We start from the raw sequence: 57671 nt of genomic DNA, 5'->3' as shown, positions 1-57671 counted from the left end.
GACGGTCTTGAAGGTCTTGCCGCTGGTGGCATCGACGCGCTGGCCGTGGATGTAGAGCTGTTGGACGGGCAGGGTGGTCATGGGGCGTACTCCTTGGAAGGGGGCGGGTGCTGAAGCGCTTATAGCGCGACAGCCTGCAACTGGAAGTCGATATAGCCGTAAGCGATGCGCCGGGACTTCTCGGCATTGAACTGGCCGCCGACCAGGCTGCCGCGCAGCCACAGGCCATCGATCATCGCGGCCAGGCCGCGGGCGGCCAGGCGGGCCTGCGGGTGGGGCAGCAGGCGGTTGAACTGGTGGCACAGGTTGGAGAACAGGCGCTGGTCGTTGGCGCGCTGCAGCCGGGCCAGTTCCGGCTGGTGCATGCTCGCGGCCCAGAAGGTGAGCCAGACGCGCATGGCGGTGCCGTTGATCTGGCTGTCGTCGAAGTTGCCATCGACGATGGCGCGCAGCTGCTCGCGCGGGTCGTCGCTGGCGTCGGCGCGGTAGCGGGCGACGGCGTCCTTCAGCTCACGCAGGATCTGCCGCATTGCAGCATTGAGCAGGCCGTCCTTGTCGCCGAAGTAGTGGGCGACGATGCCGCTGGACAGCCCTGCCTTCTTCGCGATGGTGGCGACGGTCGCATCGGCCATGCCGATCTCGTCGATGGTCTGGAAAGTGGCCCGGATCAGCTGCTCGCGCCGTACCGGTTCCACGCCTTTCTTCGGCATTGTCTCTCCACGGATTGCGACCCGAAGGATCGGGCTGCCCGCCATTATGCTTTTTATTGATTGAACGTTCAATCAATAAACCCTAGGATGCGCTCGCGCCCCACGCCATGGGCCCGGTTTACCGGTCCGGCCCCGCCCATGTGCTCCCTCGGACTTGATGAGACGACCCCATGTCTTCCCTGGCTCATCCCAAGCGTTCGCCCCTGCGCTTGAACCGTTTTGTCTTCTTCAGCTCCTCGGTGTCGATCGGCATCCTCGGGCTGCTCACCGTTCTCTATCCCGAAGGCAGCGAGCACTGGCTGCAATGGGCGCAGGCCGAGGTCTCGGCGGCGTTCGGCTGGTGGTACATGCTGCTGATCGTGCTGTGCCTGGGCTTCGTGCTGTGGCTGGCGTTCTCGCCGTATGGCCGCATCCGCCTGGGCCACAACGAGGAATCACCGGCCTTCGGCTACGTCGCCTGGGTCTCGATGCTGTTCTCGGCCGGCATCGGCATCGCGCTGCTGTACTACGGCGCCTACGAGCCGCTGGACCATTTCCTCAATCCGCCCGGGCAGCCCGGCGGCACCGTGGCCGCCGGCCGCGAGGCGATGGTGCTGACCTTCCTGCACTGGGGCCTGCACGGCTGGGCGCTGTATGCGCTGGTCGGCGTGGCACTGGGCTATTTCGCCTACCGCCGTGACCTGCCACTGGCGCTGCGCTCGGCGCTGTACCCGATCTTCGGTGAGCGCATCCATGGCCGCATCGGCGACATGGTGGATGGCTTCGGCATCCTGGCCACGCTGATCTCGATGGTGACCAACCTCGGCATCGGCGCGCTGGTGGTGCAGTCCGGCCTGGTCTACCTGTTCCACATCCCGGATACGCCGCAGGTGCTGGTGGCGATCGTGCTGGTGATGATGGTGGTGGCCACCATCGGCGTGGTTGCAGGCGTGGAAAAGGGCATTGCCTGGCTCTCCAACCTCAACGTGCGCCTGCTGTGCGGCCTGCTGCTGTTCGTGCTGGTCACCGGCCCGACCCTGCACCTGTTCGATGGCTTGATCCAGAACACCGGCGATTACCTCGGTGCGTTCGTGCGCAAGAGTTTCGACATGTACCTCAACGACCCGAAGGGGCGTGAGTGGATGGGCTCGTGGACGCTGTTCTACTGGGCCTGGTGGATCGCCTGGGCGCCGTTCGTCGGCCTTTTCGTGGCGCGCATCTCGCGTGGCCGCACCATCCGCGAGGTGATCATGGGCGTGCTGCTGATCCCGCTCGGTTTCACCCTGGCGTGGCTGTCGATCTTCGGCAACACCGCCATCGACCTGGTGCTCAACCATGGCCAGGCGATCCTGGGTGACGTGGCCCAGCACGATGCGGCGATGACGCTGTTCAAGCTGCTGGAATACCTGCCCGGCGCGCCGTACGTGGCCGGTGCTGCGGTGGTGATCGGCTTCGTGCTGTTCCTGACCCCGGTCGATTCGGGCACGCTGATGATCGCCAACCTGTGTACCCGTCGCGTTGACGATGGCGTGGAAGATGGGCATGACGCGCCGATCTGGCTGCGCGTGTTCTGGGCGGCGGGTATCACCGTGGCCAGCGTTGGCCTGCTGCTGGCCGGCAACTTCAGCGCGATGCAGACGGCGGTGGTGCTGTGCGGCCTGCCGTTCTCGTTCACCCTGGCGTTCTACATGTGGGGCCTGCTGAAGGCGCTGCGCACCGACCCGGACGCACCGCGCCGGTGATCGGGCACCTGGCGCCCATCGCGGTGCCGCCGGAGATGCCGTAGAGCCAGGGCATGCCTGGCTGCGGAGAAACAGGAAGGGCCGGATCCGCGAGGATCCGGCCCTTTTGTTGGATGGCCGACCAGCAGTCGACTCTACCCAGACCGAAGCGTTGTCCGCTGGCCAGGCGGTGGCCCCGGTCACATGAAGTTTCGTAGCATTCTGAAAGACATGCAGGACCGTTCGTGGCAATCATTGTTCAACGATCCTTTTCCGGAGTTGAGTCATGGTCCGAATTCTCGGCTGCGCGCTGATGGTCTCGTTCTCCGTGATGGCCCACGCGGCGCCGGATGCGCTGGAGCAGCTGAATTTTCCGGTGACCGCGCTGGGTGAAACGGCGGAACTTCGCTTGCGGCTGGCACCGCATCCAGGTGGGCTGGTCACGTACTCGATCCACACCAATGTCTATGCCAGTGAGGAGAACAGTGGTTACCGGGTGCTGGATGTGCGCTGCCCGCCGGGCTTTCTCTCCAGCGTCTACCGGGGAAACACCGGTGCGGTGTGCTATCGCGTAGAAGAAACGCCGCACCCTGCCGGTGAGATGTCGGTGGTGGTGTTCAACGAGAATGCGCCGGACGGGCATCTTGAGTGGGCGGAAGGTCTTTGGTCGCTGGACGCCAGTGGCCCTCCAGTGAAGACGTCGTGGCACCTGTTTGGTGTCCGGCCGTGATCGGAAGGGTCGATGTGTGACCTGACGCGAGCAGGCCCATGTGTAGACGAGAAGGGCCGGATCCGCGAGGATCCGGCCCTTCGTCCTGCAGTGCCGAGCGCGGGCCCGGCTCTGCAGTTGATCGTTACTTGCTGGCCAGCTGGCGCAGCACGTACTGCAGCAGGCCACCATGGCGGAAGTACTCGACTTCCTTCGGGGTCAGCAGCATCACCGAGACCTCAAAGGTCTTCCTGGTGCCATCGGCCTTGGTGGCGGTGACCGTGGCGCGTTTGCTGGCACCGTCCTGCAGGCCGGTGATGTCGATCACTTCCGAGCCGTCCAGGCCCAGGCTCTGCGCGTTCTCGCCGTTGCGGAACTGCAGCGGCAGCACGCCCATGCCGACCAGGTTGGAGCGGTGGATGCGCTCGAAGCTTTCGGCGATGACCGCCTTCACCCCCAGCAGCAGGGTGCCCTTGGCCGCCCAGTCGCGCGACGAACCGGTGCCGTATTCCTTGCCGGCCAGCACCACCAGCGGCACCTTGTCGGCCTTGTACTTCATGGCCGCATCGTAGATCGCCAGCTTCTCCGGCTGGCCACCGCCGGCGGGGTAGTACAGGGTGTTGCCGCCTTCCTCGCCACCGAACATCAGGTTCTTGATGCGGATGTTGGCGAAGGTGCCGCGGACCATCACGTCATCGTTGCCGCGGCGGCTGCCGTAGCTGTTGAAGTCGGCCGGCTGCACGCCGCGTTCCTGCAGGAAGCGGCCTGCCGGCGAGTCCTTCTTGATGTTGCCGGCCGGGGAGATGTGGTCGGTGGTGATCGAATCGCCGAACAGGCCCATCACGCGTGCACCATGCACGTCGTCGATGCTGCCGGTCTGCATGGTCATGCCATCGAAGTACGGCGGGTTCTTGATGTAGGTGGAGGCATCGCTCCACTCGTACAGGTTGCCGTCCGGCGAGGCGATGGTGTTCCAGCGGGTGTCACCCTTGAACACGTCGGCGTAGTTCTGCTTGAACATCTCCGGGCCGATGGTCGCGGCGATGACATCGCCGATTTCCTTGTTGCTCGGCCAGATGTCGCGCAGGAACACCGGCTGGCCATCGCTGCCGGTACCGAGCGCCTGGGTGGTCAGGTCGATGTCGGTGGTGCCGGCGATGGCGTAGGCCACCACCAGCGGCGGGCTGGCCAGGTAGTTCATCTTCACTTCGGGGTGCACGCGGCCCTCGAAGTTGCGGTTGCCGGACAACACCGAGGTGACCACAAGATCGCCGGCGGCGATGCCGGCGCTGACTTCGGTCGGCAGCGGGCCGGAGTTGCCGATGCAGGTGGTGCAGCCGTAGCCGACCACGTAGAAGCCGATCTTCTCCAGTTCCTTCAGTACGCCGGCCTTTTCCAGGTAGTCGGTGACCACGCGCGAGCCTGGGCCGAGCGAGGTCTTCACCCACGGCTGGCGGTTCAGGCCCTTGGCGGCCGCGTTGCGGGCCAGCAGGCCGGCACCGATCATCACCGCCGGGTTGGAGGTGTTGGTGCAGGAGGTGATGGCCGCGATGACCACCGCGCCATCCTTCAGCCGCACCTTGCGGCCTTCGATCTCGATGTCGGCGAAGCCCTTGGCCAGCTGCTCGTTGCCGACCGCGGCGCCACCGCCCTCATTGACGAACGAGGAGACATCGTCGCTGCGCTTGTCGCGGTTGGTGGTCAGGCCAACCAGCGCTTCGCGGTAGTTCCTCTGTACGTCCTCCAGCAGCACGCGGTCCTGCGGGCGCTTGGGGCCGGCCAGCGACGGCTTCACCGTGCCCATGTCCAGTTCCAGCGTGGTGCTGTACTGCGCGTGCGGGCTGCCCGGCTCGTGCCACAGGCCCTGCGCCTTGGCGTAGGCTTCGACCAGGTCGATCTGTTCTTCGCTGCGGCCGGACAGGCGCAGGTAGTTCAGCGATTCGGCGTCGATCGGGAAGATGCCGCAGGTGGCGCCGTATTCCGGGGCCATGTTGCCGATGGTGGCACGGTCGGCCAGCGGCAGGTGCTGCAGGCCATCACCGTAGAACTCGACGAACTTGCCGACCACGCCGAGCTTGCGCAGCATCTGGGTAACGGTCAGCACCAGGTCGGTGGCGGTGGCGCCCTCGGGCAGCTTGCCGGTCAACTTGAAGCCCACCACCTGCGGGATCAGCATCGACGACGGCTGGCCGAGCATGGCGGCCTCGGCTTCGATGCCGCCCACGCCCCAGCCCAGCACGCCGATGCCGTTGATCATGGTGGTGTGGCTGTCGGTGCCGAACACGGTATCGGGGTAGGCCACCGCCTTGCCATCCTTGTCCGCGGTCATCACCACGCGGGCCAGGTTTTCCAGATTCACCTGGTGCACGATGCCGGTGTTGGGCGGCACCACCTTGAAGTTGTCGAAGGCCTTCTGGCCCCAGCGCAGGAAGCCGTAGCGTTCCTGGTTGCGCTGGAATTCGATCTTGCCGTTGAGGTCCAGCGCGTCGGGCTTGCCGAACACGTCGACCTGCACCGAGTGGTCGATGACCAGCTCGGAGGGAATCTGCGGGTTGATCTGCTCCGGCGAGCCGCCGAGTTTGACCACCGCATCGCGCATCGCGGCCAGGTCGACCACGCAGGGCACACCAGTGAAGTCCTGCAGGACCACGCGCGCCGGCATGAAGGCGATTTCGGTGTCCGGTTCGGCCGCCGGATTCCAGCGGGCCACGGCTTCGATGTGGTCCTTGCCGACGGTGATGCCGCCATCCTCGTGCCGGAGCAGGTTCTCCAGCAGGATCCTCATCGAGTAGGGCAGGTGGGAGATGTCGAAGCGCTGGCCCAGCGTGGGCAGGCTGAAGTAGTCGTAGGTCTTGCCGCCGACGTTCAGCTGGCTTCGGGTGGAGAACGAATCGCTCATGCGGGGTAACTCCTTCTTGCGGATGGCTTGCAGTGGCCCGCGCATGGGCGGACCTGCTTGCGTTTGCCGCGGGCCTGGTGGCCCCGGAAGTTCCAGTATGAACCCGAAACTGAATGGATTCACCCGGGCCGGGTTCGGCCTGCGGCATCGGTTCCAGACTACAGGGGAGGGTGTATGGCGTATGTCACGTTTGTGGCCGATCCTTTGCGAGGCAAGGGCTGGCGGGGTGCCGGTCCTGTTCAGGGTGGAAGTATGCCCAAGGAAGTATGTATAATTTGTGCATACTCTGGAGGGCCTACCGATGGAAGCCACTGTTGCAGAACGCGGACAGATCACCCTGCCCAAGGCGGTGCGTGATGCCCTCGGCCTGACCAAGGGCACGCTGCTGAAGGTCGAACTGGACGGCAGCCGCATCATCCTGCGCAAGAGTGTTGACGATGCCATTTCACGGGCGCGCGGCAAGTTCGCGCTGGACGGCTTTGAGTCGTCCGACGCGGCGGTGCGTGCGGTGCGTGACGAGGAATAAGCCGTGATGATCGCCGTCGATTCGCCGGTACTGGTCGAGCTGCTCAGCAATGGTCCGCAGGCCGATGCGGTGGAAGCCATCCTCCGGCAGAGCCTGGTCGGCGGCCGCGTGGTGGTCTGTGGCGCGACCCTGGCCGAAGTCTGCGCATCGCTGCGCGGCGGTGCCGAAGTGCTGGAAGCGCTGGAAGAGATGGGCGTGCACTTCAACCCGATGGAAGCCAAGTCGGCGCTGCGCGCCGGCGAGATGCACCGTCGTCATCGCCAGCGCGGCGGCAGCCGTCGCAGTCTGGACGAATTCATGGTCGGCGCCCACGCACTGCTGCAGTGCGACGGCCTGATCACCTGGAACGACACGTTTTACCGCGACTACTTCAAGGGCCTGAAGCTGATCGTGCCGCAAGCCTGAGCCCACATTGTTTTTTCAACCTACGCATTACCCGGGAGTTGTCATGTTGGAAGCCTACCGCCACCACGTCGCCGAGCGCGCTGCGCTTGGCATCCCGCCGCTGCCGCTGAGCGCGCAGCAGACGGCCGATGTCATCGAACTGCTGAAGAACCCGCCGCAGGGCGAGGCCGAGTTCCTGCTCGACCTGCTGACCCATCGCGTGCCGGCCGGCGTCGATGACGCGGCCAAGGTCAAGGCCTCGTACCTGGCCGCGATCGCCCTGGGCAGCGAGCAGAACCCGCTGATCAGCCGCGAGCGCGCCACCGAACTGCTGGGCACCATGCTGGGCGGTTACAACGTCGCGCCGCTGGTGCAGCTGCTGGACGACGCCAGCGTCGGCACCATCGCCGCCAACGGTCTGAAGAAGACCCTGCTGGTGTTCGATGCCTTCCATGACGTGCAGGAAAAGGCCAAGGCCGGCAACGCCAACGCCCAGGCCGTGCTGCAGAGCTGGGCCGATGCCGAGTGGTTCACCAACAACCCGGAAGTGCCGCAGAGCCTGACCGTCACCGTGTTCAAGGTGCCGGGCGAGACCAACACCGACGACCTGTCACCGGCACCGGATGCGACCACCCGCCCGGACATTCCGATGCACGCCCTGGCGATGCTGAAGAACAAGCGCGACGATGCGCCGTTCACCCCGGAAGAAGACGGCAAGCGCGGCCCGATCCAGCAGATCCTGTCGCTGAAGGACAAGGGCCACCTGGTCGCCTATGTCGGCGACGTGGTCGGTACCGGCTCCTCGCGCAAGTCGGCCACCAACAGCGTGCTGTGGTGGACCGGTGATGACATTCCGTTCATCCCGAACAAGCGCGCCGGTGGCGTCTGCCTGGGTTCGAAGATCGCCCCGATCTTCTACAACACCATGGAAGATGCCGGCGCACTGCCGATCGAGCTGGACGTGTCGAAGATGGAGCACGGCGATGTGGTCGAGCTGCGTCCGTACGAAGGCAAGGCGCTGAAGAACGGTGAAGTGATCGCCGAGTTCCAGGTCAAGTCTGAAGTGCTGTTCGACGAAGTGCGTGCCGGTGGCCGCATTCCGCTGATCATCGGCCGTGGCCTGACTGGCAAGGCGCGCGAAGCCCTGGGCCTGGCCCCGACCGATCTGTTCCGCCTGCCGGTTCAGCCGGTCGACACTGGCAAGGGCTTCTCGCTGGCGCAGAAGATGGTCGGCCGCGCCTGTGGCCTGCCGGAAGGCCAGGGCATGCGCCCGGGCACCTACTGCGAACCGAAGATGACCTCGGTCGGCTCGCAGGACACCACCGGCCCGATGACCCGTGACGAGCTGAAGGACCTGGCCTGCCTGGGCTTCTCGGCCGACCTGGTGATGCAGTCGTTCTGCCACACCGCCGCTTACCCGAAGCCGGTGGACGTGAAGACCCACCACACCCTGCCGGAGTTCATCTCCACCCGTGGCGGCGTCTCGCTGCGCCCGGGCGACGGCGTGATCCACAGCTGGCTCAACCGCATGCTGCTGCCGGACACCGTCGGTACCGGTGGTGACTCGCACACCCGTTTCCCGGTGGGTATTTCGTTCCCGGCCGGTTCGGGCCTGGTCGCCTTCGCTGCTGCCACCGGCGTGATGCCGCTGGACATGCCGGAGTCGGTGCTGGTGCGCTTCAAGGGCAAGATGCAGCCGGGCGTGACCCTGCGTGACCTGGTCAACGCGATCCCGCTGTACGCGATCAAGTCCGGGCTGCTGACCGTGGCCAAGGCCGGCAAGAAGAACATCTTCTCCGGCCGCATCCTGGAAATCGAAGGCCTGCCGGAGCTGAAGGTCGAACAGGCGTTCGAACTGTCCGACGCCTCGGCCGAGCGTTCGGCGGCCGGTTGCTCGGTGCGCCTGAACAAGGAACCGATCATCGAGTACCTGACCAGCAACATCACCCTGCTGAAGTGGATGATTGCCGAGGGTTACCAGGATCCGCGCTCGCTGCAGCGTCGCATCGAGAAGATGGAAGCGTGGCTGGCCAACCCGCAGCTGCTGGAGCCGGATGCCGACGCCGAGTACGCCGCCGTCATCGAGATCGACCTGGCCGACATCCACGAGCCGATCGTGGCTTGCCCGAACGACCCGGACGACGTGAAGACCCTGTCCGAAGTGGCCGGCGCCAAGATCGACGAAGTGTTCATCGGTTCGTGCATGACCAACATCGGTCACTTCCGTGCGGCGGCCAAGCTGCTGGAAGGCAAGCGTGACCTGCCGACCCGCCTGTGGGTGGCCCCGCCGACCAAGATGGACGCCTCGGAGCTGACCAAGGAAGGCGTGTACGGCACCTTCGGCGCCACCGGTGCACGCATGGAAATGCCGGGCTGCTCGCTGTGCATGGGCAACCAGGCGCAGATCCGTGAAGGCTCCACCGCGATGTCGACCTCGACCCGCAACTTCCCGAACCGTCTGGGCCGCAACACCAACGTGTACCTGGGTTCGGCCGAACTGGCCGCGATCTGCTCGCGTCTGGGCCGCATCCCGACCAAGGAAGAGTACATGGCCGATGTGGGCGTGATCGCCGCCAGCGGCGCGGAGATCTACCGCTACATGAACTTCGACCAGATCGAGGAATACCAGGACGTGGCCAAGACGGTCGCTGCCTGATGCGGTAGTGCCGGCCGCTGGCCGGCATCCCGTTGAAACGAAGAACCCCCGGTGAGAACCGGGGGTTTTTTTGTAGACGGGGCACTTTCGTAGAAGTTGCATTTCAGTAGAGATGCATCGCGCCTACCGTGGATGCCCACAATTTCGGTCCTGCGCAAGATGCGCCGCTCATTCCTGCTGCCTCCCAGTCCTACCCATCGCCGCACCGTCACCACCCAGGCTTTGGGCATTCTGCTGGCCTCTGCACTTCTGACCATTGCGCCATCGGCAGGGGCAACGTCGGCGCCTGCAATGCTACAGCCCACCGAGCCGCCGCCACGTTTCGACAGGACTACACGCCACGGCCTCTGTCATGAGGGCCGCTGCGTGGTGCTGGATGGCACTGGTCGGCAACTTGCCGAGCATCGGGGAATGCAATACCTCCACCCCTTCAAAAATGGGGTGGCAGTCTTCGAAAGAGGGGAGAACAGGGGCGTCATGAATTCAGAAGGGCGTATCGTCCTTGAAGCGCATTACGACTCGGTTGAGGTACACGGCAACGGGCTGATCGAAGCCGAGGTATTGCTGCGGAAGCCGCCCAAGGCGTACAAGCGAATCGACTTCTTCAATGCACGAGGCCGATTGGTGCGTCGGTTTGAGCAGAAAGGCGAGATCGATCTCCTGCGCTCGGCGTCCTGGGCTGGAAACCCGGCTGTAGAACTCCGCAACAGTGAGAAGCAGCGCTGTACGACCCGCTTCCTTGACGCGAAGGGCAGGTCCGGTCCCGTTTTCAGTAACTTTGGTACCCGTGGTGTCTTGGGTGAAGAGGGGAAAGTGGCCATCGCTTCGCGTGATGGCGTCAACTTTGGCCTGGTTGATCGATCACTGGCAGGCATAGGGCGCCAGGACTACGACCGGATGACCTTCAACAGGTCGGGATTCGTGCTCGCCACCCAGGGCGGCAACGACACGGTGCTGGATCCCCACGGGGTGCAAGTGGCGCCCATGGGTCGATATCGGTTCAAGTTTGGTCGGGGTGGGTACCTGCTTTCTGCGGTAGCCGAAGACGGCCAGTGCCTGCATTTCACGCGCGCGGGTTTGATGTTTCCGACGCCTGCAGGCCACTGTATGAAGACAGATGAGTTCGCTGAACGAGTGGGGTATGTAATCTTCAGTTCGGAAGATGATGAATACGTTGTAGGCCTGGATGGGTCGCTGCGCTCCCTGCAACGCGCTGCAGGCCTGCATCCGTTGAACCGCAGGATCGTCGAGTATCAAAAGCCCGGCGAAGCGGGGGTGCGTTTCATGATGCTGGAAGATGGCAGCATCTCGTCTTCCCTGTACTACCGACTTGCGCCTTTTCAAACCGCGGAAGGACTGGATGACCAACTGCTGTTGGCCCAAGCCGATGGAGGATGGGGTGTAATAGATGCTACGGGTGCTTGGCTGATTCCTCCTCGCTACCGTCGGATACAACCATTGGGTCCGAATCTGGTCGCGGCATTCGAACGGCCGGGGTATGACCCGGGGTATCACATTCTCGATCTGCGCGGTAATGCGGTGGCGGATTTCACGCCGCATGATCCCTCACCGGAGTTTTTGGCGGATGGAACAAGGGTTTACGCCCTCTCACTGCGTGGCCGCTGGGGCCTTCTGGATGAGTCGGGGTGGTGGAGGCTCGCGCCCCGCTACGGCTACGTGAGTGTTTCGGATGGCTTGGTTTTCGTGCGTGAGCGAAACAGTGCCGGTGATGTTACGGTTAATTTTCTTGACCCAGGCACAGGAACGACGCTGTTCGAACAGGGATTTCTATCGATTCATCATCGAGCGGACGGTCTGTTTGAGACGTTGAAGACAGATCAGACCTTGGAGCTGATCAAGCTTGACGGGACCGTTCTGGCGAGCCTGCATCCACGTCCAGCTGATAGCCGGACCATTGACTGATTGGAGTCGCTGGAGCCTGGCGCGATTCAAATGGCAGATTTTGGCGTGTGGGCAACAACGGAACGGTAAGGCGTCCGGCGCTACTGAAGGGTCCAGTCTGGGTTGCCCTGCAACCGACGGCCGCCGATCAGCACGTAGCCGCGCTTACCGGAGACATCCATCTCGAACCAGGGCAATCCATCACGGTCAAGTGGACGCACGTAGGCTTGGCGCTTTGCACGGTTGAATTCGATGTAGTAGCGGCGATGCACGTTGGGGTACGGCGGGATAGACGGGCCTTTCCAGCTGACGCTTACCGCGCCGGGATCTTCGCGACCCACCAGCATCAGCATGAAGAACACATCACCCTGCTTGGCCTCGAAGTAGAACAGATTGCCACTGGCGCTGGCGGGTGCCAGTGGCAATGAAAGCAGTACGGCCGCCAGGGCGGCCTTCCATATGCCTTTGATCATGTGCAGCATTCCTTGTGCAATACCGCTATCAAAGCACACATGCGCTTAGCGCGTTGAAACGAAGAGCCCCGATGAAAGCCGGCGCCTTTTTTTGTTGCCTGATGGCGTGTAGCGCCGAGTCCATGGCTGCTGTTCGCGCGATGCGCGATGAGTCGAGCGCGGCTCGACTCTACAAAGGCATCCACGCATGGCGTGGATCTACTGCCCGCGGAGTCCTTGAGCCGCGGCGCGCAATCAGCCGCGGGCGAGCGCCAGCAATCGCTCGGCAATCCGTTCCAGCGGCACCTGTTCCTCGGCGGCGCCGAGCTTGAACGCTGCACCGGGCATGCCCCAGACCACGCTGCTGGCCTCGTCCTGCACCAGTGTCGGTGCGCCGGCCTGGCGCATTTCCAGCAGGCCGCGTGCGCCGTCATCGCCCATCCCGGTGAGGATGGCGCCAATGGCATTGCCGCCGGCATTCTGCGCGACCGAGCGGAACAGCACGTCCACCGCAGGCTTGTGCCGGTTCACCGCTGGGCCGTCGTCGACGCGGCAGCGCCAGCGCGCACCGTCACGGATGATCCGCAGATGCTTGCCGCCCGGTGGCAGGTAGGCATGGCCGGGCAGTACGGCTTCGCCGTCGCTGGCCTCGCGCACGGCCATGGCCGAGTGGCGGTCCAGGCGTTCGGCGAAGGCACTGCTGAAGCTGGCCGGCAGGTGCTGGGTCATCACCACTGCGGGACCGTCGGCGGGCATGCCTTCGAGCACCACACGCAGTGCCTCGGTGCCACCAGCAGACGAGCCGATGGCGATCAGACGGTCGGTGGTGCGGAACTGGGTCGCTGCCGGACGCACGGCAGGGGCTGTGTCCAGCGTGAGCTTCGGGACTGCAGTGCGCACCAGTGGACGTACGCGCGAGCGCGCCGCCATCTTGACCTTGGCGATGATCTCGTCGGCGTAGGCCTGCAGGCCGCGCGCCACGTCCAGCTTCGGCTTGGAGACGAAATCCACCGCACCCAGCGCCAGTGCCTGCAGGGTGGTGTCGGCGCCGCGCTCGGTCAGCGAAGAGATCATCACCACCGGCAGCGGGTGCAGGCGCATCAGGTTTTCCAGGAACGCCAGCCCGTCCATGCGTGGCATTTCCACGTCCAGGGTGATCACGTCCGGGGCCAGGCGCTTGATCTTCTCGCGCGCCAGCAGCGGGTCGGCGGCGGTGCCGACCACGTCGATGGCCGGATCGCTGGACAGGATTTCCGTGAGCATCTGCCGCACGACGGCAGAGTCGTCGACGATCAGGACCCGGCAGGGGGCGTTGCCGGTCAGGGTCATTCGAACAACTCCACGCCACCGGTGACCGGGGCCTTGGACAGGCGCGCACGCACGGCCGATTCGGTCGCGGCGACTTCGGCTTCGTGGGCATGCGGCAGCCGTTGCACCACCACGCGGCCGGTATCGGCGAAGAACCAGATCTTGCGCGGATGGATGCCGCACAGATCCTCGGCGATGATCGGAATGTGCTCGGCCTGCAGGTACTGGCGCACGAACTCGGCGTTACGGGTGCCGACCGGATTGCTGGTGAATCCCTTGAGCACGTTGGCGCCGCCGAACACCTTGGCCTCGATGCGCTTGCGGTGTGCGCCGCGCTTGAGCATGTCGTTGATCAGCAGTTCCATCGCATAGCTGCCATAGCGCGCGGGTGCGCCGTCGCCGGCGTTGCCTTCGGGCAGCAGGAAATGGTTCATGCCACCGATTTTCAGCACGGGGTCGCGCAGGCAGGCGGCCACGCAGGAACCCAGCGTTGTGGTCAGCGCGGTGGTGTCGTCCACCACCAGGTACTGGGTCGGCAGCAGCTTGGCGGCGATGGTCTTGAAGCGCGCATCCTGGTAGCGCATCACATCATCGGTACGCAGTGAGGCGTTCATGCACCGGCCTTTGCCGCACGGCGGTACAGGGTGCGGCCGCAGGGCTGGATCAGGTCGGCGGCGTGCAGGTAATTCTCCGAGTGCCCGGTATAGAGCAGGCCATCATCGGACAGGTGCTGGACCAGGCGACCGAGGATGGCACGCTGGGTCGGCTTGTCGAAGTAGATCATCACGTTGCGGCAGAACAGCGCGTCGAATGGTCCGCCGACGTCGTAGCGCGGGGCGAGGAGGTTCAGCGGGCGGAACTCGATCAGCTCGCGCAGCGCCGGCAGCACGCGGCACTGACCCTCGTTGGGGCCGCTGCCGCGCTGGAAGTAGCGGCGGCGCAGGTCCGGATCGAGGCTGGTGACGCGATCGATGTTGTAGACGCCACGACCGGCGGTGGCCAGCACCTGGGTATCGACGTCGGTGGCGATGATGCGTACCGGCGGTTTCAGGGTGCCGAAGGCCTCGCAGGCGGTGATCGCCATCGAGTAGGGCTCTTCGCCGGTGGACGCCGCGCAGGACCACAGCAGCAGCGGCGTGCGGCTGGAGCGCTGGTGCAGCTCCTCGCGCAGCTTGTCGAAGTGATGCGGTTCGCGGAAGAACGAGGTCAGGTTGGTGGTCAGGGCGTTGGTGAACGCCTGCCACTCGTCACCATCTTCCTGCTCCAGATGGTCCAGATACTGCTGGAAGCTGCGCATGCCCAGCGTGCGCAGGCGGCGCGACAGGCGGCCATAGACCATGTCGCGCTTGGCCGGCGCGAGGGCGATGCCCACGCGCTGGTAGATCAGGTCGCAGACGCGGCGGAAATCACGGTCGGCGAACTCGAATTCGCGCGGGCCGGTGACGATGGGAGTAGGACTTTGCACGGGGGACGTGTCCATCGGCAGAGGCGGCGGCCGAAGCCACCGCGGGTGGGTCTCAGAATTCCTGCCAGTCGCTGTCGCTGGCGACGAAGGTGCTGGCGTTGCTGCTGCGGCGGACCGGAGCGGGGGCACTGGTCGGCTGTGGGCGTGCCACGGTGGTGACACGGGCCGGTTCCACGCGAGCGGCCACGGCCTTCACGGCGGCCGAGACCTGGTTGTCGAGGCGGAAGATCGCCACGGCGTCGGCCAGCTGGCCAGCCTGTTCTTCCATTGCACGCGCGGCGGCGGTGGCTTCTTCCACCAGTGCGGCGTTCTGCTGGGTGGTTTCGTCCATCTGCACCACGGTCTGGTTGACCTGCTCGATGCCGGCGGACTGTTCCTGCGAGGCGGCGGAGATCTCGGCCATGATGTCGGTCACGCGCTGCACTGAAGCGACGATCTCGCCCATGGTGCTGCCGGCCTGGTGGACCAGGCTGGAGCCTTCGGCGACCTTGCCGACCGAATCATCGATCAGGCCCTTGATCTCCTTGGCCGCGGCGGCCGAGCGCTGGGCGAGGGTACGCACCTCGCTGGCGACCACGGCGAAGCCGCGGCCCTGTTCGCCGGCACGGGCAGCTTCCACCGCGGCGTTCAGCGCCAGGATATTGGTCTGGAAGGCGATGCCGTCGATGACACTGATGATCTCGGCGATCTTCTTCGACGAGGCTTCGATGGCGGACATCGTGGTGACCACCTGGCTGACCACGCTGCCGCCTTGGGAGGCAACACCCTGCGCGCCGATGGCGAGCTGGTTGGCCTGGCGGGCGTGCTCGGCGTTCTGGCGCACGGTGGAGGTCAGTTCCTCCATCGATGCGGCGGTTTCTTCGAGGTTGGCGGCCTGCTGCTCGGTACGGCGCGACAGGTCGCTGTTGCCCGACGCGATCTCACCGGCGGCCAGGGTGATGCTGCCGGCGCTGGCCTGGATCTGACCGACGATCTGGGTCAGCTGGGTAACGGTGGTGTTGGCATCGTCACGCATGCGCGCGAAAACACCCTGGTAGTCGCCGTGCATGCGCGCGGTCAGGTCACCTTCGGCGATGGCCGACAGCAGCTGAGAGAGCTTGCCGAGGTTGTCATCGCTGACCGCCATCATCGCGTTGAGGTTTTCCAGCATCAGACGGAAATCGTGATCGAAGCGCTGCGCGTCGCCACGGCGGCTGAAGTCGCCCGCGGCGGCGGCGCTGGCCAGCTGCTTGATTTCGGCGTTGATGCGGCCGAGGTTGGTCTTGACCGTGTCGACGGTGGTGGTCATCGCGGCCTTCTCGCCGGGATAGCGCGCGATGTCGCGGCTGAGATCACCGACCGCGTATTGCTGCACCACGTCCAGCACATCGTGCAGGGTCTGCACGTGGCCGCCGACCAGGGCATTGGTTTCCTGCACCATCAGCCCGTACTCGCCGGGGAAGGCGCTGGCGTCGATGCGGTAGCTCAGTTCGCCGCCATCGTGACGACGCGCCATTTCACGTTGGCCGCTGATAACCGCGTGCAGCTGCTGCTGCATGCCGGACATGGCATGCAGCAGGCGGCCGGTTTCGTCATGCGGCTGCGCGCCGATGTGGCTGTCCAGCTTGCCGCGGGCGATACCTTCGGCGACGGCGGTTGCCTGCTTCAGCGGCACGGCGATGCGGTTGCCGATGAGCCAGCTCAGGGCCAGCACGATCAACACCAGCACGCCACCGGAGACGGCCATGATGGCGGTGAACACCAGCGCCTGCTTCTGCACGTCGTCCATGTAGACGCCACTGCTGACCACCCAGTTCCAGGGCGCGAACAGGCCGGCGTAGGCGACCTTCTCGACCTCGTCCTTGCTGCCGGGCTTTGCCCAGCGGTAGGTGACGAAGCCGCCACCGGCCTTGGCTGCTTCGACCTGGTCGTAGTAGATGCGCACGCCGTCGTCGGTGCGGAAGTCCTTCATGTCCTTGCCCACCAGGTCCTTGCGGAACGGGTGCATGAGCAGGCGGTATCCGGTGTCGTAGATGTTGAAGTAGTAGGCATCGTTATCGGCGCGCATCACTTCCAGCGCCTGCAATGCGGCGCTCTTGGCAGCGTCCTCGCTGAGCTCGCCGGTGCCGGCCAGCCGGTGGTAATGCTGGAGGATGCCGTAGCTGAGTTCGACCTGGGTCTTCAGCGCGGTCTTGCGGGTCTCGGTGAGGTCGAGGTACTGCATGCGGGCGGCGATCACCGAGAGCGCGATCACGCCGAGCGCGATGAGCAGCGTCAGCAGGTTGAGCTTGCGCCGGACGGAGAGATTGCTGAAGTAGTGTTGCCAGCGATGCAGGAGATTCATCGAGCAGGACCAGGTCGAAACGGGCGGGCGGCGCCGAGCCGGTCACGGCGGGACGAGCGGTGACAACCCCGTTATCGGCCGCTGGGGCGGGGGATTGAGGTGAGGCGTTCGAACGTATTCAGGTTTCCTTGCAGCGGCGGCTGCGGCGCTGCCTGCGGCAGGCTGGTTTTGAAGCAACAGCAACAGCAACGGCGCTTGGTCGGTGGTCAGGGGTTGCGAGAAGGGCCGGGCCAGGATGGGTAGGCGGGGGACGCCGTAAACCCGTCCCTGGGGGCTTGGCCGCGGCATCCATGCCGCGGACACCCCCGCCAACCCACCCTGGCCCGGCCCATTTGATATCCCGGCGTCGGACGGCAAGAGCGTTGGGTTTCCAGGTGGAAAGAGGGGTCAGATCCGTTTTCCTGCGGAAAACGGATCTGACCCCGGAAGCAATGCGGCTGTTGCTCTTGCTCTTGCTCTTCATTCTTCAGTCCGGGGTGGACGCGCACGGAAACTGTCCGTGGCCGGGAGGGTGGGTTGCGCAGGGGCGTAAGCGCCATGGATGGCGCGCCCGAGCCTACAGGGACGTATTCACGGCGTCCCCTGCGCAGCCGACCCTCCCGGCCAACTCTCAGTAACCCAGCGCTTCGGCCGACCACCCCGAGGGGCTTCGCCGTTGGCTGGATATCCAGATACCCCTTAAACGAAAACGCCCCAGCGCAGGGCCGGGGCGTCTTCGTCCGTCAGGTCAGGCAGGCCTCAGAATTCCTGCCAGTCTCCGTCCGCCAGTTCGGTAGCCATCGGGCGACCACCCGCCGTGCGGCGGGCGGGCGGGGCCGCCGGAGCCGGTGCTGCCGGTGCAGCAGCACGCGGGGCCGGGGTCGGGGCAGTGGCTCGCGGCGGGGCAACCACGGTATCGGCTTCGTCCACCACGAAGATCGATACGGCCTCGCTGAGGTGGCCGGCCTGTTCTTCCATCGCGCGGGCGGCGGCGGTGGCTTCTTCCACCAGTGCGGCGTTCTGCTGGGTGGTTTCGTCCATCTGCACCACGGTCTGGTTGACCTGCTCGATGCCGGCCGACTGTTCCTGCGAGGCAGCGGAAATCTCGGCCATGATGTCGGTCACGCGCTGCACCGAGGCGACGATCTCGCCCATGGTCGCGCCGGCCTTGTGCACCAGTGCCGAGCCATCGTTGACCTTGCCGACGGAGTCGTCGATCAGGCCCTTGATCTCCTTGGCGGCGGCAGCCGAGCGCTGGGCGAGGGTGCGCACTTCGCTGGCGACCACGGCGAAGCCGCGGCCCTGTTCACCTGCACGTGCGGCTTCCACCGCAGCGTTCAGCGCCAGGATGTTGGTCTGGAAAGCGATGCCGTCGATGACCGAGATGATCTCGGCGATCTTCTTCGACGAAGCTTCGATGGCCGACATGGTGGTGACCACCTGGCCAACCACTGCACCACCCTGCGAGGCGACGCCATGCGCGCCGATGGCGAGCTGGTTGGCCTGGCGGGCGTGCTCGGCGTTCTGGCGCACGGTGGAGGTCAGTTCCTCCATCGAGGCCGCGGTTTCTTCCAGGTTGGCGGCCTGCTGTTCGGTACGGCGCGACAGGTCGCTGTTGCCCGAGGCGATCTCGCCGGCAGCCGAGCTGATCGCACGGCTGGACTGCTTGATGCGGGTGACGATCTCGCTCAGTTGCGCGGCAGTGGCGTTGGCGTCGTCGCGCATGCGAGCGAACACGCCCTGGTAGTCACCGTGCATGCGCACGGTCAGGTCGCCCTGCGACAGCGCGGCGAGCAGGCCGGAGATCTGTTCGATGCTGCCGGCGTTGGCGTCGAGCAGGCCGTTGATCTGCTGGGCCAGCTGCAGGAAGAAGCCTTCCTTGTCGCTGGCGTCGATGCGGCCGGACAGGTCGCCGGCGGCTGCCTGGGCGATCACGCGTGCCACTTCGGCTTCCACCTGTGCTTCCTGGGTGCGGTCGCGCCATTCCACCACGTAGCCGACGGTGTCGCCGCCTTCATTGCGGATGGTCGAGACTACCTGGGCGAACTGGGCATCGCCGTACTGCATCGGGCGACGCGCCACGCCGTGTGCCTTCAGGTTGCCCAGCAGGGTCTGGTCCATCTCGCCGCGGTGTTCAAGCACGGTGACCGGCTTGCCGATCAGCGAGGCCTGGGCGTCGAAGTCCGGCAGGTCGCGGCGCACTTCATCCTGGTACTGGCTCAGGGTCTGCTGCAGGGCGCGGTTGCTGTAGACGATGGTGTTGCTGGTATCGGTCAGGTACACGCCGGTTGAGCTGTAATCCAGCGCCGTGCGGATGCGCAGGTTCTCGCGGGCGACGGCCTGGTCGGTTTCGATGCGTTCGCGCAGGTCGCGCTGCATGCGCTGCATGGCCTGCATCAGTTCGCCCACTTCATCCTGGCGGCTGACGTCGATGTGGCCATCGAGCTTGCCGCCGGCAACGTCGTTGGCGACCGACACGGCACCGCGCACGCTGCCGACCAGGGCGCGGGCGAACAGCCAGACCAGCACCAGGCCGAGCGCGGCGCCGCCCAGCAGGGCGATCACGGTCAGCACGGCCGAGGCGGAATACGTGGAGGCGGCCTGTTCGCGCGAGGCGCGGGCGAGGCGGTTGTCTTCGGCGATCAGCGCTTCCAGCGCCGAGGCGGCCTTGCGGTGCTTGGTGCGGGTTTCGCCGACGAAGGTATCGATGGCGTCGTCCGGCAGGTCCAGTTCCAGCATCTCGGTGACGCTGTCATAGGAGGCCAGAGCGTCCTTCCACTCCTTGGCGAAGGTGTCGAACAGCTTCTTCTGCTGCGCGTTGTCGACCAGGGTCGGATACTCCTTGATCGACTTGTCCATGCTCGCGCGCAGCTCGACGCCCTGCTTGCGTGCATCCGCCTTGACGTCGTCGCTGGCGCGGATCAGCTGCTGGTAGGCGGCGTTGCGGTATTCACCCAGCATGCCGCGCATCTCGCCTGCCATGCGGATGCTCTCCATGCGAGAACCCGCCAGCTCGGTGGTGACATTGTTCAGCGAATGCAGGCCGCGATAGGCGACGATGCCCTGCAGCAACATCACCAGCAGGAGGACGCCGAAGGTCAGCAGCAGCTTCGGCATCAGTTTGAGGTTGTTGATCCACGGCATGGGCGTTGCGATCTCCTAAGGCAGACGCGTCCGGGCGTCGGGCCCGGTTGCAGCAGAAACCACGCCGGTACCAGGTCCGGCGTGGTTCGACGGACGGCGGATTACTTGATGTTGGCCAGCTTCAGGCCGGCCGGCGAGCTGACTTCGATTTCCGCGCGCGAGGCGTCGCGCTGGATCTTGCCGATCACGCAGACGGTCTTGCCTTCCAGGGTTTCCAGCGGGAAGGAGAACTTGCCGCGGTTCTCGCCGGCGATGCGCGCCGAGAAGGTGTGGCGCGGGAAGGCGCCGCCCATGTACAGGAAGGTCGGCTGGCCTTCGGAACCTTCTGCGTAGCGGGCCTTCTCGACCTTGCCGCAGACCATGCCGTCCTTGCCGACCGAGCGCGGTGCCAGTTCCGGCGGGATCATGTCGGCCGACTGGGCAAACGCGGCGGAAGCGGTGGTGGCCAGGACAGCGGCCGAAACGAACGCAAGCAGGGACTTCATCGAGGTGTATCTCCGGGGATGGTGATGGTCGTTCCGGTTCTGCGCGCTCCTGCGCGACCGGCTTCTGTCCCCCTATCGGCACTGCCGGCGGGAACTGAAGGGTTTTGTGACCAGAACGTGAAGCAGGTCCGTTCGATCAGGCAGCGGCGTCTTCGACGATGTTGGCCTGGCCCATGTCGGCGCTGTCCAGCAGGGTCTCGATGTCGAGCAGGATCAGCATGCGGTCGTCCTGCGTGCCGATACCGGAGATGAAGCGGGTATCGACGGCGGCGCCGAATTCCGGGGTCGGGCGGATCTGTTCGGCCGACAGCGGGATCACGTCGGAAACGCTGTCAACGACGATGCCGACCACGCGGTCTTCCACGTTCAGTACGATCATCACGGTGAAGGCGTCATAGCGGGCGTTGTCCAGGCGCAGCTTCAGGCGCAGGTCGATGACCGGGACGATGGTGCCGCGCAGGTTGATCACGCCCTTGATGTAGTCCGGGGCATCCGGCACGCGGGTGACGGCGTCGTAGCCGCGGATTTCCTGCACCTTGAGGATGTCCACGCCGTAGTGCTCGGCACCGAGGGTGAAGCTGAGGAATTCGCCACCGGCGCTGGCGGCGGAGCTGGTCTTGTCGTTCATCGAGGGGTCCTGGTTCTGCCGGAAGTCCCGGTGTCAGGCTCGATATCGGCCCCGCTGGGGGGGACTTTAGGTGTGGCGCCTGGGGCATCCACGCATGGCGTGGATATGTCGGGGTGCCGGATCGGCCCGGGATGGGTGGTGCCGGCCGCTGGCCGGCAATGGCGGCGTCCACGTTGTTGCCAAGTTGCCGGCCAGCGGCCGGCACTACCGGTCGGGCGGCCTTACAGCTCGCCGTTGCGGCGCGCCTTGCGCTGGCGGTCGATGCGGAAGATGTAGCGCTGGATGGCACTGTCGGCGCCACGCGGCAGGATGTCGAAGCGCATGCCCACGCGTTTGATCTCGATGCCGTTGGGTTGGCGCTGCGGCAGCAGGTTGCAGACGACCAGCTCGATCTCCAGGTCCGGGCCATCGGGCAGCGACAGCACCGCCGGGTAGCGCTTCTGCAGGCTGAACACCGCGCAATCGGTAGGCACGGCCACCGCCAGGCCGCCGCCGCTGATGTCCACCACCCGCATCGACAGCGCTTCGGCGCGGCTCTCGCCGGCAGGGATCAGCAGCTGGGGCGAATCGGTGACCGGGGTCTCCAGCCGGTACATCTCACGCCGTTGCAGATGGACCAGTTCCTCCGGCAGGGCGGCGCGGAAGGCGACGTGACCGTCGTTGTCCACACGCTGCAGTGCCTGCAGGCGGAACCGCACCAGCACGCGTTCGAGCTGGGCGAAGCACAGCAGATGGTCGGCCTGTTCGGCGGCGCGGTTGGACGCTTCCTGCAGGCTGCCATCGAGCAGCAGCGTGTCTTCGTCCTCGTCGAGCTCAAGCAGCGCGGTCGGGAACGAACGGTCGCGGCCGTCGATATGCGCATTGATAAGCGATCGCTGGTCGATCAGCGATCGCAGCAGCTGCCGCAGCTGGCGCGGATTACGGACCAGGAAACGTTCGTCAGCGGCATCAGCCGCGTGGACATCATGCACTGCAGTGTCGTTGCCGTCGGACATGGAATCTACGGTCAAGGGCGGGCGCCACCACGCGTTGGCGCGAGGCTCGATGGGGATATCGGCCACTGTGCCGGATTATGAAGTGAGAATTGCATCACTTTCCATGCGTCCGGGGTCGGATCCCTTTCCCGGAGGAAAGGGATCCTGGCCCCTGGCCCGCCGCGCAGTTGGAATCACGCGATGTGCGGATGCGTTCCGCGTGGGTCAGAACTCCTGCCAGTCGCCGTCTGTGGCCAGTGCTGGCTGTGCTGCCGATGCGCGCAGCGGGCGAGCGGGAGCGGGCCTGGCAGCCGACCCGGCGGCCGCCACCTGGCGCGGCACTGGCGCGGTGGTCAGGCGTGCCGGCGCGACGGTGGCCCCCTGTGACGCCAGCCGGAAGCGTGCCACGGCCTCACCCAGCTGCACGGCCTGGTCTTCCATTGCACGCGCGGCGGCGGTGGCTTCTTCCACCAGTGCGGCGTTCTGCTGGGTGGTTTCGTCCATCTGCACCACGGTCTGGTTGACCTGCTCGATGCCGGCGGACTGTTCCTGCGAGGCGGCGGAGATCTCGGCCATGATGTCGGTCACGCGCTGCACTGAAGCGACGATCTCGCCCATGGTGCTGCCGGCTTGGTGGACCAGGCTGGAGCCTTCGGCGACCTTGCCGACCGAATCATCGATCAGGCCCTTGATCTCCTTGGCCGCGGCGGCCGAGCGCTGGGCGAGGGTACGCACCTCGCTGGCGACCACGGCGAAGCCGCGACCCTGTTCGCCGGCACGTGCGGCTTCCACCGCGGCGTTCAGCGCCAGGATGTTGGTCTGGAAAGCGATGCCGTCGATCACCGAGATGATCTCGGCGATCTTCTTCGACGAAGCTTCGATGGCCGACATGGTGGTGACCACCTGGCCGACCACTTCACCGCCCTGCGAGGCGACGCCATGCGCGCCGATGGCGAGCTGGTTGGCCTGGCGGGCGTGCTCGGCGTTCTGGCGCACGGTGGAGGTCAGTTCCTCCATCGATGCAGCGGTTTCTTCCAGGTTGGCGGCCTGCTGCTCGGTACGGCGCGACAGGTCGCTGTTGCCCGAGGCGATCTCGCCAGCGGCCAGGGTGATGCTGCCGGCGCTGGCCTGGATCTGGCCGACGATCTGGGTCAGCTGCGCAACGGTGGTGTTGGCATCGTCACGCATGCGTGCGAACACGCCATTGAACTGGCCGTCCATGCGTGCGGTCAGATCGCCGGCGGCGATCGACTGCAGCAGCTGCGAGAGCTGGCCGAGGTTGCCGTCGGCCACCTGCATCATGCTGTTCAGCTGCTCGATCATCACGCGGAAGTCGTGATCGAAACGCTGCGCATCACCGCGCTGGCTGAAGTCGCCGGCGGCAGCGGCAGAGGCCAGCTGCTGGATCTGCGTGTTGATGGCCAGCAGGCTGGCCTTGGCCGCATCCATCGACTCGTGCAGGATCGCGCGGCTGCCCGGCAGGCGGCGGGCGTCCGGGGCGAGGTTGCCGGTGGCGTACTGGTTGAGTACTTCAATGGCATCGACGATTGCATCGAGGTGTTCGAAGATCACCGTGTTGATGCCGTTGGCCAGCTGGCCATACACACCCGGGAAATCCTCCGGGATGCGGTGGCTGATGTCCGGCCCAGCGTGCATCTGTGCCATCAGCTGGGTCTGCTCGCTGAAGCGGCGCAGCATTGCGGTCATCTCGGCGGTGGCGGCCAGCATCTTGCCGGCTTCGTCCTTGCTGGTGGCCTGGGTGCTGACGCTGAGGTCGCCGCGGGCAACCGCCTGGATGGCATGCACGGCCTTGCCCAGCGGGCCAGTGACGGCGCGCGAGATGACCGTGGCCAGTGCGGCGGCCACCAACGAAAGCAGCACGATGCAGCTGACGATCGCGATCATGCTGGTGCGATGGGTGGCGTTGGCGTCGGCGATCTTGCCGTCCATCTGTCCGGCGATGTGGGTGCCCAGGGCCTTCATTGCAGCGAACAGGTCACGACGCGCCGGGCGTGACTGCTCATCGGAGATCTGCTGGGCCTGCGCGCCATCGCCGGCGGCCACGGCTTCGCGCATCGCCTTGTTGGCGGCGAAGTAGCGATCCAGCTGCGTGCTGGCCGCGCGATACAGTTCGCGCTCCTTGTCCAGCGCCGGCAGCGCCGAGTACGCCGCCAGTTCGTCATGTACGGCTTTGGCGGTGTCGTCCATGCGCTTGTTGTAGTCGGCGACCTTCTCCGGCTGGTCCAGCATGCTCAGCTGGGCCAGTTCGTAGGTGCGGAACTCACCGAGCTGCGAGCGCGCCTCGCCCAGGTGCTGGACCGAGGGGATGTCGTTGCCAGCCATCTCGCGCAACTGCGCGTTGGCTTCGCTCAGGCGCAGCAGTGCGAAGGCGCCGAGGATCAGGGTCATCAAGGTGGTGAGGGTGAACCCCACGGCCAGCTTGCGGGCGATGGGCAGATCTTGGAACCACTTCATGCAGGGTGCTCCAGGTGGGCAGAGTGCCGGCGTCTGTGCGCCGGTTTGGGGGTGGTTGCAGAGCGAACGGGGGTGCCCGGTGGGGTTCGGTGACGGCCGTCAAAGCGAAATAGCGGCGCAGTTCGGGTGGACTTTATGGACGCAGATCACATTCGGCTGCGTAGGGATGACGGCGCGAAAGTGCAGGCCTGGCGGGGCTTGCGCTTGAGTGACGTGGTTGCGCGCGAAACCATCGCGTCGACGGAGTTCACGGAATGCACGGTGTTGTGGGTCGGGGTCAGATTCCTTTCCGCAGGAATGGGATCTGCCCCCTTGGCAGGGCGCACGCAAACAAAAACCGCCGCCCCGAAGGGCGGCGGTCCGGTACACGCATGCAGCGTGGATCAGGCGGCCTGCGGCATCCGCAGTGAACGCACAAGCCCGCCGATGTCGACAATCAGCGCGACGCGGCCGTCGCCCAGGATGGTGGCACCGGATACTCCGCCGATGCGGCGGTAGTTGTTCTCGATGTTCTTCACCACCACCTGCTGCTGGCCGACCAGCTCGTCCACTTCCAGCGCGATCTTCTGGCCATCGCCTTCGACCACCACCACCAGCGACTCGCTGCCCGGTGCCCGGTGGCCGTAGCCGTAATACTCACTCAGCGACAGGATCGGCAGGTACTCGCCGCGCACGCGCAGTACGCGGCCTTCGCCGGCCATGCTGCGGATGTCCTCGGCCTGCGGCTGCAACGCCTCAAGCACATAGGCCAGCGGCAGGATCAGGGTTTCTCCGGCCACCGCCACGGTCATGCCGTCGAGGATGGCCAGGGTCAGCGGCAGGCGTATCAGCGTGCGCGTGCCAGCGCCGAGGCTGCTTTCGATCTGTACCTCGCCACCCAATGCCTGGATGTTGCGTCGGACCACATCCATACCAACGCCACGACCGGACAGGTCCGTGACTGCATCAGCAGTGGAGAAGCCGGGCTGGAAGATCAGGTCCCAGACCTGCGAATCGGTCGGGTTGTCCGGCACCGCCAGGCCGCGTTCGGTGGCCTTGGCCAGGATCTTGGCGCGGTCGAGGCCGCGGCCGTCGTCGCTGACTTCGATGACGATGTGGCCGCCCTGGTGCGAGGCGGCCAGGGTGATCGTACCGGTCTCGTCCTTGCCTGCACCTCGACGCACATCGGGCATTTCCAGGCCGTGGTCGATCGAATTGCGCACCAGGTGAACCAGCGGATCGGCGATCTTTTCGATCAGGCCCTTGTCCAGTTCGGTGCCTTCGCCGACGGTGCGCAGGCGGACCTGCTTGCCGAGCCGGCTGGACAGATCGCGGACCAGGCGCGGGAAGCGGCGGAACACTGCATCGACCGGCAGCATGCGCACGCCGATCACTGCTTCCTGCAGGTCGCGGGTATTCCGTTCAAGCTGGTCCAGGCCGGCGAACAGGCTCTCAGCGTGGACCGGGTCCAGTGCGTGCGAGACCTGCTTGAGCATGGCCTGGGTGATGACCAGTTCGCCGACCAGGTTGATCAGCGCATCGACCTTGTCGACGCTGACGCGGATCGAGGTTTCCGCTTCCTGGTTGGCGCCACCGCTGGCGGCAGGCGCGGCAGGTGCCGACGGCGCCGCTGCCACCGGAGCGGGAGCGGCTGCGGCCGGGGCCTGGGTAGCCAGGCTCGGCGGTGCGGCCGGACGGATGTCCAGCTCGCAGTCGTCCAGCACCCAGGCGAAGGTGTCTTCGATCTTGCTGCGCGGCACCTTGCCGACCAGGCCCAGGTCCCACGCCAGGTGGGCCTCCAGCGGGTCGAGCTGGGCGAAGCCGGGCAGGCGTTCCATGCGCGCGGCCACCTGCAGCGAGCCGAGGTGTTCCAGCTCGCGGATGATGCGCAGCGGATCGTTGCCGCTCATGAACAGCGACGGTGCCGGGGTAAAGCCGATCTGCCAGGCTTCCGGCGTATCGTCCACCTTGGCTGCGGCAGCAGCCGGGGCGCTGGGTGCTGCCTGGCCGGAAAGCACCGCTTCCAGGCGCGCCTTCACCGCGACGACCGCGGCGGGATCGGCGGCCTGGCCGTGTTCGGCTTCGCGCAGCAGGGCGCGCAGTACGTCCACCGAGGACAGCATGGCGTCGACGGCGTGGCCTTCCAGGGCCCGCTTGCCCGCGCGCAGCTCATCGAGCAGCGTTTCCAGCACGTGGGTCAGGCCGGCGATGGCATCGAAGCCGAAGGTGCCGGCGCCGCCCTTGATCGAGTGGGCGGCGCGGAACACCGAATTGATGATCTCCGCGTCCTGCTGCCCCGATTCCAGGGCCAGCAGGCCAGCCTCCATCGCGTCGAGGCCTTCGCGGCTCTCCTCGAAGAAGGTGGCGTGGAAGCGTTGCAGGTCCATGCTCATGGCGGTGGTGGTCCGGAAGCGAAGAGGGGGAAGCGGCGCGGGCGATCAGCCCAGCACTTTCTGCACGGTGGCGACCAGCTGTTCCGGATTGAACGGCTTGACCAGCCAACCGGTGGCGCCGGCGGCCTTGCCTTCGGACTTCTTGTCGGCGGCCGATTCGGTGGTCAGCATCAGCAGCGGGGTGAACTTGTAGTCCGGCAGCTGGCGCAGTTCACGGATCAGCGCGATGCCGTCCATGTTCGGCATGTTGACGTCGGTGACCACCGCATTGAAGCGCTGGCCCTTGGCACGACCGAGCGCGACCGCGCCGTCTTCAGCTTCTTCGACGGCAAAACCGGCCGAGGTGAGGGCGAAGGACACCATCTGGCGCATCGACGCCGAATCGTCCACCACCAAGATACGTGCGCTCATGCAGCGTTCTCCACAGATTTCAGGTTGTCATGGGTTACGTCCAGGCCCAGGGCCTGGGTGACGCCCAGCAGGCGCGCGGCGTCACGGAAGGTTGCAGTGCAACCGTGGAAGCCGGTGCCCAGGCCTGCCTCGCGGCGGGCCTGCACGAACGCACACAGCACCTGCACGGCGGCCGTGTGGATGCGGGCGACCTGGCTTGCATCCAGGGTCAGCTCGCCTGCCTGCGCCACCAATGGGGCGAGGCGGTTCTTGAGCTCGGCAGTGCTCTCGATGCCGAGATCCCCACCCAGTTCGACAGTGCTCATCGTTGCTCCGGACAAACGGTTCCGTGATCCATAACGGCACCCCGGTGGGGTTCTTTAGGGGAATCGACGCGGTGCGTTGATGCGGTTGCTGTTGAAAAGGGGACGGAGGGGATTAAGTCGCAATCGACCTGGCTGTACTGCAGCCGCCCTCGGCAACGGCGTCCCCGACAGGCACCGCTTCGGCGCAAAGCGCCGAGCCACTTGCGACTTAATCCCCTCCGTCCCCTTTTTTGGGGTTCAGCTCAACAGCCGGGTGGCGTCGAGCAGGATCATCGGGCGCTGGCTGACCCGTGCGACGCCACGGAACAGGTCGTTGGAGATCTGGCAGATGCGCGCGGTATCCGGCGGCTCAATCTGCGAATCGGTGAGGTTGGCGACGTCTTCCACCGCTGATACGCGCAGGCCGATGGTCTCGCCGTCTTCCTCCAGCACCACGATGCGGGTCTGTGCGTCGTCTTCGGCGGCGGCTGCGCCCAGGTGCAGGCCCAGATCCATCACCGGCACCACCTGGCCGCGCAGGTTCATGATGCCCAGCATGGCTGCGGCGGTGCCACGCAATGGCAGCAGCGGCACCGGCAGCACGACCTCCTGCACCTTCAGCAGTTCCAGTGCATAGGCCTGGGTGCCGCAGCGCAGGCGCAGCCAGCGGGAGGTGCGTTCGCCGGCGCGTCGGTTCTGCGGGTGTGGGCTGCGGGCAGGCTGGTGAGCCTGCGCCTGCAGTTCCTGCCAGGTGCCGGGGCGGTTGCTGGCGGGAGCATCCACGGCCACGCGCGGTGGCGGCGCGGCGGCAGCGCGTGCGGCAGGGGCAGGGCGCGGGGCCGATGGCGCAACCGATGCTGCGACCACGGCGGGCGGCGGCGTGGCAACGTCTTCGCCACCGGCGGCGGCCTCGAACGCTGCCTGCAGGCTCGGGCTGTCGGTGTGGGCGAGTCGATGGCTGTCGGCCGTATCGGTCTCGTAGATCACTTCGTCCGGCAGATCGTCCCAGGTCGGTTCCGGGCCTGCCTTGGCGGCGGCCGGAGCAGGGGCCGTCTCGTGGATCACCTCGTCAGGCAGGTCATCCCAGGTCGGTTCGCGCTCGGGGGCGGCGACAGGCAGTGCGGCGGCCTCGAAGGCAGCCTCCAGTGCGGCGTCGTCCTCTGCCGGGACAGCCGCAACAGCCTCCGTTTCGTAGATCACTTCGGCGGGCAGATCGTCCCACGTGGGCTCGCGCTCAGCCGTTGCCGCCGCTTCGAAGGCGTCTTCCAGCGCGGCGTTGTCCACGGCAGGTGCAGCGGCGACGCTCCCGGTTTCGTAGATCACCTCGGCCGGCAGGTCATCCCAGGTCGGCTCGCGTTCCGGTTCCGGTGCGCCGGCCGAAGCCGGGGCGGCGCTGTCCGGCGTTGGCAGTACGACGGCTGCCGGGGCGATCGCTTCGCCCAGCAGTTCGTCCAGATAGTCGTCCAGTACGCCGGTGCTGTTCATGCGGCCTGCTCCAGGGCACGGGCGTCCTCGCCGAGAATCCAGTTCAGGGCGCGGCGGTAGGCAGCCAGGCCGCGGCCCGGGTAGTCCTCGCCGACGCTCGGCAGGGTCAGGCCGGCGGCGTTGCTGATGCGGGTATCAATCGGAATCGCGTCTTCCCACACGCGGCTGCCGTGACGATCCTGCATCGTGCGCAGCGACTCGTTGCCAGCGCGGGTGCGGCGGTCGAACAGGGTCGGCAGGATCGAGATCGGCAGCGGGCGGCGGCGCGAGCGCTCGACCATCTCGCCGGTGCGGACCATGCCATCCAGGCCATGCAGGGCCAGCGGCTCGGCCTGCGTCGGGATGATCAGGCGGTCGGCTGCGGCCAGTGCATTGATCATCAACAGGCCGAGGGTCGGTGCGCAGTCCAGCAGGATGTAGTCGTGCTGGCCCTGGTGGCGGGCCAGCGCGTTCTGCAGGGCCAGGCCGAGGCCGGGCTGGTTGGCGCTGCGGCGCTCCAGCGTGGCCAGCGCCGACTGGGCGCAGACGTAATCGAGGCCATGGATGCTGCTGGCATGGCACAGGCTGGACAGGTCTGCCGGCGGTGCGCCGAACAGTTCCAGCACGCCGGCCGGCGGCGGGTCCACCGGCACGCCGAAGGCGCGGCTGAGCGAGGCATGCGGATCGAGATCGATCAGCAGCACGCGATGGCCAAGCGCGGCGAGGCCGCGGCCGAGGGCGAGGGTGGTGGTGGTCTTGCCGACTCCGCCCTTCTGGTTGGCGACTGCCCAGATGCGCATCGGATTACTCCTTCATTGCCGGGGGAACGGCGGCGCCGACGCGGCTGCCAGCCGGCACCGGCGGCAACTTCACCGGTGCGATGGGGGAGGTGGGGGCGCTGGCCGGAGTTGCGGCGGCCTGTTCGGTAGCGGTGCTGTCGGTGGCGCCGGTGGCTGCGTTCAGGCGCTGGCCGAGCGGGTCCACCGAATGCGAGGTGTCGGCCAGGATGATGACCATCACCCGGCGGTTGCGGTTGCGTCCCTGCGCGCTGTCGTTCTCTTCGCGCGGGCGGAACTGGCCGTAGCCGACCATCGCCAGCCGCGACGGCTGCACGCCCTGGTCGGCGAACAGGTGCACCACGCTGGCGGCGCGCCCGGCCGACAGTTCCCAGTTCGACGGGAAGGTGGCGGTGGCGATCGGCACGTTGTCGGTGTGGCCTTCCACGCGCACGCTGTTGGGTACATCGCGCAGTACGTCAGCCAGGCTGGCCAGGGTCTGCCGCGCGTGCACGTCCAGCGCGGCCGAGCCGGTCGGGAACAGGATGTCGCTGTTGATCTCGACTTCGATCCACAGCTCGGTGCGACGCACGCTGATCATGCCGCGGTCGATCAGCGGTGCGAGTGCGGCGGTGAGGCGGTCGGCGATGCTGTTGAGCTGGCGCTCGGCGCGCGCGATCTGTTCCTGGTTGTGCACCGAGACAGGCATGCGCATCTGCGAGGCCATTGACGGCAGCAGGGTCGGGTCGTGCGACGGTGCCGGCGCGGACGGGCCGATCTTGGTGCCGGACTTGATCACCGACGGGCTGTCCCAGCCGCCGCCCTGCACCTGCTTGTTGCCGACCTGCACTGGATTGATCGTGCGCGGCGCACCACCGAAAGCGTCGGTGAGTGCGTCGGCCATGATCCGGTACTTGCCTTCGTTGACCGAGGAAATCGCATACATGACCACGAAGAAGGCCAGCAGCAGCGTCATCAGGTCGGCATAGGGGATCGCCCATGCTTCATGGTTGGCGTGCTCTTCGTGGTGCTTGCGGCGGGCCATGTCAGTGCAGGAAGCCGGAGAGGTTGGTTTCGATGTTGCGCGGGTTCTCGCCCTGGGCGATCGAGATCAGGCCTTCGATGACCATCTCGCGGTCGCGCGTGTTGTGCGAGATCACGCTCTTGAGCTTGGCCGAGATCGGCAGGAACAGCAGGTTGGCCGAAGCGATGCCGTAGATGGTGGCAGTGAATGCTGCGGCGATGCCGTGGCCGAGCTTGCTCGGGTCGGCCAGGTTCTTCATCACTGCGATCAGGCCCAGCACGGCGCCGATGATGCCCAGCGTCGGTGCATAGATGCCCATCGCCTCGAAGACCTTGGCGCCGGCCTGGTCCTGGTGCTCCTGGCTGCCCAGTTCGATTTCCAGCATGTGCCGCATCGATTCGGGCTCAACGCCGTCCACCAGCAGCTGCAGGCCTTTGCGCAGGAACGGATCCTGCTGTGCTTCCACCTGCGACTCCAGGCCCAGCAGGCCCTGGCGGCGAGCGATGTTGCTCCACTCGACGATCTGCTGGATCAGTTCGCGGCGATCGCTGTGCGGCGGGCGCACGACCCAGCGCACGATCTTGAACGCATGCTTGAACACCGCCGGCGAGGTATGCAGCAGGATCGCGGCGATGGTGCCGACGATGACGATCACGAATGCCGCAGGCGACCACAACGACGCCAGGCCGGCGCCCTTGAGGATGCTGCCACCGACCAGCGAGGCCAGGGCGAGAAAGAGTCCAATGAGGCTGAGTCTATCCATGGATCCGGTATCGGCTTGTATGAATGGGACTTGAGACACCGGTACGGGCTACTGGTGCGACTTCACGGATTTACGGGTTCAGCAAGTGGCTCAGTCGTGCGGAGTACGCAGGCCGTCCACGTCCAGGATCAAGGCCATGCGACCATCGCCGATCAAGGTTGCACCGGCGTAACCGCGCAGGCCCCGCAGGGCTTTCGGCAGCGGCTTGATGACCACCTCCTCGCGCCCGCGCACCTGGTCCACGACCAGGCCGAAGCGCGCTTCGCCTGCCTGCAGCACCACGATCGTCAGCAGGGTCGACGCGGTGGGCGTCACATCCAGCCACTGGCGCAGATCGACCAGCGGCAGCGTGTGCGAACGGCGGTCGAGCACGGCGCGGCCATCGAACCAGCCCAGCGACGTACGCGGCGCGTGCAGCACCTCCATCACGCGCGCCAGCGGCAGTGCATACACATCCTCACCGGCCTGCACCAGCAGGGTTGGCAGAATGGCCAGGGTCAGCGGCACGCGGATCATGAACCGGCTGCCACGACCCAGTTCCGACTGGATCTGGATCTGGCCACTCAGTTCGCGGATGCGCGACTGCACCACGTCCATGCCGACGCCACGGCCGGAGATGTCGGTGACCTGCTGCTTGGTCGAGAAGCCGGGCAGGAACACCAGGTGCAGGCACTCCTCGCTGCTCAGGCGGGCAGCGGCTTCCGGATCGATCAGGCCTTTCTCACGCGCCTTCGCGCGCAGCTTCTCCGGGTCGATGCCGGCGCCATCGTCCTGCACCTCGATACTGACGTAGTCGCCTTCCTGCTGCGCCGACAGGCGTACATGGCCCATCCGCGGCTTGCCTTGTGCTTCGCGCAGGTCGGGCATTTCCACGCCATGGTCGATGGCGTTGCGGACCAGATGCACCAGCGGGTCCGCCAGGGCTTCCACCAGATTTCGGTCGAGCTCGGTCTCGGCGCCGATCAGCTCCAGATCCACTTCCTTCTTCAGCGAGCGGGCGACGTCTCGGGCAACCTTGGGGAAGCGCGAGAACACCTTGCCCACCGGCTGCATGCGGGTACGCATCACTGCCGACTGCAGGCGTGCGGTGGCGATGTCCAGGGTGGACACGGCGCGGTCCAGCTCCTCGTCGCGCAGGCGCGCACGCAGGGTCTTGAGACGATTGCGCGACAGCACCAGTTCGCCGATCAGATTGACGATCGCATCCAGGCGCTTGGTGTCCACGCGCACGGTGTGCTCGGCCTCGGCCAGCGGCTTGGCGGCTGGCTTGGCAGCGGGTGCGGCCGTCGGGCGCGGGGCGGCGGTCGGCGCCGGCGCCACCACTGCAGCAGGCTTGGCACCCGGTGCGGCGCCACCGTGCAGCTGGTCCAGCAGGGCTTCGAACTCGTCTTCGCTGATCAGTCCGTCGTCAGCCTGCTTCGCTGGCGCGACCGCGGTCGGTGCATTGCCGCCGTGAAGCTGGTCGAGCAGGGCCTCGAACTCGTCGTCGGTGATCAGGTCGCTGCCGCCCGCGGCGGGCGCTGCTGCGGCGGCGGGTGCAGCCACGGCACCACCGTGCACGTCGAACTGGGCAATCAGATCCGGCGGCGCATAGCCCGGCTCGGTGCCGGACGACACCGCGTCCAGCATCGACTGCAGGTAGTCCAGTGATTGCTGGGCCGCGTCGAAGTGGTGGGCCTGCAGCACGGCCTGCCCGGCGCGCGCGGCGCCCAGCGCTTCTTCAGCGGCGTGGCACAGCTCGACCATGGCCGTCACGCCGAGGAAGCCGGCGCCGCCCTTGAGCGTGTGATAGCCGCGGAACACCGCGTTGAGCTGATCGCTGTCCTGCGGTGCCTGCTCCAGCGACACCAGCTGTTCGCCGAGGCGATCCAGGATTTCCTGTGCCTCGATGATGAAATCGGCAGTGATGTCGTCGGATACCGCGCTCATGCTTACAGCCCCAGATCCGACAACAGGTCGTCGGCGTCGTTCTGCGAGACCGCGTGGCGGTCCAGTCCCTTCAGTGCCGGCCCGGCCAGTTCCGGGTCGGTGCGATGCTGTTCCGGCGGCAGGCCGAGCGCGCCGAAGCCTTCGTGCACGCGGCGGACAATGCCGACCACGCGACGGATGATCTGCCCGGTCAGGTCCTGGTAGCTCTGGGTCAGGGCGATCTCGGTCAGGTTGTGGCGGATGCGCTCGAGCTGCGCGTCCTGGCCGGGCTGCAGGCCTTCGGCGCGCAGCTGTTCGGTCAGGCTGCGGCATTCCTCAGCCAGGTCCAGGGTGCGGTGCGTGGCCTGTTCGGTCATCGCCACCACGTGGTCCAGGCGCGCGCAGGCATCGTCCAGTTCGCCGGCTTCGCTGGGTACGGTCGGCAGTTCACCCAGCGCCTGTCCCAGTTCGCGGGCCAGCCGCGAGAGGCCGCTCATCATCGGCTGCGTGCGCAGCGCGACCAGTCCGTCGATGCGCTGCCGCCAGGCGGCCTCGTCACCGGACTCCAGTGCGTCCAGGGCTTCCTGCAGGCGCAGGGCCAGGGCGTTCTTGTCGACCGTGGTATCCATCAGGCGCTGGCCGCCAGGCGTTCGAAGATCTTGCCGAGCTTCTCTTCCAGCGTCTGTGCGGTGAACGGCTTGATGATGTAGCCGTTCACGCCGCTCTGGGCGGCTTCGATGATCTGCTCGCGCTTGGCTTCTGCGGTGACCATCAGCACCGGCAGGGTCTTCAGCTTGGCATCGGCACGGATCGCCTTGAGCAGCTCGATGCCGGTCATCACCGGCATGTTCCAGTCAGTCACCACGAAATCGAACGGCTGGCTCTGCAGCAGCGACAGCGCAGCATGCCCGTCCTCGGCTTCGGCGGTGTTGGTGAAGCCCAGGTCGCCCAGCAGGTTCTTGACGATTCGACGCATGGTCGAGAAGTCGTCGACGATCAGGATGCGCATGTTCTTGTTCAAAGCAGAATTCCTTTGTTGTTCATTCCGGACGGCCGGGGGCAGCCGCCTCGGGGATGTTCATTCTTCGAGGCCGGCGTCGGCAGCCTCGAACAGCTTCAGCCGGCCACGCAGGCGCAGTACCGCCTGGCCGTGGATCTGGCAGACCCGCGACTCGCTCACGCCGAGCACCGCGCCGATCTCCTTCAGGTTCAGTTCCTGCTCGTAGTACAGCGAGAGCACCAGCTGTTCGCGCTCAGGCAGGTGGCCGATGGCCTTGCCCAGTTCGCGGCCGAACTCGCCGCGCTCCAGCACCTGCTGCGGGGTCGGCCCGCCCTGGGCGACGGTGTCCAGCTCGCCCTGGTCTTCGATGCGCGATTCAAGGCTCAGCACCTGGCCACGGGCGGCATCTTCCATCAGCCGCAGGTACTCGGGCAGCGGCATCTCCATCGCGGCGGCCACTTCGGTGGCGCTGGCGGCACGGCCGCTGCTCTGTTCCAGGCGGCGGATGGTCGCGGCGGCATCACGTGCACGGCGGTGCACCGAGCGCGGCACCCAGTCGCCACGGCGGATCTCATCGATCATCGAACCGCGGATGCGGATCGATGCGTACGTCTCGAACGAAGCACCCTGGTCAGCGTCATAGCTGCGCGAGGCTTCGATCAGCCCCATCATGCCGGCCTGGATCAGGTCGTCGACCTCGACGCTCGCCGGCAGGCGCGCGGCCAGGTGGTGGGCGATGCGCCGCACCAGGTCGGAGTGCTGGGCGATCACCTCGTTGGCCGCCGAGCGCTGGACTTCCCTGTACTGGGCTGCGCCTTTCATGCGGCCACCCCTCGCTGCTTGAGGATGCGCTCGAGGAAGAATTCAACGCCGCCGCGCGGTTCGGTCGGCGCCTGCCAGCGTGCGGTACGGCGCGCGATCTCGGTGATCGCCAGTGCTGCAGGACTGGACGGGTAGGCCTTCACCACCGGCTGCTGGCGCTGCACCGACAGGCGCAGCCAGTCATCCTGCGGCACGCAGCCCAGATAATTCAGGGAGACATCGGCGAGGAACTTCTCGCAGACGCGGGTCAGCTTCTCGTACAGCACGCGGCCCTCGTTCGGGTCCCGCACCATGTTGGCCACCACCTGGATGCGGTCCACGCCACGCTCGCGCGAGAGTACCTTGATCAGCGCATAGGCGTCGGTGATCGACGCCGGTTCGTCACAGACCACCACCACGGTGTCCTGCGCGGCCTGGCAGAAGGTCAGCACGCCATCGGTGATGCCGGCGGCCGTGTCCACCACCATGATGTCCAGTTCGCGTTCCAGCTCGGAGAATACGTTGACCAGGCCGACGTGCTCGGCCGGGGCCAGTTCGGCCATGTGGCGGCGGCCAGATGCGGCCGGCACCACCAGCACGCCGTTCGGGCCTTCGACGATGACGTCATCCAGCGTGCAGCGGCCGGCGACCAGGTCGGCCAGGGTAAAGGTGGGGTTCAGCCCCAGGATCACGTCGATGTTGGCCAGGCCGAGGTCGGCGTCCAGCAGCAGCGTGCGCTTGCCCATGCCTGCCAGCGCCACGGCAAGGTTGGCCGAGACGTTGGTCTTGCCCACGCCGCCCTTGCCGCCAGTGACGGCAATGGTGCGCACAGGGCCGAGCGGCTCGCTGCGGGTGGCCGACAGCGGGAAGGTCTTGGTCAGCTTGGCGTACTCACGCGACGGCATGGTTCAACTCCGGGTTGCAGGGCATATCGGCCGCGCGGCGCAAATCTTCAAGGCGAAGTACGAGATTGGCCGCGCTGGCCCGGTGCAGGTCCTCGGGGACGTCCTGGCCGTCGGTCACCCAGGTGATGGGCAGGGCATGGTCCACGGCCACCGACAGGGCGTTGCCGAAGCGGCCGGTCTCGTCCAGCTTGCTCAGCACCAGGCCCTGCAGGTTGGCGGCGCCGAAGCGGCGGACCACCTCGTCCATGTCGCCGAAACTGGTGTTGGCCGGCAGCACCAGCAGGGTGCGCACCTGGCGGGCGGCGCGCAGCCACTGCAGCTGGGCGGCCAGTGCGCGGTCGCGCGGGCCCAGGCCGGCGGTGTCGATCAGCACCAGCTTGTAGTCCTTCAGGCGTTCCAGCAGCTGGTCCAGATCGGTACCGCTGTTGGCCTCGTGCACCGCGATGCCGAGCTGGCGGCCGTAACCGTACAGCTGCTCGCGGGCGCCGATACGGGTGGTGTCGGTGGTGACCAGGGCGACGTCACGCGGCGCGTGCTTCTCGGCGAAGCGCGAGGCCAGCTTGGCGATGGTGGTGGTCTTGCCGGCGCCGGTCGGGCCCACAAGGGCGATCACGCCGCCTTCTTCCAGCGGGTCGACCGGGGCGATCGGCAGCTTGCGCGAAATCAGCCCCAGCATCAGGCCGCGGCCACGGTGGGCCTCGGTCTCCAGCGGGATCTGCATGGCCACGTCGCGGGCCAGGCCGGCGTCGAAGCCGTACTCGTCCATCAGGTCCAGCGCAGTGGCGCGCACCGGGCAGCCGCGCAGGCGCTCGTCGGTGAAGCGGTTCATTTCGCGCTCGATCACATGGCGCATGCCGGCCACTTCCTGGCGCAGCTGGCGGATCTCGGCGTCGTCCTGGGCAACCACGGTCAGCGTCGGTGCCGGGGCCAGTACCGGTGCCGGGCTGGTTTCGTCATTGGCTTCAGCCGGTGCCGGTTCGCTGGCGGTGATCCCGGGCTGCACATCAGCCACAGCAGCGGTCGGCAGCGGTGGCGGCTGCACAGCCGGTGCCGGGCTTTCGTGATGCGCCTCTTGCGGCGGGTCGATCTGGAAGTGGGCGCGGTTGGCCGACGTGGCGCCGGCGGGTGCCGGTGCGACGATGGCTTCAGCGAACGGGGCGAAGATCTGTTCCGGCAGCGCCGGTTCGTTGACGGCGGCACGCGCCAGGGTGGCGGCGAAGCCGCTGCTGCCACGGGTCGGCACGATCTCGTCGGCACTGTCCAGGGTGCGGCCAGTGGCGCCGACCGCCGCGCGGGCGAGGGCGGCCACGGCCGAGGTGGTGGCGGCGACCGGTTCCGGCGCCGGGGTGTTGCTGCGGCGTCGGGTGACGGCGGCGATCACCGCGTCGGCGGCGGTGCGCGGCTTCGGCGCCGGCGGCGGAGCGATGTCACGACGCGAGGCTTCCAGCGCACGCTGCACGGTGCTCTCATCGTAGTTGGCGGCGGCGACGATCTCGATGCCTTCCTCGATCCGGCGGTTGGACAGGATCACGGCGTCAGGACCATGTTCCTTGCGCACCAGGTTCATGGCCGAGCGCATGTCGGCGGCGACGAATCGTTTGATTTTCATGCTGTGGTCACGGGACGAAGACGGCGGGGTGGCGGTCGGAGAACTCGGGTGGTCGGTGGTCTGCACGTTGCGGGTTCCCCTTGGTATCTGTCTGTTGCGTCGGTTCGAAAGTGGTGTCTGTTTTCTGGCGCATCGGAGGGCGGCGTCAGCTGATCGTTCCGACCAGCTTCAGGCGCTTGTCCTCCGGCACCTCGCTGTAGGCCAGGACCGACAGCGACGGAACGCTGTGGCGGACCAGGCGCGCCAGCGCGGCGCGCACCGGGCCAGGTACCAGCACAACCGCGGGCTCGTTGCGGGCTTCCTGCTTGCTGACACATTCGGCCAGGCTCTGGTGCAGTCGCTCAGCGAGTCCGGGTTCCAGCGCGGCGCCGTTGCCCTGCGTGGACTCCTGCAAGACACGTTCCAATTGCGGGTTGAGGGTGAACACCGGCAGCTCCGCCGACATTCCGGCGATCTCCTGCACGATGAAGCGGCCCAGTGCGGTGCGCACGGCGGCGGTCAGCACCGCCGGGTCCTGGCTGTTTGGAGCGTGTTCGACCAGTGCTTCGGCGATCTTGCGCAGCTGGCGGATCGGAATGCGCTCGACCAGCAGGTTCTGCAGCACGCGCACCACCGCCGACAGCGGCAGCGCCTTCGGCGTCAGATCTTCGACGAGCTTGGGCGCGCTCTTGGCCAGGTTGGCCAGCAGATGCTGCACCTCTTCGTGGCCGAGCAGTTCCGGCGCGTGCTCGCGGATCAGGTGCGACAGATGGGTGGCGACCACGGTGGCCGGATCGACCACGGTGTAGCCCAGCGTTTCGGCCTGGGCGCGCTGGTGCGGCTGGATCCAGGTGGCATCCAGGCCGAACGCGGGGTCCTTGCCGGCGATGCCCTCCAGGGTGCCCAGCGCGCTGCCCGGGTCCAGCGCCAACTCGCGGTCGGGGTGGATCTCGGCGGTGGCCACCGGCACGCCGTGCACCAGCACGCGGTAGCCGTTGGCCGGAAGTTCCAGATTGTCGCGGATGTGCACCGACGGAATCAGGAAACCGACATCCTGGGTCAGCTTGCGGCGCACGCCCTTGATGCGCGCCATCAGCTCGCCGCCCTGGTTGCTGTCCACCAGCGGGATCAGCCGGTAGCCGACCTCCAGGCCCAGCGGATCGACCGGGCGAAGTTCGTCCCAGCTCAGTTCGGCGGTCGGCGCAGGTGCCGCCGGGCGGCCGAGTGCATTGAGTGCGGCAGCGTCATTGCCGGCGGCTGCCGGATCGGTGGCCGCGGCCTTGCCCTTGCGGTAGACCTTCCAGGCGATGAAGCCGAGGATCGCGGCCAGCGTCAGGAAAGCGACGTTGGGCATGCCCGGCACCAGGCCGACCACGCCGATGATGCCGGCGGTGATCGCCAGCGCGCGGTACTGGCCGAACACCTGGCCGGTCATCGCCTGGGCCATGTCCTGCGAGCGCGAGGCGCGGGTGACCAGCATCGCCACGGCGCTGGAGACCAGCAGTGCAGGCAGCTGCGCCACCAGGCCGTCACCGATCGACAGCAGGGTGTAGGTGGCGGCGGCGTCGCCGAACGGCATGCCATGCTGCAGCACGCCCACGGCCAGGCCGCCGAGCATGTTGATGAACAGGATCAGGATGCCGGCGATGGCGTCGCCGCGGATGAACTTGCTGGCACCGTCCATCGCGCCGTAGAAGTCGGCTTCCTCGCGGACTTCCTCGCGGCGCAGCTTGGCTTCTTCACGCGTCAGCAAACCGGCGTTGAGGTCGGCGTCGATCGCCATCTGCTTGCCGGGCATCGCGTCCAGGATGAAGCGCGCGGTCACTTCCGAGACGCGGCCGGCGCCCTTGGTGATCACCACGAAGTTGATGATGGTGAGGATCGCGAACACCACGATGCCCACCGCATAGTTGCCGCCGATCACGAATTCGCCGAAGGCGGCGATGACCTTGCCCGCGGCGTCGTGGCCGTTCTGGCCGTTCAGCAGGATGACGCGGGTGGAGGCCACGTTCAGCGCCAGCCGCAGCATGGTGGTGATCAGCAGCACGATCGGGAAGATGGTGAAGTCCAGCGGGCGCTTCACGTAGACCACCGCCAGCAGCACCATCAGCGAGATGGCGATGTTGAAGGTGAACAGCGCATCGAGCACCGGCGCGGCCAGCGGCACCACGACCATGGCCAGCAGGGCCAGCACGATCAGCGGCGCGCCAAGGCCCTGGCGGATCATTTCCAGGGCGCGGCGGGTGTTGAATCCGGTGGAGGGCTGGGCGCTCACGGGCGGCCTCCCTTGCCGAATTCATCCACCTGGATGTGCGGGGCGTCCGGCATCGGGCCAGTGCGCCAGGCGCGCAGCTGGTAGACGTAGGACAGGACCTGGGCGACGGCCGAATACAGTCTCACGGGGATTTCCTTTCCGAGTTGGCCTTCCCGATACAAGGCGCGTGCCAAAGGCGGGGCGGAGACGATCGCCACCTTGTTGCCGTCGGCCACTTCACGGATGCGCAGGGCGGTCTCGTCCACGCCCAGCGCGACCACGGTTGGGGCGTTCATGGCGCCTCCCTCGTACTTCAAGGCCACCGCGTAGTGGGTGGGATTGACCACCACCACGTCGGCCGTGGGCACTGCTTCCATCATCCGGCGATTGGCCATCTGCTGCTGCAGCTGGCGGATGCGGCCCTTGACCTCGGGGCTGCCTTCGCTTTCCTTCATTTCCCGGCGCAGTTCTTCACGGGTCATCTTCAGCTTGCGCATCCAGTTCCAGCGCTGGTACGGCGCGTCGATGGCGGCCAGCACCAGCATCGCGCCGGCGGTGGCCAGCAGCAGGCGCAGGGTGAAGCCGAGGCCGTCGGTGATGGCAGTCTCCAGCGGGTGGTGGATCAGCCCGCGCAGGGTGTCAAAGCCGGTCCACACCACCAGTCCGGCGGCCACGCCGACGAAGGCCACGCGCAGCAGCGACTTGGTGAACTCGGCGATGGCCTCGGGCCCATACAGGCGCTTTAGCCCGCTCATCGGGTTCATGCGGTTGATGTCGGGCAGCAACGCCTTCTGCGACCAGCGCAGGCCGCCCATCACCAGCGGTGCGACGAAACTGGCCAGCAGGCAGACCAGCACCAGCGGCGCGATCACCAGCATGAACTGCAGCAGCAGGTCGCCGAAGTGGCCGAACAGTTCCTTCGGGTTCTGCCGCAGGCTCTGTTCGGGGCTGAGCGCGTGCTTCATCCAGGCGCTGGCGCCGCGGCCGATCGAACCGCTCATGGCCATCACCGCCAGCACGCCGGCGCCGAATACGGCGGCCGTGCCGAGTTCGCGCGAGCGCGGCAGGTTGCCCTGTTCACGGGCGTCGCGCAGGCGTTTTTCGGTAGGTTGTTCGGTCTTTTCGCCGGCGGATTCGTTCTCGGACATCACAGGCACTGCGGCAGGGGATGCCGGGGTGCGTGCAAGAACCGTTCCACGCGTGGTGTGGATCTACCGACGGCCCGTTTTGTAGAGCCGAGCCCATGCTCGGCTGCGGCTGGGTCCAGGCACGAAGCGCTTCCGAGCATGGGCTCGGCTCTACAGGAGGGTGCCGCAGGAATCGTTCCGTGATGGCGGGCTGGGCGGCCGTGTCACCCGGTCGGCGCTACCGCCTGCAGCGGGATCGTCAGCACGCTGTCGCTGTGCCAGTCCACCCGCAGCGGGGCGCCCGCATCGGCGGCCGATTCATCGCTGACATCGCGGCCGGTGCCGTGGTTCACCTGATGCATGGCGTCCTTCAGCACGTCCACCTTCACCAGCAGGCGGCTGCCTGCAGCCAGGCGGCGGGCGACCATGCGCGTCCGGTCGAACGGCAGGTGGGTCCATTGGCCGGGCTGCAGCAATTGGCGCGTGCTCGGGTCACGCACGTGGCTGGCCCGGCCCATGTAGTAGGACAGCTGCATGCGGCGGCCATCGGCCATCAGCTCGTACAGGGTGACGGTGAAATCGAAATCCCGCTTGTTGAGGCGGACCTTCAGGTCACCAGAGAAGCTTCCCACCAGATCCATCGGTGCAATGAACGGTTCGGAGACGAAGGCCAGCGCGGTGTCCGCTTCGTCCTGTGCCGCGACGATCGGGAACGGGTAGTAGCCGTGCCGCATTTCGTTGCGGTCGGCCAGGTCCACGGTCTGCCGTAGCTGGCCAGGGGCTGGCGACTGTTCCAGCAGACGGTGGTAGCCATCGGATGATGCCTGAGAGGCGGAGAGGTGGTAGCGGCGGTGAGCGCCCGCAGCCGCCTCCAGCGTTGCCGCATGCCCCCACGTGTTGGCGCCCATCAGCTGGTAATTCACGCGGTCGGGCACCAGCGGCGGACGCGGGGCGCCGCGCAGCACATGGTCCAACCACTGGAAGGTGACTGCCGGGGTGTCGAACTGCGCGGCAGGGTCGACCGCGTAATCGCGCAGCTCCATGGGTTTGAGCGCCGACTGCGCACCGCGGTGGTCGTAGGGACCGATCAGCAGGGCGTGGTCGGCATCGGGGCGGTGCCTGAGGTGCTCCTTGAAGTACTGCAGCGCCGAGATCTGGCCGTCGTCGTAGTAGCCGGTGATGGTCAGTACCGGGATGCGGATGTCGTCGAACTGGTCGCCAGAGGGAACCATCGACTGCCAGTAAGCGTCGTACGCCGGGTGATCGAGCCAGCGTTGCAGCCAGGGGTTGGCCGTACCGTCGACCTGGTCGATCTGCCGGTAGGGACGGCCGGAGGCATACCAGCGGCGCGGCAGCTGCGACCAGCGCTCGTCCTGGTCGTAGGTGTCGTTGTCCAGCATCGGGCCATTGGCCACATAGAACGCCCAGCCATAGTTGGCACTCAGGAACACGTTGTTCTCCATCGGCAGGCCCTGGCCGGGGATGGCGGCAACGTAGGGCACGATGGTCTTCAATGCGGGATGGTGATGGCGCGCTGCTGCCCAGGCGGTAAAGCCCTCGTAGCTGCCGCCATACATGGCGACCCGGCCATCGTTCCATGGCTGGTGGCTGATCCAGTCGATGGCCGCGTTGGCGTCCTCGCCGTCATGTTCGTAGGGTGCGATGGTGCCCGTGCCCTGGCCTTTGCCACGCGCATCGACCACGATGCCGGCGTAGCCATGCGCGGCGGCCAGCAGCATCTTCTGCCGGTTCTTGGGTGGATCGGTGTAGATGGTGAACAGCATGGCCGCAGGTAGCGGCGCACTGGCAGCGCGTGGCCGTGCCAACTGGGCCGACAGCACCACGTCGCCGCCTGCGGGAATGCGCAGGGTGTCGTCGATGACGAAGCGACGCTGCTCTTCTGCGGCGACCAGTGCAGGGGTCATTGCGGCGGCCAGGGTCTGTGCACGCAGTACCGCCCGCAGGCGCAGTAGTTCCAAGGCGACGGCCTCGGATACGGTCGCGGCACCTGCCTGCGCCGCGATGGCCTGCTCCAGCTGGGCGCGCACCCGGGCCGGCTCAGCCGAGAGCGCGGCCTCGGCCTGCACCGCGGCGACGTCGTCGAGGGCAGCGAAGGTGCTGTGGAAGGCACGCGCATAAGCGGCGTTGTCCCGCTCGCCGGCGGTGGCGAGCAGCAGCATCGGCAGCCAGCGCTGCATCGCCGCGGTGTTGCCGTCGCTTGCGAGCGATGCGCGTACCCGCTGGACCGATTGCCGCGCTTCGGCTGTCTGGCCCATCGCCAGCAGCGCGTGGCCGCGCTGTGCATCGGTCAGGCCGGGGGACTTCAACACGCCCTTGCCGAGGGCCAGCAGGGCAGCGTCGACCTGGGCCGGGGAAGCATCGGCTGGCAATGACCACGGCAGATCAGCGGCGGCAGCGTGGCCAACAGCAAGGGCCAGCAACAAGCCTGCAAGGGGGGTGCGTAGGGCCACGGGCGCTTCCTTGGATGATGGTGGAACGGCTCATCCACGCATGGCGTGGACCTACTGGGGATCGACACCCCATGGTAGCGCCGGGCCATGCCTGGCGGGAGCCGAGCGCAGGTTCGGCTACAGGGGGGCGTTGTCGCTGGGCGGTGGGCTCTGCGCCAACTCCACCCGCGGCCGCGGCAGGTCGTGCAGCTGCATGAAGCGCGCCGCATCCACCGGGCGGCCGAGCAGGTAGCCCTGCAGGTAGTCGCAGCCCAGCCGCTCCAGGTAGGCGCGCTGGGCGGCGGTTTCCACGCCTTCGGCCACGATGTCCATGTCCAGCGCGTGGCCCAGCGCCACGATCGCCGAGACGATCACCACATCCTCGGCGCTGTGTTCCAGATCGCGCACGAAGGCATGGTCGATCTTGATCTCGGTGGCCGGCAGCCGCTTCAGGTACAGCAGGCTGGAATAGCCGGTGCCGAAGTCATCGATGGAGATGCCCACGCCCAGCGCCGAGAGCGCCTGCAGCAGGCGCAGGCTGGTATCGGTATCGCGCATCACCGTGCTTTCGGTGATCTCCAGCACGAGGTGGCGCGGGGCAATGCCATGGCGTTCGATCACTTCGCGCACATCCTGCAGCAGGTGCGGCGAACTGAACTGCACCGGCGACAGGTTCACCGACATCGACCAGCCTTCGTGACCGGCGTCATGCCATCGGCGCAGCTGCAGGCAGGCCTGGTCCAGCGCCCAGCGCCCGATATCGTTGATGGCACCGCTGCGCTCGGCCAGCCGGATGAAGCGGTCCGGCGGAATCAGGCCATGCTCCGGATGGTGCCAGCGGATCAATGCTTCGGCACCGGCCACCTTCTGCGTGGCCACGCGGATCTTGGGCTGGTAGTGCAGGAACAGCTGCTCGCTGCCAATGGCCCGCCGCAGGTCGGCCAGCAGCCGGAATTGTTGTTCGGCGCTGTCATTCATCCAGTCGGCGAACAGCACGAAGGCGTTGCGTCCGGATTCCTTGGCCTGGTACATCGCCGCATCGGCAAACGCCATCAGCTGCCGTTCGCTGGCGGCGTGATCCGGGCAGATCGCCACGCCGATGCTGGCGGTTACCTGCAGTTCGTTGTCCGGCAGCAGGGGGCCGCTGCCGACCGCCTGCAGGATGCGCCGGGCCAGCGTCGGCAGGTCTTCATCGTGCTCGATGCGTACCACCAGCACGAACTCGTCACCGCCCAACCGCGCCAGCATGTCGTTGGGGCGCAGCAGCTGGCGGGTGCGCTCGGCCACTGCCACCAGCAGCGCGTCGCCGGCCTGATGGCCATAGGCATCGTTGACCTGCTTGAAGCCATCCAGGTCCATGAACATCACAGCGAAACGGCTGCCGCCCTGTTCGGCCTCGGCCAGTGCCTGCACGATGCGACGCTGCAGCAGCAGGCGGTTGGGCAAGCGGGTGAGTGGGTCGTGCAGTGCGGCCTGGGTCAGTTCCTGCTGCGCGTCGGTCAGCGAGGTGCTCAACAGGGAGTTGCGCAGGCGCAGCAGCTGCGCCTCCACCCGCTGGTCCAGCCAGGACACCACCAGCACCACGGCCAGGATCGCCACGGTGAGCATCACCACCAGCATGGCCAGCCATTCGCTCTGCAACCCATCGCCGACGGCTGCGCCGCAGATGCTGCCCTCCGGAAAGCGTGCGGCGGCCATGCCGGTGTAGTGCATGCCGACGATGGCCAGCCCGAGCAGGCCCGCCGCTGCGAGACGATCACCGATGCGGGTGCGCTGCGCGCGCAGGCGGAAGGCTACGTACAAGGCGGTCCACGAAGCGGCCACCGCTACCAGCAGCGAAAAAAGCAGCCAGCCCGGGTCGTAGTCGATGCCCGGCTGCATGCGCATTGCAGCCATGCCAACGTAATGCATGCCGGCGATACCGGTGCCCATCAGCAGGGCGCCGCCGGCCAATCTCCGGTGCGGCAGGGTGCGCAGCGAGACCAGCCACAGTGCGAACACCGACGAGGCGATGGCCAGGGCCAGGGAAAGCAGGGTGATCGGCAGGTCGTAGCCGAGCGGAATGGGAAGGTCGAAAGCGAGCATGCCGATGAAGTGCATCGACCAGATGCCCAGGCCCATGGCGAAGCCGCCACCGAGGCGCCACCACCACGCCGCGCCCTTGCCGGGTGCGGTGACCGTGCGCCCGGCCATCGCCAGCGCGGTGTACGAAGCCATCACGGCAACCAGCAGCGAAATCGCCACCAGCCACAGGTTGTACGTGCCTACCAGCATTCGTCAGTCTCCCGGACCTGCCTGTCGACGGAAACCACGGTGGGGCATGCATGAGGCAGGCCGACGCAGAGCGGCGGCCACGTGCGGCATCCCCCCGGTTGCCGCGCATTCACTCTAGCGCGCAGACCCGGGGGAAGGGCAAGCAGTAAAACGTGAAATTGCGCCGCTGTAGAGCCGAGCCCATGCTCGGCTGGTGTTTCGGCCAATGGCAGCCGAGCATGGGCTCGGCTCTACAGAAACGAATGCAGGGCAAGCGGCAATGCGTGATGACCGGGTCAGTGTGTGACCGCGTCCGCAGCCTGGAAGGCGGCATCGAACAGGCGCTGTACCGGCGGGCCCATTTCCCCGGCCAGCAACGCCAGCAGGAACAGGCCCAGCAGCAGCGAGACCGGCAGGCCCAGCTGGATCGGGTTCAGCGCCGGGGCGGCCCGGGCCAGCACTCCGAAGGCCAGATTCACTGCCAGCATCGCCACGGTCAGCGGGATCGCCAGGCTCAGTGCACCGCGCAGCACGGTCAGCAGGAAGGTCGGGGCGATGCTGAAGAAGGCGTGCGGGTCCGGCAGCGGCGCGCCGATCGGCAGTGCCCGGTAGCTGTCCACTACCAGTGAGATCAGCGCCAGATGGCCGTTGGCGGTGAAGAACAGCAGGCCGAACAGCAGGTAGAACCACTGGCCGATCACGCCCGAAGTGCCGCCACGCAGCGGGTCGCTCATCTGCGCGAAGGCCAGGCCGGTGCCCTGTGCGATCAGTTCGCCGGCCATCGCGCCGGCCTCGAACACCAGCCGCAGCAGGAAGCCGATGGATACGCCGATGGCCAGTTCGCGGGCGATGGTCAGGACCGTGGCGGCATCGAAACCGGTCCAGTCCGGAACCGGTGGCAGCAGCGGCGCCAGCGCGATGGCAAGGGTACCGGCCAGGATCACGCGGATCCGTGCCGGCACCGCGCGAGTACCGACCATGGGCATGGCCATGGCCACCGCACCGATGCGCAGCATGGTCCACAGTACGGTGCCGATCATGCCGAAAGCCTGCAGGCCGTCGGCAGCCATCTGGGTGGCGGCGTCCATCAAAGCGCGTGTCCTAGCCGATCAGGTGCGGGATGCGCTGGAACAGCAGCGTGGTGAATTCAACCAGGTGGCCGATCAGCAGGCTTCCCAGCGCGAACAGCACCGCAGTCAGCGCCGCCGCCTTGGCAACGAAGGCGATGGTTGGTTCGTTCAACTGGGTCGCAGCCTGCACCACGCCCACCACCACGCCCACCACCAGTACGGTCAGCAGCAGCGGGCCGGCCACCCACAGCACGGTGATCAGGCCGCCACGCAGTTCGGTCAAGGCAAGTTCGGGAGTCATTCGGGTTCCATCTTCTTATGTAGCGTCGAGCCATGCTCGACTGCCTTTCAATCACGCCGGATTGAAGCTCGCCGCCAACGTACCCACGGTCAGCACCCAGCCATCCACCAGCACAAACAGCAAGATCTTGAACGGTGCCGACACCAGCATCGGCGACAGCATCATCATGCCCATCGACATCAGCACGCTGGCCACGACCAGGTCGATGATCACGAACGGGATGAAGATCAGGAATCCGATTTCGAAGGCGGTCTTCAGTTCGCTGGTGACGAACGAGGCGACCAGCACCGGGAACGGGATCGCATCGGGGCTGGCGTAGGTGCCGTGCCCGGCGATGCCGGCGAAGGTCATCAGGTCGGTCTCGCGGATCTGCGCCAGCATGAAGGCGCGCAGCGGCGTGGTGGTCAGCGTCCAGGCGGTCTGGAAGTCGATGTCGCCGTTGAGGTACGGCGCCATGCCGGTGCTCCAGGCCTTGTCCCAGGTGGGCAGCATGATCATTGCGGTAAGGAACAGGGCCAGGCCCAGCAGCACCTGGTTGGACGGCGTCTGGCCGGTGCCCAGCGCCTGGCGCAGCAGGCCCAGCACGATGATGATGCGGGTGAACGAGGTCAGCACCAGCAGCATCGACGGGATCAGGGTGATCGCGGTCATCAGCAGCAGGGTCTGCAGCGGCAGGCTGACCGGCGCACCGCCGATCTTGCCCACGTTGATGTCCGGCAGCGGGGTGGCCGGCGTACCGGGCGCGGCGAACGCCAGCGCAGGCAACAGGCACAGGGCAAGCAACAGCAGCCACGGCATCAGGGTGGCAAGACGGGTACGGGTGACACGCATGTCAGGGATCCTTGCGCAGCCGCTGCTGCAGCAGCTGGGCGAAATTCGGCAGGTTCTTGAAATCCGGCACGCGCACCGGTGCCGGTGGCGGCAACGGTTCGGGCAGGGTATGCAGGGTGTTGATGCCGCCGGCGGTGACGCCCAGCAGCAGTTGCTGGCCATTGACCTCGACCACCACCACGCGTTCCTTGGCGCCGACACTGAGGCTGGCCACCAGCTTCATGCCTTCGGCAGGGCGGAAGCCGCTGCCGGGCATGCGCTTGAGCAGCCAGCCGAGGCCGATGACCAGCGCGAGCACTGCCAGCAGCGCCAGCACCGCGCCGAACAGGCTCGGTGCGGCGGCTGCGTGCTGGCCGATCTGCGGGCCGACCGGAGCGGCGGCCTTGCCGACCGCCAGCAGGGTGGAGGCCAGCAGGCTCAACGCAGTCTCCGGATCCGCTCGCTCGGGCTGACCACATCGGTCAGGCGCACGCCGAAGCGGTCATTGATCACCACCACTTCGCCATGGGCGATCAGGGTGCCGTTGACGAACACATCCAGCGATTCGCCGGCGCCGCGTTCCAGTTCCACCACCGAGCCCTGGTTGAGCTGCAGCAGGTTGCGGATCGGCAGGCGCGCGCGACCGACTTCCAGCGACAGGGTCACCGGCACGTCCAGGATCACGTCCAGATTCAGGTCCGGACCGTTCGCCTCATCGGCCTGCAGGCTGCTGAACTGGGCCGGGGTGGGTTCGAGGGCGTCGATATCGTTCATTGCGGGTCTTCCTGGATGACGGGTACGCGCGGACGGGTGCCCGGCGGATGGGTAGCGGTGATCTTCACGGCGTTCATGCCGTTGGCGATGCCGAACTCGCCGGTGAACACCGGGATGTTCTCCACGCACAACGGCACCTGCGGGCTGAGCTCGATCGGCAGGATGTCGCCCACCTTCAGCTGGGTCAGGTCACGCAGCGTCATGCGCTTGCTGGCCAGCACGCTGGACAGGGTCACCTCGGCGATGTTGAGCTGTTCGCGAAGGGTCTGCCCCCAGCTCTCGTCGCGATCGTTGCGGTCGCTCTGGATGCCGGCGTCGAGCAGCTCGCGGATCGGCTCCAGCATCGAGTACGGCAGGGTCACGTGGATGTCGCCGCCACCGCCGTCGAGCTCGACGTGCAGTCGGCACACCACCACGTATTCGCGCGGGGTCACGATGTTGGCGAAGTGCGGGTTGATCTCCGAGTTGATGTACTCGAAATCCACATCCATCACCGGTGCCCAGGCTTCGCGCAGGTCGGCGAAGGTCTGCTTCAGCAGCAGGTGGATCACCCGCATTTCCGTGGCGGTGAACTCGCGTCCTTCGATGCGGGTCGGGTAGCGTCCGTCGCCCCCGAAGAAGTTGTCGACGATGGCGAACACCAGGGTCGGTTCGAACACGATCAAGCCGGTACCGCGCAGCGGCTTGAAGCGGATCAGGTTCAGGTTGGTCGGCACATACAGCGAGTGCATGTAGTCGTTGAACTTGATCAGCTCGATGCCGCGCACCGACAGCTCGGCCGAGCGGCGGATCAGGTTGAACAGGCCGATCCGCCAGAGGCGCGCGAAGCGCTCGTGGACCATTTCCAGGGTCGGCATGCGACCGCGGATGATGCGGTCCTGGCTGGCAAAGTCGTACGAACGCGCTTCGCCGGACGGCGGTTCCGGATCGGTCTCGACCGCACCACTGTCCACGCCGTGGAGCAGGGCATCAATCTCGTCCTGGGACAGCAGGTCATTCATCGGTGGGCCCTTACTGGGTCACGAAGCTGGTGAACAGCAGATCGTCAGCGCCGTTGCTGCCGGTCTCGGCCTTGAGCACTTTCTGCACTTCGGCCAGCGAAGCGGCCTGCAGCTTCTGCTTGCCGGCGACGTCGGCGATCTGGTCCGGGCTGACCTGCGAGAACAGCATCAGCAGGCGTGCGCGGATGGCGGGGGCATGGGTCTTGATCGCTTCCAGCGCGGCCGGGTCGCGGGTCATCAGCTGCACTTCCAGCTGCAGGTAGCGCGGGCCGTCGACCGGGCCATTGAGGTTGACCACGAATGCGGGGTCCAGCGCGAAGTACTGTGCCGGTGCCGGAGTGCTGGCCTTCTTCGGCGCCTGCGCGGTCTTCTCTTCGTGCTTGGACTGGGTGAAGAACCAGACGCCGCCACCGGCGGCAGCGGCGGCCAGTACGGCCACCAGTGCGGTGATCAGGATCGGACTACGCGGCTTGGCGGCCTTGTCCTTCTCGGCGGTCTTCTTGGTTTTGTCAGCGGCTGCGGCCACGGGGTGAAGCTCCTGAGGGTTGCTTCACCGGGATATGCAAGGGGTGTGCCGGAGCCGGGGCAGAGGGGTGCGACGGAATTCCGTCGGGGTGCCTGTGGGGCCGTGCGGAGCAAGCTCCGCACCCACCAACGCGATACTGGCAGGTGCCAACCGCACTGCTCTGGAGGGTGCCAACCGCATCGCTCTGGTGGGTGCCAACCTTGGTTGGCACGCCTGTCAGGCATATGCGTCCAGCAACCCGCGCTGGCGGATCAACTGTGCGGACGACACACCGCCCTCGGCCGGCGACGGTTCTCCGTCACCTGCCATGCCGCCGCCACCGGCCTGGCCCGACGCATTGCCGTCACCACCGGGCGCCTGGTGGCCGACATCGGCATGAGCCAGCTGGAAGCCCTGCTCGCCGAGAAGTTCGCGCAGGCGCGGCAGGCTGCTTTCCAGCGCCTGGCGCACATCCACGTGCGGGCTGCTGAAGCTGGCATGCACCTTGTCGCCGTTCAACTGCAGTCGCACGTCGACCGGGCCCATGTCATCCGGACTCAGCCGGATGTGGGCATGGCCGATCTTCTGGTCGGCCAGCCAGCCCAGGCGCGCGCCAATGGCCTGGTCGAAACCGTCGTCACCGAGCACCGGTTTCGGTGTCGGTTCACCATTGAAGATCGCATTGCCCGTGGCCAACGCGGTCTTCAGATCCTGCACAGCCCCGTTGCCCGGTGCATGCAGCAGCGGCGCCGCGGTGCGGTCGCCGATGAGGGTTGCGTCGCTGCCTTCACCGCGCTCGCTGCGCTTGCCGGGCAGCACCAGCTCAGGCAACGGCAGTGTGGTCACCTGGTCGGCGCCGCTGGGGGCATTACCCTCGGCGGTGGACGATGTGGTCGCAGCAGCTGTGGACGGCAGGGCTGCTGCGACCGGTAGTGCGGCGGGGGCGGGGAGTGCGTTGCCGTCTGCGTCGGTGGCTGTCGCTGTCACCGCCGGCAGAGTGGCGGCAGGGTCGGCAGGTGCCGGTACCGCCAGCACCAGTCCTGCCAGGCCGAGCGGCGGCCAGGGCGCCTCCTCGGCCGCGGCCGGGGCGTCCTTTTCGGCAGCGGGCCTGGCTTGCGCTGTGGGCACCGTGGCTGCGGTCTCTTCGGGCGCGGTAGCGCTGTCCGGCCTGCGCTCGGCGCCGGGCTGGCCATTGCTGTCGGATGCCGGTCCCTGCGTGGACGGCGTGGGCGTGTTCGAGGCTTTCGAGGGCGCATCGGCACCCGATGAGCCACCCTGCAGCAGTTGGCTGAACTCCTTGCTGCCATCACCGCGTGGCGCGCGCGTTGCGCTGCTGCCGGAATTCTGCGGCTGCGCGTTGGCGCTGCTGGCCAATGGCGCGGGCATCACGAGCGGCCTCCCTGCTCGGCGCCGTCCTGGTCTTCGGTCTGTACCAGACGGGCGCGGCGGGCACCGATGTCGTCCATCTCGCGCTGGTCGCGGCGGTCGGTCACCACCTTTTCCTGCGCGCGGTAGCTGGCGGCCAGCTGCTCCAGCACGGCCTTGTCACGGCTGGCCAGGATCAGGCGGGCGCGCTCAGCCTCCACCTTCTCGCGGTTGCCATTGACCGTGGCCTGCTGCTGTTCGACCGCACTGTCCAGGCGGTCGAGAAACGCACGCCGGTTCAGCAGTTGTGCCGGGCTGGTCGCCGCCATCTGGGCATTCGCATACTCCTCGGCGTAGCGGCGCAGTTCGTCCAGTCGCGAGAGATGGGTATCGAGCACGCGCTGGCGTTCGGCCAGGTCGCGGGCAACCGCGTCCTCGTGTTCCTGGGCCCGCTTGAGCAGGGGATCGATGCGCTTGGACTGGTTCATGGCTTAACTCTCTTGTTCCACCAGGCGCTGCAGCGCCGCCTGGCTGTGCGGGAGATCTGCGGCCTTGGCAACGTCCTGGCCGAGGAACTCCATGATTTCCGGCCAGCGTTCCAGAGCTTCGTCGGTGGCCGCGTCGTTGCCGCGCTGGTAGGCACCGATGGCGATCAGGTCACGGTTGGCCGAATAGGCCGAGACCAGTCGCTTCAACTTGCGGATGCGCAGGCGCCACGGCTCGTCGGCGATTTCCGTGACCACGCGGCTGACCGACGATTCGACGTCGATGGCCGGGTACAGGCCGCTGTCGGCCACGCGCCGCGAGAGCAGGATGTGGCCGTCGAGGATCGCGCGCGCTGCATCGGCAATCGGATCCTGCGGATCATCGCCTTCGGTCAGCACCGTGTAGAACGCGGTGATCGAGCCGCGGCCCTTGGCGCCATTACCGGCGCGTTCGACCAGTGCCGGCAGCTTGGCGAACACCGACGGCGGGTAGCCGCGGGTGGTGGGCGGTTCGCCGACCGACAGGCCGATCTCGCGCTGCGCCTGGGCGAAGCGGGTCAGCGAGTCCATCAGCAGCAGCACGTTCAGGCCCTGGTCGCGGAACCATTCGGCGATGGCGGTGGCGCGGTAGGCGCCGTGCAGGCGCGCCAGCGGCGGCCGGTCGGCGGGACTGGCCACCACCACGGCGCGGCGCAGACCTTCTTCGCCCAGCGTGGTTTCGACGAAATCGCGTACTTCGCGGCCACGTTCACCGATCAGGCCGACCACGATCACGTCGGCGGCGGTGTAGCGGGTCATCATGCCCAGCAGCGTCGACTTGCCGACGCCGGAGCCGGCGAACAGGCCGACACGCTGGCCGCGGCCGATCGGCAGCAGCGCGTTGATCGCGCGCACGCCCACGTCCAGCGGCTGGGTGATCGGCTCACGCGCCAGCGGATTGATCGACACGCCGGCCATGCCAACGTGGCCCTCGGCGCGGATCGGGCCCTTGCCGTCCAGCGGCACGCCATCGCTGTCGATGACGCGGCCGAGCAGCCCTTCGCCCACTTCAACGCCACCACGGCGCGCAGACGGCACCACCCGTGCATTGGGCAGCAGGCCGTGCAGTTCGGCGCTGGGCATCAAGTAGGTGCGCTCGCCGGCAAAGCCGACCACTTCGGCATCGACCCAGCCGCCGTCGACCACTTCGACCTTGCAGCTGGCGCCCAGCGGCGCCTCGCAGCCGACGGCTTCCAGGGTCAGTCCGACCGCGCGGCGCAGCACGCCTTCGCGGATCAGGCCACGGCCATGGGCGGTATCCACGCGCAGGCCGTCGAGCCGACGGGCCAGGCGCAGGTTGCGGGCCATGGCCCAGTCGGCCGGTGGCGGCGTCGGCTGTGGATCGGGGTTCATGCATTGGCTCCGGTCTGGCGGATCACCGCGTCCAGCGCGCCTCGCAGGCGGGCTTCCAGGGTGCCGTCGATGCGCACGGCTTCTGCGTGCACGCGAAGATCGCCGCGGCTCAGGCTGGTGTCTGGCACCAGGCGCTGTTGTGGCGGCAGGCTCAACAGCGGGGCGAGGGCGGCGATGTCGTCCGGGTGCAGTCGCACTTCGACCTCGCGGGTGCTGCCCCCCACCGCGTCGATGGCCTCGCCGACCAGCTGTGCCAGCAGCGCCGGCTCAGCCTCGTAAGCGCGGCCGACCAGTGCGCCCGCGATGCGTACCGCCAGCTCGCCCAGTGCGCCGACCACTTCGTTCTCCAGCCGCACCAGCGGCCGGCTGAAGTTGTCGAGGATGCCTTCGATCTGTGCGGCAAGGCGACGCACCTCCGCCTGGCCCTGGCCGTAACCTTCGCTATGGCCGTGCTGGAAGCCTTCCTTCTCGGCGCTGTCCTGGATGGCCTGGATTTCCTCCAGGGTCGGCAGCTGCAGCGGCGGCTCCGGCTCGTGCTCCGGGTCCGGCTCGGTGAGTTCGAACGCGTCCTCCTGCTCCAGCGCCGGTTCGGGCTGGGCCAGCAGGTCCGGGGCAAGCCAGCGCACGACGTTGCTCACAGCATGGCCTCCGCACTGCCACCAATGGTGACGGTGCCTTCATCGGCCATGCGCTTGACGATGGCCAGGATCTCGCGCTGCGCACCTTCCACGTCGGACAGGCGCACCGGACCGCGGGCTTCCATGTCTTCCAGCAGGATTTCGGCCGCACGCTGCGACATGTTGCGGGTGATCTTGTCGCGGACCTTGATGTCGGCACCGCGCAGGGCCAGGCCCAGGCGCTCGCCGCTTACTTCACGCAGCACCAGCTGCATTTCGCGGTCGTCCAGGTCGACCAGGTCGTCGAACACGAACATCAGGTCCTGGATGCGGTTGCTCAGCGGCGCATCGATGCGCGCGATCTCGCCGAGGATCGCCTGGTCCTGGCCGCTGTCCATGAAGTTCAGAATGTTGGCCGCGCACTGCACGCCACCGATGTTGGACGACTTCAGGTTCTGGTTGCCGGCGAACTGGCGCTCCATGATCTCGTTGAGTTCATTGAGCGCGTTCGGCGGAATACCGTCGAGGGTGGCGATGCGCAGCAGCACGTCCACCCGGGTACGGTCCGGCAGCAGCTTCAGCGCGTCGGCGGCCTGGTCGGTTTCCAGGTGCGCCATCACGATGGCGATGATCTGCGGGTGCTCGTTGCGCACCAGGTCGGCCACTGCACGCGGGTCCATCCACTTCAGTGCGTCCAGGCCGGTGGTGTTGCGGCCCAGCAGGATGCGGTCGATCAGGTTGCCGGCCTTCTCGCTGCCCAGCGCCTGCACCAGCATGTTGCGGATGTAGTCGTCCGAGCCCACGCCCAGCGAGGTCTTCGAGCCCAGCTCCTGGCCGAACTGGTCCATCACCCGTTCCACCTGTTCGCGGGTGATGTCGGTCATGGTGGCCATGGCGATGCCGATCTTCTGCACTTCCTTGGGTTCCATGTGGCGCAGCACTTCGGCTGCATCCAGCTCACCCAGGGACAGCAGCAGCACGGCCGCGCGCTGTACGCCGGTCAGTTGTGCCTCAGTCATTGGCCACCCAGCCCTTGACCACCTGGGCCACGCGCTTGGAGTCGGTCTTTACGGCTTCACGCGCCATCCGCAGTCGTTCCTCATATGAATCCACCGGCAGGGCCAGTGCATCCGGCCCGCCCAGGCTGGCCCGGTCGGCACCGAGCGCCGGCAGCGGCATGCCATCGTCATCGACCAGCTGCACGTCCGCGGTGTGCGGTTCCAGTGCCTGTTCGTCGTTCTTCTTGTTCTGGCCGGTGATCGCACGCAATGCCGGGCGCAGCACGCCGAACAGCAATGCCAGCACCACCACGGCGCCCAGCAGCATGCGGCCGGCGTCGTGCACCCACGGCAGCTCCCACCAGGCCGGGCCTTCGACCGGCGTGGTATCACGCACGAACGGGGCGTTCATCACCGACACGGTGTCGCCACGCTCGGCATTGAAGCCGACGGCCTGCTTGACCAGTGCCTCGACGCGGGTCAGTTCGGCGGCCGACAGCGGCTGCGGGCTGACCTTGCCGTTGGCGCCGGCGCGCGGCACGTTGTCCACCAGTACCGCCACCGAGACGCGCTTGATGCGGCCCGCCGGCTGACGGGTGTGCTGCAGGGTGCGGTCCAGCTCGTAGTTGCGGGTCGCGTTCTTGCTGCTTTCGGTCGGCGTCTGCGCAGTGGCCGGGGCGGCCTGCTGGCCCGGCGGGCTGTTGCTGGTCGCGCCCGGCACGCCCTGCGGGCCCGGGGTGCTGGTGGTGTTCTCGCTCATCTGCTCGCTGCGCAGCTTCTGCGGTTCACCGTTGTAGAGCTCACGGGCCTCCTCGGTCACCGAGAAATCCATGTCCACGCTCACTTCCGGGTTGACCCGGCCGGGGCCGGTCATCGGCTCCAGCAGCTCGCGGATGCGCTGGTTGAACGAGGTTTCCTGGCGGCGCACCTGCTCGAACTGGGCGGCGTTGACCGCCGCTTCGCTGTTCGGGTCGGTGATGCTGAGCATGCGCCCGCTCTGGTCGACCACGGTCACCCGCTCCGGAGCGAGATCCGGAATGCTGGCCGCGACCATGTGCACGATGGCATCCACCTGGCTGCGTTCCAGCTGCTGGCCGCCACGCAGTTCCAGGGTGACCGAGGCGCTGGCCACGTCACGCTGGCGGGTGAAGGCGCTGGGCTTTGGAATGGCCAGGTGGACGCGCGAATCGCGCACCGGGCGCAGCGTGTTGATGGTGCGCGACAGCTCGGTTTCCAGCGCATGCTGGTAGCGTGCGCTTTCCACGAACTGGCTGACGCCGAAGCCCGGATCGCGTTCCATCAACTCGAAGCCGAGCTTGCCGCTGTCGGTCAAGCCGGAGCCGGCCAGCTTCAGGCGGGCATCATGCAGGTTCTTTTCCGGCACGGTGATGCCGCCGGTGGCCGGGTCGAGCGCGAACGGAATCTGCGCGGCGCGCAGCAGGTCGGTCGCTTCAGCGGTCGCCTTCTGGTCCAGGCCCGTGTACAGCGGGACCATGCCGGGCTTCTGCGACCAGAAGAACACGGACAGGCCTGCCGCCACCGCCACCGCGATCATCGCCATCAGGCCCAGCCGACGGGTGATCTGCAGACTCTGCAGGCGGTCGAACCATTGCCCGGCCTTTTCGGCGTTCAGGCTGTCCTTGGAGAGCGTCAGTGCCATGCGTCTCTATTCCTTACAGCGGCATGTTCATCACGTCCTGGTAAGCCTGGACGAGACGGTTGCGGACTTCCACGGTGGCGCGGAAGGCGATCTGGGACTGCTGCGAGGCGACCATCACCTTGGCGAGGTCGGCGCTGGGGTCGCCCATTTCGAAGGCCTTGGCGAGGGCGCCGGACTTCTGTTGCGCATCGTTGACGCCGGCAATCGCACCACGCAGGGTTTCGGTGAAGCTGGCCGGCTGGGTTTGCGGCGCGTCCAGCACCGTGCCCGGCAGGGCGTTGCTGCGCGGCGTTTCGCCCAGCGGGTTGAGCGCCGGCTGTCCCATCTGGGTCTGATAGGAGCGGATCTGCGAAAGGATCGAAGTGACGGAGTGGGACATCTGCAACGGTTCCAGAAACAGGGGATGGGGTTGTCTGCTGGAGCAGGTGCAAGTGCCGTGCCGAAACCGGTTTTCGATTCAGTGAAGTGAGGGTGGGGGGGGGGGCAGGGCTGCGCCCTGCGCCCGCAGAGGCCACGTCAACATCAACGTCAAAATCGGGCTATCCGTGGGGTGGCGGGGTGGGTCCGGTTACGGGGGACGCCGTAAACCCGTCC

The 57671-nt window shown here is 66.9% G+C and carries 50 protein-coding genes (1 of these 50 running past the window's edge); 6 read left to right on the top strand and 44 right to left on the bottom strand.

Going from position 1 to position 57671, the window contains the following annotated elements:
• Positions 1-81, bottom strand: partial view of a betaine-aldehyde dehydrogenase gene (gene betB, locus HLA98_RS18760; protein WP_014647010.1) — the beginning only. 1392 nt of this gene lie to the left of the window's left edge; the window shows 81 of its 1473 coding nt (coding positions 1-81); it begins with the start codon at positions 79-81; its stop codon lies off the left edge, out of view.
• Positions 82-119: 38 nt separating this feature from the next.
• Positions 120-710: a transcriptional regulator BetI gene (gene betI, locus HLA98_RS18755; protein WP_005409501.1), complete on the bottom strand. Its 591-nt coding sequence runs from the start codon at positions 708-710 to the stop codon at positions 120-122.
• A 170-nt stretch (positions 711-880) separates the two neighbouring features.
• On the opposite strand from betI, the gene HLA98_RS18750 reads away from it, so the two are divergent.
• Together HLA98_RS18750 and HLA98_RS18745 are read left to right on the top strand one after the other, a co-directional pair.
• Positions 881-2431 (top strand): BCCT family transporter, encoded by a 1551-nt coding sequence (locus tag HLA98_RS18750; protein ID WP_029379823.1) that lies wholly within the window; start codon positions 881-883, stop codon positions 2429-2431.
• 265 nt (positions 2432-2696) lie between these two features.
• Entirely contained in the window at positions 2697-3140 is a 444-nt protein-coding gene (locus tag HLA98_RS18745; RefSeq protein ID WP_057500410.1) for a hypothetical protein, read from the top strand.
• Between the two features lie 124 nt (positions 3141-3264).
• Here HLA98_RS18745 and acnA read toward each other — a convergent pair whose 3' ends face one another.
• Positions 3265-6018 carry an aconitate hydratase AcnA gene (acnA, locus tag HLA98_RS18740; protein WP_057500411.1) on the bottom strand — a complete coding sequence of 918 codons (2754 nt, stop codon included), beginning with the start codon at positions 6016-6018 and terminating at the stop codon, positions 3265-3267.
• Between the two features lie 301 nt (positions 6019-6319).
• Here acnA and HLA98_RS18735 point away from each other — a divergent pair, with 301 nt between their 5' ends.
• From HLA98_RS18735 to HLA98_RS18720, 4 genes are all read left to right on the top strand, one after another.
• Positions 6320-6544 (top strand): AbrB/MazE/SpoVT family DNA-binding domain-containing protein, encoded by a 225-nt coding sequence (locus tag HLA98_RS18735; RefSeq protein ID WP_005409505.1) that lies wholly within the window; start codon positions 6320-6322, stop codon positions 6542-6544.
• Positions 6545-6550: 6 nt separating this feature from the next.
• Positions 6551-6949, top strand: a complete 399-nt coding sequence (locus tag HLA98_RS18730) for a type II toxin-antitoxin system VapC family toxin (RefSeq protein ID WP_005409506.1) — start codon at positions 6551-6553, stop codon at positions 6947-6949.
• A gap of 43 nt (positions 6950-6992) precedes the next feature.
• Positions 6993-9584, top strand: coding sequence for a bifunctional aconitate hydratase 2/2-methylisocitrate dehydratase (gene acnB, locus HLA98_RS18725; protein ID WP_057500412.1), 2592 nt, complete (start codon positions 6993-6995; stop codon positions 9582-9584).
• Between the two features lie 159 nt (positions 9585-9743).
• A complete protein-coding gene (locus HLA98_RS18720; RefSeq protein WP_160320753.1) occupies positions 9744-11507 on the top strand; it encodes a WG repeat-containing protein in 1764 nt (587 codons plus the stop codon).
• A gap of 80 nt (positions 11508-11587) precedes the next feature.
• Here the strand turns inward: HLA98_RS18720 and HLA98_RS18715 are convergent, their stop codons facing one another.
• The 41 genes from HLA98_RS18715 to fliE form a co-directional block, all read right to left on the bottom strand.
• Positions 11588-11959, bottom strand: a complete 372-nt coding sequence (locus tag HLA98_RS18715; protein WP_129550527.1) for a hypothetical protein — start codon at positions 11957-11959, stop codon at positions 11588-11590.
• A gap of 234 nt (positions 11960-12193) precedes the next feature.
• Positions 12194-13267, bottom strand: coding sequence for a protein-glutamate methylesterase/protein-glutamine glutaminase (locus HLA98_RS18710; protein ID WP_129550526.1), 1074 nt, complete (start codon positions 13265-13267; stop codon positions 12194-12196).
• On the bottom strand, positions 13264-13860 hold the full coding sequence (gene cheD, locus HLA98_RS18705) for a chemoreceptor glutamine deamidase CheD (protein WP_008264676.1): 597 nt from the start codon (positions 13858-13860) through the stop codon (positions 13264-13266). The genes HLA98_RS18710 and cheD overlap by 4 nt, the downstream gene beginning before the upstream one ends.
• Positions 13857-14726 (bottom strand): CheR family methyltransferase, encoded by an 870-nt coding sequence (locus HLA98_RS18700; RefSeq protein WP_057500415.1) that lies wholly within the window; start codon positions 14724-14726, stop codon positions 13857-13859. Before HLA98_RS18700 ends, cheD begins: the two co-directional genes overlap by 4 nt.
• A gap of 37 nt (positions 14727-14763) precedes the next feature.
• A complete protein-coding gene (locus HLA98_RS18695; protein ID WP_057500416.1) occupies positions 14764-17034 on the bottom strand; it encodes a methyl-accepting chemotaxis protein in 2271 nt (756 codons plus the stop codon).
• A gap of 738 nt (positions 17035-17772) precedes the next feature.
• Positions 17773-20157, bottom strand: coding sequence for a methyl-accepting chemotaxis protein (locus HLA98_RS18690; RefSeq protein WP_129550525.1), 2385 nt, complete (start codon positions 20155-20157; stop codon positions 17773-17775).
• Positions 20158-20258: 101 nt separating this feature from the next.
• On the bottom strand, positions 20259-20642 hold the full coding sequence (locus tag HLA98_RS18685) for a hypothetical protein (RefSeq protein WP_010482470.1): 384 nt from the start codon (positions 20640-20642) through the stop codon (positions 20259-20261).
• Between the two features lie 136 nt (positions 20643-20778).
• Positions 20779-21270, bottom strand: coding sequence for a chemotaxis protein CheW (locus tag HLA98_RS18680; protein ID WP_049448758.1), 492 nt, complete (start codon positions 21268-21270; stop codon positions 20779-20781).
• 221 nt (positions 21271-21491) lie between these two features.
• A complete protein-coding gene (locus HLA98_RS18675; RefSeq protein WP_057499828.1) occupies positions 21492-22265 on the bottom strand; it encodes a flagellar brake protein in 774 nt (257 codons plus the stop codon).
• A gap of 204 nt (positions 22266-22469) precedes the next feature.
• Positions 22470-24719 carry a methyl-accepting chemotaxis protein gene (locus HLA98_RS18670; RefSeq protein WP_057499829.1) on the bottom strand — a complete coding sequence of 750 codons (2250 nt, stop codon included), beginning with the start codon at positions 24717-24719 and terminating at the stop codon, positions 22470-22472.
• A gap of 383 nt (positions 24720-25102) precedes the next feature.
• On the bottom strand, positions 25103-27091 hold the full coding sequence (locus tag HLA98_RS18665; RefSeq protein ID WP_057499830.1) for a chemotaxis protein CheA: 1989 nt from the start codon (positions 27089-27091) through the stop codon (positions 25103-25105).
• A 45-nt stretch (positions 27092-27136) separates the two neighbouring features.
• Positions 27137-27502 (bottom strand): response regulator, encoded by a 366-nt coding sequence (locus HLA98_RS18660; protein ID WP_005409521.1) that lies wholly within the window; start codon positions 27500-27502, stop codon positions 27137-27139.
• Positions 27499-27807 carry an STAS domain-containing protein gene (locus tag HLA98_RS18655; protein WP_049444859.1) on the bottom strand — a complete coding sequence of 103 codons (309 nt, stop codon included), beginning with the start codon at positions 27805-27807 and terminating at the stop codon, positions 27499-27501. The genes HLA98_RS18660 and HLA98_RS18655 overlap by 4 nt, the downstream gene beginning before the upstream one ends.
• Before the next feature lie 237 nt (positions 27808-28044).
• A complete protein-coding gene (locus HLA98_RS18650) occupies positions 28045-29271 on the bottom strand; it encodes a chemotaxis protein CheW (RefSeq protein WP_057499831.1) in 1227 nt (408 codons plus the stop codon).
• The gene (locus tag HLA98_RS18645; RefSeq protein WP_049444855.1) at positions 29268-30050 is read right to left on the bottom strand and encodes a ParA family protein; all 783 of its coding nucleotides are present in this window, start codon (positions 30048-30050) and stop codon (positions 29268-29270) included. The genes HLA98_RS18650 and HLA98_RS18645 overlap by 4 nt, the downstream gene beginning before the upstream one ends.
• A 4-nt stretch (positions 30051-30054) precedes the next feature.
• Positions 30055-31071 carry a flagellar motor protein MotD gene (motD, locus tag HLA98_RS18640; RefSeq protein ID WP_049444853.1) on the bottom strand — a complete coding sequence of 339 codons (1017 nt, stop codon included), beginning with the start codon at positions 31069-31071 and terminating at the stop codon, positions 30055-30057.
• Position 31072: 1 nt separating this feature from the next.
• Entirely contained in the window at positions 31073-31813 is a 741-nt protein-coding gene (locus HLA98_RS18635; protein WP_049444851.1) for a flagellar motor protein, read from the bottom strand.
• A 90-nt stretch (positions 31814-31903) separates the two neighbouring features.
• Positions 31904-33742: a chemotaxis protein CheA gene (locus HLA98_RS18630; protein ID WP_057499832.1), complete on the bottom strand. Its 1839-nt coding sequence runs from the start codon at positions 33740-33742 to the stop codon at positions 31904-31906.
• A gap of 2 nt (positions 33743-33744) precedes the next feature.
• Complete coding sequence (locus HLA98_RS18625; protein ID WP_006442968.1) at positions 33745-34350, bottom strand: protein phosphatase CheZ; 606 nt, start codon at positions 34348-34350, stop codon at positions 33745-33747.
• Positions 34350-34742: a chemotaxis response regulator CheY gene (gene cheY / locus HLA98_RS18620; RefSeq protein ID WP_006365466.1), complete on the bottom strand. Its 393-nt coding sequence runs from the start codon at positions 34740-34742 to the stop codon at positions 34350-34352. The genes HLA98_RS18625 and cheY overlap by 1 nt, the downstream gene beginning before the upstream one ends.
• 57 nt (positions 34743-34799) lie before the next feature.
• Positions 34800-35543: an RNA polymerase sigma factor FliA gene (locus tag HLA98_RS18615; protein WP_049401180.1), complete on the bottom strand. Its 744-nt coding sequence runs from the start codon at positions 35541-35543 to the stop codon at positions 34800-34802.
• Positions 35540-36427: a MinD/ParA family ATP-binding protein gene (locus HLA98_RS18610; protein WP_010482449.1), complete on the bottom strand. Its 888-nt coding sequence runs from the start codon at positions 36425-36427 to the stop codon at positions 35540-35542. Before HLA98_RS18610 ends, HLA98_RS18615 begins: the two co-directional genes overlap by 4 nt.
• A complete protein-coding gene (gene flhF, locus HLA98_RS18605) occupies positions 36414-38036 on the bottom strand; it encodes a flagellar biosynthesis GTPase FlhF (RefSeq protein ID WP_057499833.1) in 1623 nt (540 codons plus the stop codon). Before flhF ends, HLA98_RS18610 begins: the two co-directional genes overlap by 14 nt.
• A 145-nt stretch (positions 38037-38181) precedes the next feature.
• On the bottom strand, positions 38182-40242 hold the full coding sequence (gene flhA / locus HLA98_RS18600; protein WP_170272482.1) for a flagellar biosynthesis protein FlhA: 2061 nt from the start codon (positions 40240-40242) through the stop codon (positions 38182-38184).
• A 44-nt stretch (positions 40243-40286) separates the two neighbouring features.
• A complete protein-coding gene (gene flhB / locus HLA98_RS18595; protein ID WP_043033586.1) occupies positions 40287-41417 on the bottom strand; it encodes a flagellar biosynthesis protein FlhB in 1131 nt (376 codons plus the stop codon).
• A gap of 203 nt (positions 41418-41620) precedes the next feature.
• The gene (locus HLA98_RS18590) at positions 41621-43867 is read right to left on the bottom strand and encodes a CocE/NonD family hydrolase (protein WP_057499835.1); all 2247 of its coding nucleotides are present in this window, start codon (positions 43865-43867) and stop codon (positions 41621-41623) included.
• Positions 43868-43984: 117 nt separating this feature from the next.
• Positions 43985-46120 (bottom strand): putative bifunctional diguanylate cyclase/phosphodiesterase, encoded by a 2136-nt coding sequence (locus HLA98_RS18585; RefSeq protein WP_057499836.1) that lies wholly within the window; start codon positions 46118-46120, stop codon positions 43985-43987.
• A gap of 275 nt (positions 46121-46395) precedes the next feature.
• Positions 46396-47187: a flagellar biosynthetic protein FliR gene (gene fliR / locus HLA98_RS18580; RefSeq protein WP_057499837.1), complete on the bottom strand. Its 792-nt coding sequence runs from the start codon at positions 47185-47187 to the stop codon at positions 46396-46398.
• Positions 47188-47200: 13 nt separating this feature from the next.
• Positions 47201-47470 (bottom strand): flagellar biosynthetic protein FliQ, encoded by a 270-nt coding sequence (locus HLA98_RS18575; protein WP_012510965.1) that lies wholly within the window; start codon positions 47468-47470, stop codon positions 47201-47203.
• A gap of 51 nt (positions 47471-47521) precedes the next feature.
• Positions 47522-48301, bottom strand: a complete 780-nt coding sequence (gene fliP, locus HLA98_RS18570) for a flagellar type III secretion system pore protein FliP (protein WP_057499838.1) — start codon at positions 48299-48301, stop codon at positions 47522-47524.
• 1 nt (position 48302) lies between these two features.
• Entirely contained in the window at positions 48303-48701 is a 399-nt protein-coding gene (gene fliO, locus HLA98_RS18565; protein ID WP_170272481.1) for a flagellar biosynthetic protein FliO, read from the bottom strand.
• A gap of 17 nt (positions 48702-48718) precedes the next feature.
• A complete protein-coding gene (gene fliN, locus HLA98_RS18560; protein WP_005409543.1) occupies positions 48719-49054 on the bottom strand; it encodes a flagellar motor switch protein FliN in 336 nt (111 codons plus the stop codon).
• Positions 49051-50055 (bottom strand): flagellar motor switch protein FliM, encoded by a 1005-nt coding sequence (gene fliM / locus HLA98_RS18555; protein WP_049431106.1) that lies wholly within the window; start codon positions 50053-50055, stop codon positions 49051-49053. Before fliM ends, fliN begins: the two co-directional genes overlap by 4 nt.
• Before the next feature lie 10 nt (positions 50056-50065).
• On the bottom strand, positions 50066-50581 hold the full coding sequence (locus HLA98_RS18550) for a flagellar basal body-associated FliL family protein (protein WP_005409545.1): 516 nt from the start codon (positions 50579-50581) through the stop codon (positions 50066-50068).
• Between the two features lie 216 nt (positions 50582-50797).
• The gene (locus HLA98_RS18545; RefSeq protein WP_057499839.1) at positions 50798-51946 is read right to left on the bottom strand and encodes a flagellar hook-length control protein FliK; all 1149 of its coding nucleotides are present in this window, start codon (positions 51944-51946) and stop codon (positions 50798-50800) included.
• Positions 51946-52413, bottom strand: a complete 468-nt coding sequence (fliJ, locus tag HLA98_RS18540; protein WP_049434692.1) for a flagellar export protein FliJ — start codon at positions 52411-52413, stop codon at positions 51946-51948. The genes HLA98_RS18545 and fliJ overlap by 1 nt, the downstream gene beginning before the upstream one ends.
• Positions 52414-52416: 3 nt before the next feature.
• The gene (locus tag HLA98_RS18535; RefSeq protein ID WP_005413257.1) at positions 52417-53802 is read right to left on the bottom strand and encodes a FliI/YscN family ATPase; all 1386 of its coding nucleotides are present in this window, start codon (positions 53800-53802) and stop codon (positions 52417-52419) included.
• Positions 53799-54440, bottom strand: coding sequence for a FliH/SctL family protein (locus tag HLA98_RS18530; protein ID WP_057499840.1), 642 nt, complete (start codon positions 54438-54440; stop codon positions 53799-53801). Before HLA98_RS18530 ends, HLA98_RS18535 begins: the two co-directional genes overlap by 4 nt.
• Positions 54437-55423, bottom strand: coding sequence for a flagellar motor switch protein FliG (gene fliG, locus HLA98_RS18525; RefSeq protein ID WP_024958226.1), 987 nt, complete (start codon positions 55421-55423; stop codon positions 54437-54439). The genes HLA98_RS18530 and fliG overlap by 4 nt, the downstream gene beginning before the upstream one ends.
• A gap of 7 nt (positions 55424-55430) precedes the next feature.
• A complete protein-coding gene (gene fliF / locus HLA98_RS18520) occupies positions 55431-57077 on the bottom strand; it encodes a flagellar basal-body MS-ring/collar protein FliF (protein ID WP_049444832.1) in 1647 nt (548 codons plus the stop codon).
• Positions 57078-57090: 13 nt separating this feature from the next.
• The gene (gene fliE / locus HLA98_RS18515; RefSeq protein ID WP_049412697.1) at positions 57091-57456 is read right to left on the bottom strand and encodes a flagellar hook-basal body complex protein FliE; all 366 of its coding nucleotides are present in this window, start codon (positions 57454-57456) and stop codon (positions 57091-57093) included.
• Between the last annotated feature and the right edge of the window lie 215 nt (positions 57457-57671).

The sequence above is a fragment of the Stenotrophomonas africana genome (assembly GCF_013004645.1).
In the GTDB taxonomy this organism is placed as follows: domain Bacteria; phylum Pseudomonadota; class Gammaproteobacteria; order Xanthomonadales; family Xanthomonadaceae; genus Stenotrophomonas; species Stenotrophomonas africana.
Note: the sequence above shows the minus strand (reverse complement) of the source record. Positions and strands in the feature narration are given on the sequence as shown.

Bases quoted from the DNA above. Each gene is read 5' to 3' on its own strand.
- cheD (WP_008264676.1), bottom strand. From the start codon at position 13,860: ATGAACGCCTCACTGCGTACCGATGATGTGATGCGCTACCAGGATGCG.
- fliP (WP_057499838.1), bottom strand. From the start codon at position 48,301: ATGCGTGTCACCCGTACCCGTCTTGCCACCCTGATGCCGTGGCTGCTG.
- HLA98_RS18650 (WP_057499831.1), bottom strand. From the start codon at position 29,271: ATGAACAGCACCGGCGTACTGGACGACTATCTGGACGAACTGCTGGGC.
- fliJ (WP_049434692.1), bottom strand. From the start codon at position 52,413: ATGAACCAGTCCAAGCGCATCGATCCCCTGCTCAAGCGGGCCCAGGAA.
- HLA98_RS18670 (WP_057499829.1), bottom strand. From the start codon at position 24,719: ATGAAGTGGTTCCAAGATCTGCCCATCGCCCGCAAGCTGGCCGTGGGG.
- acnB (WP_057500412.1), top strand. From the start codon at position 6,993: ATGTTGGAAGCCTACCGCCACCACGTCGCCGAGCGCGCTGCGCTTGGC.
- HLA98_RS18625 (WP_006442968.1), bottom strand. From the start codon at position 34,350: ATGGATACCACGGTCGACAAGAACGCCCTGGCCCTGCGCCTGCAGGAA.
- HLA98_RS18585 (WP_057499836.1), bottom strand. From the start codon at position 46,120: ATGCTGGTAGGCACGTACAACCTGTGGCTGGTGGCGATTTCGCTGCTG.
- HLA98_RS18700 (WP_057500415.1), bottom strand. From the start codon at position 14,726: ATGGACACGTCCCCCGTGCAAAGTCCTACTCCCATCGTCACCGGCCCG.
- HLA98_RS18655 (WP_049444859.1), bottom strand. From the start codon at position 27,807: ATGAGCACTGTCGAACTGGGTGGGGATCTCGGCATCGAGAGCACTGCC.
- fliN (WP_005409543.1), bottom strand. From the start codon at position 49,054: ATGAACGATATCGACGCCCTCGAACCCACCCCGGCCCAGTTCAGCAGC.
- flhB (WP_043033586.1), bottom strand. From the start codon at position 41,417: ATGTCCGAGAACGAATCCGCCGGCGAAAAGACCGAACAACCTACCGAA.
- HLA98_RS18575 (WP_012510965.1), bottom strand. From the start codon at position 47,470: ATGACTCCCGAACTTGCCTTGACCGAACTGCGTGGCGGCCTGATCACC.
- HLA98_RS18730 (WP_005409506.1), top strand. From the start codon at position 6,551: ATGATCGCCGTCGATTCGCCGGTACTGGTCGAGCTGCTCAGCAATGGT.
- HLA98_RS18615 (WP_049401180.1), bottom strand. From the start codon at position 35,543: ATGAAAGGCGCAGCCCAGTACAGGGAAGTCCAGCGCTCGGCGGCCAAC.
- flhF (WP_057499833.1), bottom strand. From the start codon at position 38,036: ATGAAAATCAAACGATTCGTCGCCGCCGACATGCGCTCGGCCATGAAC.
- fliR (WP_057499837.1), bottom strand. From the start codon at position 47,187: ATGGACGCCGCCACCCAGATGGCTGCCGACGGCCTGCAGGCTTTCGGC.
- HLA98_RS18715 (WP_129550527.1), bottom strand. From the start codon at position 11,959: ATGATCAAAGGCATATGGAAGGCCGCCCTGGCGGCCGTACTGCTTTCA.
- HLA98_RS18675 (WP_057499828.1), bottom strand. From the start codon at position 22,265: ATGTCCGACGGCAACGACACTGCAGTGCATGATGTCCACGCGGCTGAT.
- HLA98_RS18720 (WP_160320753.1), top strand. From the start codon at position 9,744: ATGCGCCGCTCATTCCTGCTGCCTCCCAGTCCTACCCATCGCCGCACC.
- fliF (WP_049444832.1), bottom strand. From the start codon at position 57,077: ATGGCACTGACGCTCTCCAAGGACAGCCTGAACGCCGAAAAGGCCGGG.
- HLA98_RS18750 (WP_029379823.1), top strand. From the start codon at position 881: ATGTCTTCCCTGGCTCATCCCAAGCGTTCGCCCCTGCGCTTGAACCGT.
- motD (WP_049444853.1), bottom strand. From the start codon at position 31,071: ATGGCCCGCCGCAAGCACCACGAAGAGCACGCCAACCATGAAGCATGG.
- fliE (WP_049412697.1), bottom strand. From the start codon at position 57,456: ATGTCCCACTCCGTCACTTCGATCCTTTCGCAGATCCGCTCCTATCAG.
- HLA98_RS18665 (WP_057499830.1), bottom strand. From the start codon at position 27,091: ATGAGCATGGACCTGCAACGCTTCCACGCCACCTTCTTCGAGGAGAGC.
- flhA (WP_170272482.1), bottom strand. From the start codon at position 40,242: ATGATCCGCCAGGGCCTTGGCGCGCCGCTGATCGTGCTGGCCCTGCTG.
- HLA98_RS18610 (WP_010482449.1), bottom strand. From the start codon at position 36,427: ATGCCGTCGCGTGAGTACGCCAAGCTGACCAAGACCTTCCCGCTGTCG.
- HLA98_RS18545 (WP_057499839.1), bottom strand. From the start codon at position 51,946: ATGCCCGCGCCATTGGCCAGCAGCGCCAACGCGCAGCCGCAGAATTCC.
- fliM (WP_049431106.1), bottom strand. From the start codon at position 50,055: ATGAATGACCTGCTGTCCCAGGACGAGATTGATGCCCTGCTCCACGGC.
- HLA98_RS18680 (WP_049448758.1), bottom strand. From the start codon at position 21,270: ATGAACGACAAGACCAGCTCCGCCGCCAGCGCCGGTGGCGAATTCCTC.
- HLA98_RS18645 (WP_049444855.1), bottom strand. From the start codon at position 30,050: ATGCGCATCTGGGCAGTCGCCAACCAGAAGGGCGGAGTCGGCAAGACC.
- acnA (WP_057500411.1), bottom strand. From the start codon at position 6,018: ATGAGCGATTCGTTCTCCACCCGAAGCCAGCTGAACGTCGGCGGCAAG.
- HLA98_RS18660 (WP_005409521.1), bottom strand. From the start codon at position 27,502: ATGAGCGCACGTATCTTGGTGGTGGACGATTCGGCGTCGATGCGCCAG.
- HLA98_RS18685 (WP_010482470.1), bottom strand. From the start codon at position 20,642: ATGAAGTCCCTGCTTGCGTTCGTTTCGGCCGCTGTCCTGGCCACCACC.
- HLA98_RS18745 (WP_057500410.1), top strand. From the start codon at position 2,697: ATGGTCCGAATTCTCGGCTGCGCGCTGATGGTCTCGTTCTCCGTGATG.
- HLA98_RS18710 (WP_129550526.1), bottom strand. From the start codon at position 13,267: ATGACCCTGACCGGCAACGCCCCCTGCCGGGTCCTGATCGTCGACGAC.
- betI (WP_005409501.1), bottom strand. From the start codon at position 710: ATGCCGAAGAAAGGCGTGGAACCGGTACGGCGCGAGCAGCTGATCCGG.
- HLA98_RS18635 (WP_049444851.1), bottom strand. From the start codon at position 31,813: ATGGATAGACTCAGCCTCATTGGACTCTTTCTCGCCCTGGCCTCGCTG.
- HLA98_RS18690 (WP_129550525.1), bottom strand. From the start codon at position 20,157: ATGCCGTGGATCAACAACCTCAAACTGATGCCGAAGCTGCTGCTGACC.
- HLA98_RS18535 (WP_005413257.1), bottom strand. From the start codon at position 53,802: ATGAACCCCGATCCACAGCCGACGCCGCCACCGGCCGACTGGGCCATG.
- HLA98_RS18735 (WP_005409505.1), top strand. From the start codon at position 6,320: ATGGAAGCCACTGTTGCAGAACGCGGACAGATCACCCTGCCCAAGGCG.
- HLA98_RS18630 (WP_057499832.1), bottom strand. From the start codon at position 33,742: ATGAGCGCGGTATCCGACGACATCACTGCCGATTTCATCATCGAGGCA.
- HLA98_RS18695 (WP_057500416.1), bottom strand. From the start codon at position 17,034: ATGAATCTCCTGCATCGCTGGCAACACTACTTCAGCAATCTCTCCGTC.